The sequence below is a fragment of the Myxosarcina sp. GI1 genome (assembly GCF_000756305.1).
In the GTDB taxonomy this organism is placed as follows: Bacteria; Cyanobacteriota; Cyanobacteriia; order Cyanobacteriales; family Xenococcaceae; genus Myxosarcina.
In genome coordinates this window covers 229,026-286,696 of record NZ_JRFE01000026.1, presented here as the reverse complement: position 1 = coordinate 286,696, position 57,671 = coordinate 229,026, and the positions used below count along the sequence as shown (strand labels likewise).

General features: G+C 40.5%; 43 protein-coding genes, 1 tRNA gene and 1 pseudogene (1 of these 45 only partly in view). 29 read left to right on the top strand and 16 right to left on the bottom strand.

From position 1 onward, the window contains the following. Positions 1-166: 166 nt before the first annotated feature. The gene (locus tag KV40_RS21565; RefSeq protein WP_036485868.1) at positions 167-1,687 is read right to left on the bottom strand and encodes an FAD-dependent oxidoreductase; all 1,521 of its coding nucleotides are present in this window, start codon (positions 1,685-1,687) and stop codon (positions 167-169) included. Between the two features lie 560 nt (positions 1,688-2,247). Between KV40_RS21565 and KV40_RS21560 the strand changes: the two genes are divergently transcribed. Then, positions 2,248-3,171 carry a glycosyltransferase family 2 protein gene (locus KV40_RS21560; RefSeq protein ID WP_052055815.1) on the top strand — a complete coding sequence of 308 codons (924 nt, stop codon included), beginning with the start codon at positions 2,248-2,250 and terminating at the stop codon, positions 3,169-3,171. Between the two features lie 162 nt (positions 3,172-3,333). Here the strand turns inward: KV40_RS21560 and clpB are convergent, their stop codons facing one another. Then, complete coding sequence (clpB, locus tag KV40_RS21555) at positions 3,334-5,952, bottom strand: ATP-dependent chaperone ClpB (protein ID WP_036485866.1); 2,619 nt, start codon at positions 5,950-5,952, stop codon at positions 3,334-3,336. Positions 5,953-6,481: 529 nt separating this feature from the next. On the opposite strand from clpB, the gene lexA reads away from it, so the two are divergent. The 7 genes from lexA to KV40_RS21520 all read left to right on the top strand — a co-directional run bounded on the left by lexA (position 6,482) and on the right by KV40_RS21520 (position 12,300). Next, positions 6,482-7,096, top strand: a complete 615-nt coding sequence (lexA, locus tag KV40_RS21550) for a transcriptional repressor LexA (protein WP_036485864.1) — start codon at positions 6,482-6,484, stop codon at positions 7,094-7,096. A 206-nt stretch (positions 7,097-7,302) separates the two neighbouring features. Further along, the gene (dusB, locus tag KV40_RS21545; RefSeq protein ID WP_036485862.1) at positions 7,303-8,313 is read left to right on the top strand and encodes a tRNA dihydrouridine synthase DusB; all 1,011 of its coding nucleotides are present in this window, start codon (positions 7,303-7,305) and stop codon (positions 8,311-8,313) included. Between the two features lie 130 nt (positions 8,314-8,443). Continuing rightward, on the top strand, positions 8,444-8,695 hold the full coding sequence (locus KV40_RS21540; protein WP_036485860.1) for an AbrB/MazE/SpoVT family DNA-binding domain-containing protein: 252 nt from the start codon (positions 8,444-8,446) through the stop codon (positions 8,693-8,695). Beyond that, positions 8,676-9,065: a PIN domain-containing protein gene (locus KV40_RS21535; RefSeq protein WP_172657318.1), complete on the top strand. Its 390-nt coding sequence runs from the start codon at positions 8,676-8,678 to the stop codon at positions 9,063-9,065. Before KV40_RS21540 ends, KV40_RS21535 begins: the two co-directional genes overlap by 20 nt. 219 nt (positions 9,066-9,284) lie before the next feature. Beyond that, the gene (locus KV40_RS21530) at positions 9,285-9,935 is read left to right on the top strand and encodes a DUF3386 domain-containing protein (RefSeq protein ID WP_036485856.1); all 651 of its coding nucleotides are present in this window, start codon (positions 9,285-9,287) and stop codon (positions 9,933-9,935) included. A gap of 104 nt (positions 9,936-10,039) precedes the next feature. Then, complete coding sequence (locus KV40_RS21525; protein ID WP_036485854.1) at positions 10,040-10,276, top strand: NifU family protein; 237 nt, start codon at positions 10,040-10,042, stop codon at positions 10,274-10,276. A gap of 512 nt (positions 10,277-10,788) precedes the next feature. Beyond that, positions 10,789-12,300: a hypothetical protein gene (locus KV40_RS21520; protein ID WP_036485852.1), complete on the top strand. Its 1,512-nt coding sequence runs from the start codon at positions 10,789-10,791 to the stop codon at positions 12,298-12,300. Positions 12,301-12,388: 88 nt separating this feature from the next. Here the strand turns inward: KV40_RS21520 and KV40_RS21515 are convergent, their stop codons facing one another. Next, on the bottom strand, positions 12,389-13,258 hold the full coding sequence (locus tag KV40_RS21515) for a 3'(2'),5'-bisphosphate nucleotidase CysQ (RefSeq protein WP_036485850.1): 870 nt from the start codon (positions 13,256-13,258) through the stop codon (positions 12,389-12,391). A 163-nt stretch (positions 13,259-13,421) separates the two neighbouring features. On the opposite strand from KV40_RS21515, the gene KV40_RS21510 reads away from it, so the two are divergent. Further along, positions 13,422-14,837, top strand: a complete 1,416-nt coding sequence (locus KV40_RS21510) for a cell wall metabolism sensor histidine kinase WalK (protein WP_036485848.1) — start codon at positions 13,422-13,424, stop codon at positions 14,835-14,837. 339 nt (positions 14,838-15,176) lie between these two features. Here the strand turns inward: KV40_RS21510 and KV40_RS21505 are convergent, their stop codons facing one another. Beyond that, positions 15,177-17,375 (bottom strand): transketolase, encoded by a 2,199-nt coding sequence (locus KV40_RS21505; protein ID WP_036485847.1) that lies wholly within the window; start codon positions 17,373-17,375, stop codon positions 15,177-15,179. A gap of 121 nt (positions 17,376-17,496) precedes the next feature. Further along, a pseudogene (locus KV40_RS37375) lies at positions 17,497-17,577 on the bottom strand (winged helix-turn-helix transcriptional regulator); the annotation flags it as partial. A gap of 101 nt (positions 17,578-17,678) precedes the next feature. On the opposite strand from KV40_RS37375, the gene KV40_RS21500 reads away from it, so the two are divergent. Further along, entirely contained in the window at positions 17,679-17,981 is a 303-nt protein-coding gene (locus tag KV40_RS21500; RefSeq protein ID WP_036485846.1) for an antibiotic biosynthesis monooxygenase, read from the top strand. Between the two features lie 104 nt (positions 17,982-18,085). On the opposite strand, the gene KV40_RS21495 is transcribed toward KV40_RS21500, so the two are convergent. Further along, complete coding sequence (locus KV40_RS21495) at positions 18,086-18,520, bottom strand: peroxiredoxin (RefSeq protein WP_036485845.1); 435 nt, start codon at positions 18,518-18,520, stop codon at positions 18,086-18,088. Positions 18,521-18,665: 145 nt separating this feature from the next. Here KV40_RS21495 and hisIE point away from each other — a divergent pair, with 145 nt between their 5' ends. Beyond that, on the top strand, positions 18,666-19,394 hold the full coding sequence (hisIE, locus tag KV40_RS21490; protein ID WP_036485844.1) for a bifunctional phosphoribosyl-AMP cyclohydrolase/phosphoribosyl-ATP diphosphatase HisIE: 729 nt from the start codon (positions 18,666-18,668) through the stop codon (positions 19,392-19,394). Between the two features lie 58 nt (positions 19,395-19,452). Here hisIE and KV40_RS21485 read toward each other — a convergent pair whose 3' ends face one another. Continuing rightward, entirely contained in the window at positions 19,453-20,151 is a 699-nt protein-coding gene (locus tag KV40_RS21485; protein WP_036485843.1) for a hypothetical protein, read from the bottom strand. Between the two features lie 143 nt (positions 20,152-20,294). Here KV40_RS21485 and KV40_RS21480 point away from each other — a divergent pair, with 143 nt between their 5' ends. Then, a complete protein-coding gene (locus tag KV40_RS21480; RefSeq protein WP_036485842.1) occupies positions 20,295-21,773 on the top strand; it encodes a site-2 protease family protein in 1,479 nt (492 codons plus the stop codon). Between the two features lie 84 nt (positions 21,774-21,857). On the opposite strand, the gene KV40_RS21475 is transcribed toward KV40_RS21480, so the two are convergent. Then, on the bottom strand, positions 21,858-23,075 hold the full coding sequence (locus tag KV40_RS21475) for a DUF790 family protein (protein ID WP_036485841.1): 1,218 nt from the start codon (positions 23,073-23,075) through the stop codon (positions 21,858-21,860). 60 nt (positions 23,076-23,135) lie between these two features. Here KV40_RS21475 and KV40_RS21470 point away from each other — a divergent pair, with 60 nt between their 5' ends. Then, on the top strand, positions 23,136-23,984 hold the full coding sequence (locus tag KV40_RS21470; RefSeq protein WP_052055814.1) for a lipopolysaccharide assembly protein LapB: 849 nt from the start codon (positions 23,136-23,138) through the stop codon (positions 23,982-23,984). A 199-nt stretch (positions 23,985-24,183) separates the two neighbouring features. Here the strand turns inward: KV40_RS21470 and KV40_RS21465 are convergent, their stop codons facing one another. Next, complete coding sequence (locus KV40_RS21465) at positions 24,184-24,456, bottom strand: DUF3143 domain-containing protein (protein ID WP_036485838.1); 273 nt, start codon at positions 24,454-24,456, stop codon at positions 24,184-24,186. Positions 24,457-24,505: 49 nt separating this feature from the next. After that, complete coding sequence (locus tag KV40_RS21460; protein WP_036485835.1) at positions 24,506-24,970, bottom strand: J domain-containing protein; 465 nt, start codon at positions 24,968-24,970, stop codon at positions 24,506-24,508. A gap of 169 nt (positions 24,971-25,139) precedes the next feature. Here KV40_RS21460 and ligA point away from each other — a divergent pair, with 169 nt between their 5' ends. Next, a complete protein-coding gene (gene ligA, locus KV40_RS21455; protein ID WP_036485833.1) occupies positions 25,140-27,164 on the top strand; it encodes an NAD-dependent DNA ligase LigA in 2,025 nt (674 codons plus the stop codon). Between the two features lie 345 nt (positions 27,165-27,509). Here ligA and KV40_RS21450 read toward each other — a convergent pair whose 3' ends face one another. After that, a complete protein-coding gene (locus KV40_RS21450) occupies positions 27,510-28,094 on the bottom strand; it encodes a nitroreductase (RefSeq protein ID WP_036485831.1) in 585 nt (194 codons plus the stop codon). Between the two features lie 411 nt (positions 28,095-28,505). Between KV40_RS21450 and KV40_RS21445 the strand changes: the two genes are divergently transcribed. Next, the gene (locus tag KV40_RS21445; RefSeq protein ID WP_036485829.1) at positions 28,506-29,153 is read left to right on the top strand and encodes a response regulator transcription factor; all 648 of its coding nucleotides are present in this window, start codon (positions 28,506-28,508) and stop codon (positions 29,151-29,153) included. A gap of 194 nt (positions 29,154-29,347) precedes the next feature. Beyond that, positions 29,348-29,420: transfer RNA gene (locus KV40_RS21440), tRNA-Thr, on the top strand. A gap of 285 nt (positions 29,421-29,705) precedes the next feature. On the opposite strand, the gene ruvA is transcribed toward KV40_RS21440, so the two are convergent. Further along, the gene (gene ruvA / locus KV40_RS21435) at positions 29,706-30,344 is read right to left on the bottom strand and encodes a Holliday junction branch migration protein RuvA (protein WP_036485827.1); all 639 of its coding nucleotides are present in this window, start codon (positions 30,342-30,344) and stop codon (positions 29,706-29,708) included. A 36-nt stretch (positions 30,345-30,380) separates the two neighbouring features. Beyond that, positions 30,381-31,127 carry a sucrose-phosphate phosphatase gene (locus KV40_RS21430; protein ID WP_036485825.1) on the bottom strand — a complete coding sequence of 249 codons (747 nt, stop codon included), beginning with the start codon at positions 31,125-31,127 and terminating at the stop codon, positions 30,381-30,383. A gap of 393 nt (positions 31,128-31,520) precedes the next feature. On the opposite strand from KV40_RS21430, the gene KV40_RS21425 reads away from it, so the two are divergent. From KV40_RS21425 to KV40_RS21385, 10 genes are all read left to right on the top strand, one after another. Continuing rightward, positions 31,521-32,162, top strand: a complete 642-nt coding sequence (locus KV40_RS21425; RefSeq protein WP_036485823.1) for a hypothetical protein — start codon at positions 31,521-31,523, stop codon at positions 32,160-32,162. A 110-nt stretch (positions 32,163-32,272) separates the two neighbouring features. After that, the gene (locus KV40_RS21420; protein ID WP_036486043.1) at positions 32,273-33,136 is read left to right on the top strand and encodes a pentapeptide repeat-containing protein; all 864 of its coding nucleotides are present in this window, start codon (positions 32,273-32,275) and stop codon (positions 33,134-33,136) included. A 146-nt stretch (positions 33,137-33,282) separates the two neighbouring features. Next, entirely contained in the window at positions 33,283-34,794 is a 1,512-nt protein-coding gene (locus tag KV40_RS21415) for an ABC transporter substrate-binding protein (RefSeq protein WP_052055813.1), read from the top strand. 357 nt (positions 34,795-35,151) lie between these two features. Next, a complete protein-coding gene (gene dxs / locus KV40_RS21410; protein ID WP_036485821.1) occupies positions 35,152-37,062 on the top strand; it encodes a 1-deoxy-D-xylulose-5-phosphate synthase in 1,911 nt (636 codons plus the stop codon). Between the two features lie 383 nt (positions 37,063-37,445). Then, positions 37,446-39,263, top strand: a complete 1,818-nt coding sequence (locus KV40_RS21405) for a hypothetical protein (RefSeq protein ID WP_036485818.1) — start codon at positions 37,446-37,448, stop codon at positions 39,261-39,263. Beyond that, positions 39,260-39,460, top strand: a complete 201-nt coding sequence (locus KV40_RS21400; protein ID WP_036485817.1) for a hypothetical protein — start codon at positions 39,260-39,262, stop codon at positions 39,458-39,460. Before KV40_RS21405 ends, KV40_RS21400 begins: the two co-directional genes overlap by 4 nt. A gap of 301 nt (positions 39,461-39,761) precedes the next feature. Further along, positions 39,762-39,983, top strand: coding sequence for an AbrB/MazE/SpoVT family DNA-binding domain-containing protein (locus KV40_RS21395; RefSeq protein ID WP_036485815.1), 222 nt, complete (start codon positions 39,762-39,764; stop codon positions 39,981-39,983). Beyond that, entirely contained in the window at positions 39,983-40,372 is a 390-nt protein-coding gene (locus tag KV40_RS21390; RefSeq protein ID WP_036485813.1) for a type II toxin-antitoxin system death-on-curing family toxin, read from the top strand. The genes KV40_RS21395 and KV40_RS21390 overlap by 1 nt, the downstream gene beginning before the upstream one ends. A gap of 400 nt (positions 40,373-40,772) precedes the next feature. Further along, positions 40,773-41,099, top strand: a complete 327-nt coding sequence (locus KV40_RS35110; RefSeq protein ID WP_156114110.1) for a hypothetical protein — start codon at positions 40,773-40,775, stop codon at positions 41,097-41,099. 116 nt (positions 41,100-41,215) lie between these two features. Continuing rightward, positions 41,216-42,409, top strand: a complete 1,194-nt coding sequence (locus tag KV40_RS21385; protein ID WP_036485811.1) for a Coenzyme F420 hydrogenase/dehydrogenase, beta subunit C-terminal domain — start codon at positions 41,216-41,218, stop codon at positions 42,407-42,409. A gap of 502 nt (positions 42,410-42,911) precedes the next feature. On the opposite strand, the gene KV40_RS21375 is transcribed toward KV40_RS21385, so the two are convergent. Continuing rightward, positions 42,912-43,889 carry a tyrosine-type recombinase/integrase gene (locus KV40_RS21375; RefSeq protein WP_036485807.1) on the bottom strand — a complete coding sequence of 326 codons (978 nt, stop codon included), beginning with the start codon at positions 43,887-43,889 and terminating at the stop codon, positions 42,912-42,914. A gap of 181 nt (positions 43,890-44,070) precedes the next feature. Continuing rightward, entirely contained in the window at positions 44,071-45,963 is a 1,893-nt protein-coding gene (gene ftsH2, locus KV40_RS21370) for an ATP-dependent zinc metalloprotease FtsH2 (protein ID WP_036485806.1), read from the bottom strand. Positions 45,964-46,500: 537 nt separating this feature from the next. Here ftsH2 and yvcK point away from each other — a divergent pair. The 3 genes from yvcK (at position 46,501) to KV40_RS21355 (ending at position 52,663) form a co-directional block, all read left to right on the top strand. After that, positions 46,501-47,847 (top strand): gluconeogenesis factor YvcK family protein, encoded by a 1,347-nt coding sequence (yvcK, locus tag KV40_RS21365; protein WP_036485803.1) that lies wholly within the window; start codon positions 46,501-46,503, stop codon positions 47,845-47,847. 175 nt (positions 47,848-48,022) lie between these two features. Then, positions 48,023-50,482 (top strand): glycosyltransferase family 39 protein, encoded by a 2,460-nt coding sequence (locus KV40_RS21360; RefSeq protein ID WP_036485801.1) that lies wholly within the window; start codon positions 48,023-48,025, stop codon positions 50,480-50,482. Between the two features lie 105 nt (positions 50,483-50,587). Next, positions 50,588-52,663 (top strand): M3 family metallopeptidase, encoded by a 2,076-nt coding sequence (locus tag KV40_RS21355; RefSeq protein WP_036485799.1) that lies wholly within the window; start codon positions 50,588-50,590, stop codon positions 52,661-52,663. 9 nt (positions 52,664-52,672) lie between these two features. Here the strand turns inward: KV40_RS21355 and KV40_RS21350 are convergent, their stop codons facing one another. Then, on the bottom strand, positions 52,673-57,671 hold the 3' portion of the coding sequence (locus KV40_RS21350; RefSeq protein ID WP_036485796.1) for a caspase family protein. Its footprint extends 170 nt past the window's final position; only the last 4,999 of its 5,169 coding nucleotides appear in the window; the start codon falls outside the window, past its right edge — the gene reads right to left on this strand; its stop codon occupies positions 52,673-52,675.

The following is a 57,671-nucleotide window of genomic DNA, read 5'->3' as shown; positions in this document are numbered from 1 at the left end:
AACGTGAGTCAAAGATAGAGATAAATCTCAAAATTGGTAACTTATTTGCAACAATCGCCTTATATAATATTTTTCTCACATAATTCTTGCTTTTTAGTCGTTTTTCCCTTTGAACCTTCCCCTTTCCCCCTGGCAAAAGTAATTAATAATGATTCGTGCGAGAAGTTTATTGCACCATTTTCTTATCTAGATCTTTGACCGCAGGACCGTGTAATAACTTACCTTCGTAATCGAATCTCGCCCCGTGACAGGGACAGTCCCAACTTTTTTCGGCACTATTCCAGTTGACGATACAGCCCAAATGAGGACAGGTTGCAGCCACTGCATGAACCGAGCCTGCTGTATCTTTATATACCCCAACTTTATCGCCATTGATAGTTAGTAATTTTGCTTTACCTGGAGTTACCTCAGACACCGAGCTTGACTGTAACCCTTTGAGGCGATCGCCTATCCAGTGCATTCCTACATCGAGATTTTCTTTAATCGACTCTTGAGTGACAAAAGGAGTAGCGCGGAGAGAATCGTAAAGATCCGCCCAGGGATTATCGATACCTAAAACGCGATCGGCTAACATCATTCCCGACAGAGTTCCTTTGCTCATTCCCCAGAGACTAAACCCCGTTGCAATATAAATATGTTGGTTGGCGGGAGTTAACTTGCCAATATAGGGTAATTTATCAAAGGAAACATAGTCTTGAGATGACCAGCGATATTTAATTTCGTTAGGTTCGATGCCAAAGTGCGATCGGGCATAGGTTTCTAGTTCCAAATAGCTTTCTTCGGTGTTATTTTTAGCACCAACTTTATGACCGCCACCGCCTATAAGCAATAGCAAACCGTTTTCATAGGGAGTAGTACGAATTGAGTGATAGTTTTGACCGACACCAATGTACATCCCTTCAGGAGCTTTTTCTGGCGAAATTGCCGCCCCTATTAAGTAGGAACGCTTGGGATAAGCTTTGGCAAAAAATAAACCCAAGTCGAGAATTGGTAGATGAGTAGTTACCAAAACATCTGTAGCGTTAAGATTACCTCGTTCGGTAACTACCTGACAGGGTTCGCCTTCCTCTACGGTTTTAACTCTGGTATGTTCAAAAATATAGCTGCCATTACCAGCCACAATCTCAGCCAAACGCAATAAATATTTCCGTACGTGAAATTGAACCTGATTGCTAAATTCTACCGCGCCTGCAATTTTAAACGGCAGAGTTGTTTCTTCTACAAAAGTAGCAGGAAGACCTAATTCTACTGCTGCTTCGTATTCCGATCGCACTTTATTCAAATTATCCGAACTTTCAGCAAAACTATAGGTACTACGACGGCTAAAATCGCAGTCTATCTGTTCGTTTTTTACCGTAGCGGCGACAAATTCTACTGCGGCTTGATTGGACTCGCCATATAGTCTAGCTTTTTCTTTGCCTATACTATCGATTAAATCCTTGTAAATTAACTGATGTAGCGAAGTAACTTTGGCTGTAGTATGTCCGCTGGCTCCAGAAGCTATATTCTCTGCTTCGACAACTGCTACCGTCTTTCCTGCTTGTTTCAGTAAATAGGCAGCAGTTAAACCAGTAATACCAGCACCAACAATCGCTACATCTACATTTATTGCTTCTGTGAATGCAGGATATTCTGTTTCTAGAGTAGAGTCTAACCAAAAGGAAGTGGGTTTACCTGAAAGAGTCATAGTTACCTTAAAATTATTCGATCGCACGGAGACTCTTTTAATTTAGGTCGATCCCCCGTCATTAATTCATCTGTCAGCAGTATTAAAATTGGGCTTTAGGGTCTATACTGCTTCAGACATAGTCTGTACTATAATTGCAACAAAATACTATACATTTTTGTTAGATCGCATACTACTAAATAATAAATTCAAAAAAGTAATTAGAAAGAATCGTTTGCAATTTAAACTTCTCATTAACGTTTATTTTGTTGGCTTTTTTGAACATAAAGATGTAGTTAAATAAAGTATTTGTGCATATACAGCCTAATATCTTTTCTCGTTTTTATCGATGTTGTTTGGTATTTTAAAATACTAAACTAGTAATTTTAGATCGAACAAAAGTATTTTTATTTTTACGTCATTTTCATTTTAAATAAACCGCCTCTTTTAAAATTATCTATTTTTAAACTTTTTAGATGTTATATATATAATTCTAGTTGTGTTAAGACAAAAATAGCGGTATTTATCTTTTTATATTTGGCTTATTGCGAAAGTTAAAAAAGATATATTAACAATCTACTATGAGCGAAAAACACCCCTTAGTTAGTATTGGATTGCCAGTATACAACGGCGAAAACTTTATCGAACAGGCTATAGATTCAATTTTGGCTCAAACCTTTAAAGATTTCGAGCTAATTATTTCCGACAATGCTTCAAACGATAAAACCGAAGCAATTTGTCGCAAATACGTTACTAAAGATAAACGCATACGTTACTATCGAAACTCTCAAAATCTTGGTGCTGCACCTAACTTCAATCGCGTTTATGAATTGTCAACAGGAACTTACTTTAAATGGTTGGCACATGACGATCTTTGCGAACCAGAATTTATAGAAAGATGCGTTCATCTATTTGAGAAGGATGATTCTATTGTTCTTTGTAATTCTAGAGTCAAAATTATTGATGCTTGCGGTCAAACAATGGATAAAACAGACGATCTATATGGCTATGTGAGTTCTTTGACCGCGAACCTGAATCTTTTTTCTTCAACACCTCATGTAAGATTCCGCGACATAATAAGACCCCACGCGTGTTTTCCAGTTTTTGGCTTAATTCGTTCCAGCAGTTTAAAAAATACTTCACTTCTCGGTAGTTATGCAGGAGCAGATCGAATTTTACTAGCCCAATTAGCACTTCAAGGTAGATTTTATGAATTTCCAGAACAATTTCTCTATCAAAGAAGACACTTGCACCAGTCAATACAAGGTTTAAAATCGCATTCTTCCGCTCATAGATATACTTATTGGTTTGATACGGCGACAAAAGGAAAATTAATTTTTCCCCGCTGGCAATTATTCTGGAATCTGATAACTTCTGTTTTACAAGCTCCTCTGACATGGCAAGAGCAAATCAAATGCTATTTAGCAATGAAAGGGTGGCTAAAAAGATATGGCTTGGGAATGATTGAAGATTTGACTATAGCACTTCAAGGTAAGCGTGTTTAAATATCGAAAATAAAAACAAGTGCAACTTCTTCAAGGGTGATGGGTTTGCCAATCCGCTTAAAAAAGTTAATAAGAAATAAAAAAAGGATGCGATTGCCCAAAGGGAAGTGGCTTTGCCAATCGCGTCGCACCCTAATAATTAATTGAACTTACAACTTGTTGTTACTGTGCCAGCATTTCTACAGCCAAACGCTTAAGAGTCAAACGTTCGTCTTCGACATCGACAAAAATCGTATCGCCGCCTTGAAATTCACCGCGTAAAATTTTCTTGGCGATCGCAGTTTCTAAGTATCTTTGAATTGCCCGTTTTAACGGTCTAGCACCGTATACGGGATCGTAACCCAGTTCGGCTAAATAATCGATTGCCGCATCGGATAGTTTCAAAGCTAGTTTTTGATCGGCAAGGCGTTGTTCTAAGCCTTGTACCTGTAACTGCACGATTGGCTGTAATTGCGCCTTGGTCAAGCCGTGGAAGATAATAATTTCGTCGATACGGTTGAGAAATTCGGGACGGAAGCTGTTACGCATGGCATCCATCACGCGCGATCGCATTTCTTCATAACGAGTGTCGTCGCCAGCGAGATCGAGAATGTACTGCGAACCGATATTACTGGTCATAATAATGATGGTGTTTTTGAAGTCCACCGTACGACCCTGAGAATCGGTCAAGCGTCCGTCATCGAGAATTTGCAGCATGATGTTAAATACATCAGCATGAGCTTTTTCAATCTCGTCAAACAAAATTACCGAATAAGGACGGCGGCGAATTGCTTCGGTAAGCTGTCCTCCTTCTTCATAGCCGACATATCCTGGAGGCGCACCTACCAAACGGGATACGCTGTGTTTTTCCATATATTCCGACATATCGATCCGTACCAGGGCATCTTCGGTATCGAATAAGCTTTGCGCCAGAGCTTTAGCAAGTTCCGTTTTACCAACACCAGTGGGACCGAGAAAAATAAAGCTAGCTGTCGGACGCAAAGGATCTGCCAGTCCCGCACGAGCTCGCTGGATCGAATCGGCTACGGCAGTTACGGCTTCTTCTTGTCCGATTACTCGCTGATGTAGTTCCTCTTCTAAATGCAGCAGTTTGGCTTTTTCCGATTCGACGAGTTTGTTCAAAGGTATTCCCGTCCATTTAGAAATAATCTCGGCAATATCGGCTTCTAAGACTTCTTCTCTTAATAGAGATTTGCCTGTAGTTTGTTTTTCGGCTAATTTGGTTTCGATTTCTTTAACCTGACGCTGTAAATCGGTTAATTTGCCATAACGTAACTCGGCAGCGCGGTTGAGATCGTAATCTCGTTCTGCTTGCTGAATTTCGAGATTGACGCGATCGATCTCTTCTTTGAGATGGCGTATCTGGTCGATAATCTCTTTTTCTGCTTGCCACTGAGCATTGAGTTCGGACTGTTCTTCTTTGAGATTTGCCAGTTCTTTTTCTAACCTGCCCAATCTTTCCTGGGAAATGGGATTATCTTCTTTCTGTAGAGATAATTTTTCCATCTCTAACTGCAAGATTTTGCGATCGATTTCGTCTAGTTCTTCTGGCTTGGAGGTTATCTCCATCTTTAGTTTGGCAGCCGACTCGTCTACGAGGTCGATCGCTTTATCGGGTAAAAAGCGATCGCTGATATAGCGATTAGACAAAGTTGCTGCCGCAACTAAAGCAGTATCGGAAATTTTAACCCCGTGATGGACTTCGTAACGTTCTTTGAGTCCCCGTAAAATCGAAATCGTATCGATAACGTTGGGTTCGTCTACTAGAACCGACTGAAAACGCCGTTCTAATGCCGCATCTTTTTCGATGTATTTGCGGTATTCATCGAGGGTAGTAGCACCAATACAGCGCAGTTCGCCTCTGGCTAACATGGGTTTGAGTAAGTTACCCGCATCCATTGCCCCTTGAGTTGCACCCGCGCCAACTACGGTATGAATCTCATCGATAAACATGATGATGTTACCTTCAGATTCGGTAACTTCTTTTAATACCGCTTTGAGTCTTTCTTCAAACTCACCGCGATATTTAGCACCTGCAATTAACGCGCCCATATCTAAAGCGACCAATTTGCGATCGCGCAAGGATTCGGGTACGTCGCGGTTGACGATCCGCTGTGCCAAACCTTCGACGATGGCAGTTTTACCTACTCCTGGTTCCCCAATCAGGACGGGATTGTTTTTGGTACGGCGCGATAAAATCTGAATGGTACGGCGAATTTCTTCATCTCGTCCGATTACGGGATCGAGTTTGCCTTCTCTGGCAAGTTTGGTTAATTCTCTGCCGTATTTTTCTAATGATTGATATTTTCCTTCTGGATTTTGGTCGGTTACTTTTTGATTCCCTCTCACTTGTTTGATTATCTCTTTGAGTTTGTTTTCGGTTAGATTGAATTCTTTAAATAGCTGTTTGCCGAAGCGGTCATCTTTGGCATAAGCCAGCAGCAAATGTTCGATCGAGATATACTCATCGCCAAAGTCTTCGCGAAATTTGTCGGCGCGATCGAGTAAAGTATCTAAACTGCGTCCTAAATAAATTGATTCCCCTGGATTATTTACCTTAGGCTGACGGTTGATAAATTCATCGGTTTTATCCCGTAGCCGTTGAACGCTGATGTCGGCTTTATTTAAAATACTGGTTGCCAAGCCTTCTTCTTCGGTTAAAGACTTTAACAAGTGTTCGCTTTCGATTTGTTGGTGACTGTTACGCTTGGCGATATCGGGCGTACGAACGATCGCAGCCCAGGCTTTTTCCGTAAATTGTTGTGGATTTGTTGGTTGCATATATTATTATCTCCCCGTAGAAAAAAATGCTCGTAAAATTAGAAAATAGATTGTGTGTTTAAACCCTTGTGAATCTTCGCTAATAGTTAGATTTAAAACAATTCATAGTTTGATTCGATATGAAAATGCCGCTTCGCAATCTGTACTATATGATACAATCGCTCTAATGCTGCGCCGTTTACTCGTGCCGCTTGTCGAGCGTACCTCCAGCCAGGGTTTAACATATTCGTGTACGACCGTGCTTGTCTGTCTAGAGAAAACTGTCTTGGTTTATTATTATTAATTAATTGTTAATAATATTTTAACGAGACTCTACAGTTTCAATTGGTAAGGATAACTCTACTATTGATTTATGGTTTACCAGAGCCAGTTTGGGAAATTTAGCAATAAGAAAAAAAGCTATTAAATATACCCAAACCTAAGTGCAGATTAAAAATTATTTCTCAAAAAAGTTGACTTTCTGGGCAAAAATAGCATCTAATAGTTAGTACCTATGTTCTGAGAAAACATATTTCTGGATAATAAAGTCATGGAAAATTTAACTCCAGTCCAAAAAGAGCTATACGATTGGCTGGTCGAATACATCCGCTCTACTCAGCACGCGCCTTCAATCAGACAGATGATGAAAGCAATGAACTTGCGGTCGCCTGCCCCAGTGCAAAGCCGTTTGGAAAGATTGCGTAACAAAGGGTATATCGATTGGATCGACGGTAAAGCTCGAACTATTAGAATTTTACATCAGCCAGACAAAGGATTGTCAATTGAAGGCGCGATCGCCGCAGGGGGTTTGGTAGAACCGTTTGCCGATGAAAAAGCCAAACTAGATTTATCCGATTTGTTTACCCGTTCGGACTGCTATGTATTAAGAGTAGTAGGGGATAGCATGATTGAAGATTCGATTAGCGAAGGAGATTATGCCATCATGCGATCGCTATCTTCCCAACAAGATGTTAAAAATGGCGATATTGTTGCCGCCAGAGTTCCAGGACATGGTACGACTCTAAAAAGATTCTACCAGGAGCGCGATCGTGTTACCCTCAAACCATCCAATGCTAAATATCAGCCGATTCAGGTTGAAGCCGAGGCGGTAGAGGTGCAGGGATTGTTAGTCGGTATCTGGCGATCGGTGGCGGGTAATAATTAAGCAAGATAGAAATATTTGAGTTACTGTTAATGCTACTTGTTAGCGAGTAATAGTGGATTGCCAGAGTTAAGCCCCAACTATTAAATAGGTAGGCATAACTAAGTTAAAGATGGAGGCAAGCAGGGGAGACAGAGGAATTCTTTGTTTTACATTTAATTTCACCTGACTACTTAACACCCAATCTACTAGACATCAACTTTTTCAATATGCCTACTCTATCTCCATCATTACCAGCTAAACTTTCAACACCGTTAAAAATTGGCTCGGTTACAGTTGAAAGTCGCGTTTTACAATCACCACTTTCTGGTGTAACCGATTTAGTATTTCGGCGGTTGGTAAGAAGATACGCTCCTAAATCAATGATGTATACCGAAATGGTAAATGCCAAAGAAATACATCATCTAAAAACCCTGCCAACCGTTATGGAGATCGATCGCGATGAATCTCCGATAAGTATTCAACTATTTGATTGTCGCCCCGATTTTATGGCAGAGGCAGCGCAAAAAGCTGTAGTCCAGGGAGCAAACACCATTGATATTAATATGGGGTGTCCCGTTAACAAAATTACCAAAAAAGGTGGGGGTTCGTCTTTACTGCGTCAACCAGAAGTAGCCGAAGCTATTGTTAAAACTGTAGCAGCAGCAGTAGATATTCCCGTAACGGTAAAAACGCGCCTCGGTTGGGACGAGAGAGAAATAAATATTATTGACTTTGCCCATAGAATGCAGGATGCAGGTGCGCAAATGCTGACTCTCCACGCCCGTACCCGCGCTCAAGGATACAATGGAACGGCACAGTGGGAATGGATTGGTAAAGTAAAGCAGGTGTTGTCAATTCCCGTCATTGCCAACGGCGATATATTTTCTGTAGAAGCCGCAGTCAAATGTTTGCAGATAACCAATGCCGATGGGGTAATGTGTTCGCGAGGTACTCTCGGTTATCCCTTTTTAGTGGGAGAAATCGATCGCTTTTTAAAAACGGGGCAAATCTCAGCCACACCGACAACGATGGAAAGATTGCAGTGTGCCAAAGAACATCTATTAGGTTTGTGGGAATATAAAGGAATGCGGGGTATCTATCAGTCTCGCAAACACCTGGCTTGGTACTGTAAAGGGTTTACAGGCGCAGCAGAACTAAGAGATAAGCTATCTCGCGTTGAAAGTCTGGAACATGGTTATAAAATTTTAGATTGCGCGATCGCCAGTCTAGAAACCTAGAAGATGTTTAACCTTCATAGCTCAAAATATTTTCTAGTTTTCGGGTTCATCGAACCTGTATTGACCTAGATTTATATTATTGTATTAGTAAGGAGCAGATGTAAGAAATTATAGTAAGGAATTAATATTAATGGTTCAGGCTCGTGTAACTCAAAAAGGACAGGTGACAATTCCCAAACAAATTAGAGAATATCTACATCTAAATGCTGGGAGTAAAATAGATTTTGTGATTGACAGCAATGGAGATGTTAGAGTTATTCCGCTAAACGTTACGGCAGAAACGCTATCGGGAATCTTACATCGAGAAGGAATGGAGTCGGCTTCTTTGCCCCAAATGGAACAATCGATCGCCGAGGCTGCTAGTGATTGGACTCGACACTAACGTAGTGGTGCGCTATTTAACAAAAGACGATGTAGCTCAGTGGCAAAAAGCAACAGAGGTAATCGAGCTAGCCGAATCTTGTTTTATCTGCAATATTGTTTTGTGCGAAGTAGTCTGGGTCTTGAAAGGTAAGCCATACAATTATTCCCAATTAGAGATCGTGAAAACCATCGAACTAATGTTACAAAGTCCTAAATTTGATTTTGAAGATAAATCTCTGGTGTACCAAGCAATTTCCGATACCAAACAAGGAAATGCAGATTTTGCCGACTATCTTATCGGTGCGATCGATAATAAAAACAATTGCCAGTATACTGTCACTTTCGACCGCAAATTAAACAAAGTCAAAAGATTTAACCTTCTAGAATAGAGTCATTTTGACTCGAACTAATTGTTAAAACACTACTGGTTAGGCAACTCCTTATTTTTTTGCCAAAGCCAATTCTTGCCAGTTATCAAAATTACGCTTTACAGTTTTACTTGCTACTTGCTACTTATAAAAAGATGTAGGGATTACCGTCTCTACTGTTTGCAGTCAAATCTTTCTACACTAGATAAAAGAATTTAGTTAAAAGTGTAATTTATTTTTATGACAGATACTGCACGCGATCGCTTTCGTACTGCTTACGAAAACCGCTATACCTGGGACGATAATTTTCCTGGCTACACTACCAAACTAGAACTCAGACAGGGAGACGAAATATATACTGCCAATATTAAAGTTAATTCCGATTTATCTGTAGAAGTTACGGGTATTGAAGACGAACAGGTAGCCGAAAGCGTTTACAATCACATGCGCGACGTAATCACGCATCGCAAGCGCAATAGCTTTGAAAACGCACATGGTAAAAGCAGCTTCAGCTATGGAGAAGAAGATTCTACAGGTGCCGTAGAAATTTTAGTCAAAGGCGACGCTATGGGATCTAACTACAAAATACGCGGTAAAGAAATTACTCAAGTAAGCCGCGTTATGGGACCAATGGCGTTTGTCATTAATACCAATGAAAGTTTGGATACTGGCGAAGGCTATATTTCTACAGGCTATAACGCTATCTTTCGCGATTCTAAAACCAACGAATTAAAAGGCAAGCGCGAATTTGAAGAAAGCTACGAAAAGTTTGGTAACTATTATCTTCCAGACCGTCAAAAAATTGAGGCGATCGACAAAGACAATAACACTATTACTACTGAATTTATTTTTAGCGAAACTAAATTATTAGAACCTGCCGCAGTTGCGTAAAATAGATTTATGAATGTAATTCTTTTTACTAAAGCGATCGCTTTGCCAATCGCGCTAGGATCGATTTAAACCTAGAAATAACAAACAACTCAAACAGATCGACTATGTCATTAGCATTAACCACAGATAACGTAGAAAACGTGTTAGACGAATTGCGTCCTTACCTAGTAGCTGACGGCGGCAACGTTGAGTTAGTCGAAATTGAAGGACCAATCGTCAAGTTAAGATTACAGGGTGCTTGCGGTTCGTGTCCGAGTTCGACTATGACCCTGAAAATGGGAATCGAACGTCGTTTAAGAGAAAAAATTCCTGAAATAGCCGAAGTAGAACAGGCATTTTAATTTTATTCGTAAGGATGTTCGAGAGAACATCCTTTATTTTTAGCCCTTCGGCTCCGCTCGGGGCTAACGTTGAGCGAAGTCGAAACCTTAAAGCAAAATGCTTTTTCTCAGTCGCGTATATATACACTACAATTAACAATCGAACCAAGCCAAATACGCCAGGCGTAAAGCACGCTTTCGCAAAAAGAAAACCATACTTTTACTTTTATAGAATTAAACCGAGCAACAATTGTTTATTTCCTGTTAGTTTTTGCTGTTGCCTATAATGCCAGTCTATTAAAGATAGCTAAAACTTCATAGCGATACGGGGTAATTTTTTTCAATTGCAATTTTTGACTATTTAAAAATAAATTATAAATTTGTCTTATATTAAACAGAGATTAAAGGCTTAATGGTAGCAAAATACAGAGATTACCGGGGCAAAAATTGCAGTTATTTCTAATACAATTTTTGTCCTTGTAACTAATCTTGATAAACTACTATAGTCAAGCTCTATAAGAAGTGACGAAATAATGTACAATAGCTTTTTTGATAATTCCTTAGATAAAAAGAGTCTCAAACAACGTTTACGTAAATTATGTCAGGGCAAGATTGGATTTTATAGTATTGGTTTATATCCAGCTTCTTTAGCATACAATTCAGCAATGCAGAAAAGCGCAAAATCTTTGTTGCTAGCCCCTCGTCCTGGCAGAGAACTATTGGGAGCTTTTTCCGAAGAGGAACTCAAAGGCATGGATCCCAGACATGTGAGCAAACTACATCGTATGTCTAGTCACAAAGAGGGAGACAAATCGGTACCCAATACTTTGGAACATCTCATTGCCAACTGCGACTTGGTAATATTGAGCGCGAACAGTAAATACGTCGAACAAGACTTAACCGAAGCCTGCGCTATTAGAGAAAAACTCAAGCGGAAAAATGTAGTGCTTGGTTGTTTGGCAGGGTCTTTCAACCACGATGAGATCGATAATAATTCTTATGTTCTCTGTGAAAAAAATCCCAATTTAGCTTTTTTCTCTGGTTTTCACCGACATGGTGCTTTACGTCATCCAGTTGACAGCTTTACTGCTAATTTTTGCCATCCCAATGCTTTAACGGCGTTAATAGGAGCGTATTTGCTCGACAAGCTCTCTCCCAATCTTCAAGTTTCTCCTGGTATTCATAATATCGAAGCACAATATCTCAAAGCTGCTAAAAACATGGCTTCAATCTTTGCAGGATTTGGCTACGAACAGCACGAACACAATCCAGGAGTTTTGCCTACTTTGCTGACCTTATTGCTAAATCAGTGTCTAGATCAGGCAGCTACGGTTTCAATAATGCGTCCCGATCGCGAGAAACTGTATAATGAGCAAACTATTGCTTTGACAGAATTAGGCTATGCAGTACCGAGAATTGAGGCAACTCTCAACAAAGGTAGCTATATGGAAAAAGTACGCGACCATACTTTTTCGCAGCTAACCGCTATAGTAGCCGATGTTCGCGGTAGTATGATGCTTCCCGTTACAGGAAAGCCAACTAGAAACTTTCAGGCAGGTCAAGCACTGGCTAGAGGGATGCGCCAAAACGGTCGCTGTCCGACGAATATCGAAGAACTCGAACATTGGTGTAGTGAAGCTGGCTTGAATACTGGTTCTTTAGAAGGTTTAAAAGCTTTGAAATATTGGCCTCAAATTGAAGAGAAGTATGGTATCCCAGGACATGATGCTTCAATGGTCAACCTTCTCTATAAGGGATTATACGGCAATGACATCGAAAAAGATTTTGCCTATGAAGTAATGACTGAAAGTCGCGAACTAACTAACTACTGTCGCGAATCGGTCAGACCGACCCAGGGAAGAAAGTATGCTGATGCTCTAAATAATATCGACACCTTAGACGCTTTGGAATTAATTTCTAATGTAGTTATCGCTGAAAATGCTAAAAAAGCTTTAAATGCCGATACTGAAATCGAAACAAGAGAAATTCACCCAGACGCACCTGCCTACTTACAAGTAATAGAATACATCGAACAAGGAGCATAATCGTTTGGCTGGCAATTTGGTAAATAGGAGTAAACAAAAAGAGAGTGCAGCTAAATTGGGATTAACTTTTCTCTCTTTTTCCAATCGATTATTGTCGATCTATATCGGCAATAGTTGCAGTAATTTTTTCGCATAAAGCCTGATGACACTGTCCATTAGTAGCGACAATACAGCCCCATTTTTTGACATCACCTTGATTGTAATAAACGGGGTTGCCATCGGCATAAGAAAATTCACCACCAGCTTCGGTAAGAATTATTTCTGGTGCGGCAAAGTCCCAATCTTTAGCAGCAGATTTACCCGATAGAGAGATGTAAACGTCAGACTCGCGTTCTAGAAGAGTAGAAATTTTGCCCCCAACGCCGCCCATATGTTTGGTACCTTTAAAAGGAAGGCGATCGATTAACTTTTGAAAACGTTCGTCGCGATGGGTACGACTGACAATTAGATACAGTTCTTTAATCTTGGCGCGATCGCTAACGGTTATCGGCTTGACTTCTCCAGCTTTGGTTTCTACAAAAGTACCGTTGTCCTTGGAAGCAAAATAAATTTTACCTGCTTCGGGAATAGCCACAATTCCAATTACAGGACGACCTTCATAAGCTAGAGCCAGGTGCATTCCATATTCGCCAGTTTTATCGATAAAATCTCGCGTTCCATCTAGAGGATCGATAATCCAGACCCAAGATTTAGCTATAGGTTCAGCTTTTTTAACATCAAAAGTTTCTTCCGAGAGATAGCCAAATTTTTCTTTGCCCAGTTCGGTTTGCAACCGCTCTAAAATATAGTGATTTGCTGCTAAATCGGCTTTGGTAACGGGACCGTCTTTTTTGTCTTTAATTTCTAAGTCTCCTTCCGTGTCGTCGTGGTAGTAAGAGCTTAAAATATCTGCCGCTCCCCAGGCTACCGAGCGAGCTAGATCGAGGATGTTTGCTAATTCGGGTTGAATGTCGTTCAAAATTTACTTCTCATTTAGATCTACTTTTCCCCATCAATATATCTCAAACTTTTATTAGACAGTCAGATTAGCTGCAGAGCTTCAGATGTTAATAAATAAGATAATAAATATCTTGTATAGCAATCGAATAATTGATTCATAGATAAAGTAGGATCGCTATTTAATGAATGTATTATTTCGCTCGACTCGGATTCGTTTGGCTTTGTGGTATGCAGCGGTAACAGCCGTTTTACTTTTGCTGTTTGCTACTGGTGTATATTTTTACGTCCGCAATACTTTAATCGATCGCATCGATGACACTCTCAATCATGTTGTCGAAGTAGTAGATCGTTCTTTAGTAATTCAACCTCTTGCTGCTACAAGAGGCAGCTATGGCGTTAATGTCGATGCCAGCTTTAGTCGCAATGTCAACGGTGTTGAGGACGATCGCATCGAGTTAGAATGGTTCGATCCTCAAAAACAATTGCTGTGGACTACCTTTGAAGAACCGATTGATTTTCCTCTCCATCCCAATCGTAAAGGAGAAACAGTTTATTTATCTGGCGATCGCAGTTTACGCCAAATCGTCCAGCAAGTCGAGCTAGAACATCGAGTACTAGGATATCTACGAGTAAGTCATCCCTGGTTTGAAGTTACCAAACCGATCCGTCAGTTAACCCAGGATTTGATAGTGGGAATTTGTTTGATGGTGTTATCGACAGCAGGAATTGGCTGGTGGTTATCGGGAATCGCGATCGAGCCAATTATTAACTCTTATTCTAGTCTCAAGCAATTTACTGCCGATGCTTCACACGAATTACGCAATCCCATTGCCACAATTCAAACCAATGTCCAAATGGCACTGGCTTATCCAGAGGCAGAACCCCAACTACAGCAAAGGCAGCTAAAGATAATCGAACGTCTGACGCAAAAGTTAGGTAGTTTGGTTAACGATCTGTTATTTCTAGCTCGTTCTGATAGCGGTATGGTCGAGCTAGAGTGGCAGACAGTACCATTAGATGCTCTGCTAATCGAAGTCATCGAAGAACAGAGAATTGCTGCCGAACAGAAACATTTGTTTTTAGGTTTGCATATTGTCGAACCAGAAAGCGACAACAACCTTGTCGATGAAGAGATGTTTACAGTTAAAGGAGATTGGAATCAACTATCGAGACTATTTACCAACTTGATTGCCAATGCGATCGAACACACTGCTTCTGATTCATCTAACACTCATACAGAAAGCGAAACCGATCCTTCTAAGAAAAATCAGACAGGAGCGGTAGAAATAGAATTAAGTTTAATTAAAAAAGGTTCTAAAACGATTCGAGTTAGAGAAACCAAAAATCAAAATTATTTACAGGTAAAAATAAAAGACACGGGAAGCGGTATTCCCGAAGCAGCTATACCCCATATTTTCGATCGCTTTTATCGTGTCGATTCATCTCGCAGCAATCAGCGCAACATTGCCACATCAACAGGTGCGGGGTTGGGACTGGCAATTGCCTGCGCTATTGTCGAAAATCATCGAGGACAAATTAAAGTCGAAAGCGCGATCGCTAAAGGTACGACTTTTACAGTTACTTTACCTCAAGCATAAAAATGTTAACAGATCGGGAGTTAAAGTAATAAATTTGCCACATCAACTTGCTCTATATTTACTAAAAGAACGATGATATGGTTTACCGCTAAGTAATATATCCTGTAGGAGGAGGTTTCGTTCATATTTAGTTGCCTGACGCGCACTAATCAATTTGATGCCATCGCCTCGATATGTGTAAACGACAGTTATAATACTAATTATTTTGACAACTACTTACTTTTATGACAGTCGCCAAAAAAGAATTTATCGAATTACTCTAAAAAGCAATAAGACAAAAAGAGGACATAAAAAAAGGCAAGATAACACCACTTTCTTGCCTTTTTTTTTATTTCTAGCTTAACCGAGCAATTCTTGCGATCGCTTGACAAAGTTTTCGGCAGTGATACCGTTGAAGTCCATAACTTGCCCCGCACTACTGGCGGTTTCGCCTCGTTTCCAGGCAAAGAGATCGCGCTTGCTAGTGCTACGCAGCATTACGGGTTCTAGCATGGCACTAGAGCCGCCTGTAACGCCAATTAAAGCGTCGCCAGCAAAGAGAGATTCAAAATCAGCATCGCTGAGGAAGTTACCTTCAGACTCACTAGCTTCCTGCCAGGCGACATCAGTGGGACGATAGAGGCGACGAGGACTAATTACCGAAACGATTTTAGAACCAATACCCTGTGACTCTAACTGCGCTGCCGCTTCAAAAACGGGAAGCAAAGTCATATCACCAATGACGGCAAAGACAACTTTTTTATCTCCAGAGGTTTCTTGTAAGACAACTGCGCCTTTAGCTAAAGCTTCTCTAGTTTGCTCGAAAGTGGTGCGAACGGGTAAAGGAGATTTACTGGCAGTAATGGTAACACCCTTATTTTTAGTTGCCAAAGCCCACTCGTAACAAGCCTGAATACTGTTGACATCGCAGGGAAATAGAGGAAAGATATTGCCATTACGCATCATGGCAGCAAAATAGTTTTCAATTTCGGGACGTTGATGAGTCCAACCGTTACGCCCCTGTTCTAATGCCCCTGCGGTAAATAAGGTAACGGTAGAAGGAGTCGGATGGCGTAATTCTGCCATTGCCTGTGTAACCGTTTGCCAAATAGGTAAACCGTTGACAGCAAAAGATTCGTAAGAACACCAGAGACTTCGCGCCCCCATCAAAGCTTGTGCCGCAGCCAAACCAGAACAGGCATCTTCACTAAGGGGTTCGTAAACTTGACCTTTGGGCTGTTGGAAGTAAGTTTCATCGGTAGTGGGATGGAGTATTTTTAAGGCGACATTAATGTTATTTATCCCCGATGCCGCATTACCATCGGCGTTGGCAACGATAAAGTCTGGGTCTTGTTGTCCTACATAAGCCGCGATCGCGCCCATTGCCGTAGTAGCGACTTGTTTTTCTCCTCCTACCTCATATTCTTTTAAAGGTAAGTCTCCTAAATCTGGTAAGGGATACTCTTCTTCGGTAACTACAGTGTCTACTGCCGCACCGCCACCAGCACGAAGATAGTTAGTTCTCACTAGTTCCCAGGCAGCAGGAGTTAAAGCCCTGGCTTTTAAAGCATTAACTATATAATCTTTTTCTACGTCGTCACCAGAGTACAGGTTGTGAGACTGTGCGCCACGTTTGTGTACTCCAGTTCCCTTTAGCTGCTTGACGATTAAAACGGTTAGTTTGCCACCTAATGCCGACTTAGCAGCTTTATCTACACCTTCTAGTATTGCCTGGGTAAACGCCAATCTCTGCTCGAAGGAAAACAGGGTACTATCAACATAATCGCTGGTTTGGTTACTGTCGTCGTATTCTTTGGCATCGACTAGAATAACTTCGGTAAAACCGTTACCCGTCCAGTAAGCAATCATCTCATCATTGGTTTGAGTCGAAACCATGCTGTGGTGTTCTTGAGAATAACCATTCCACACCAGGATGGGTAAAAAGTTAGTTACCTGGGGATAGGCAGTTTTAAAATGACCAAAGCTGCTCATTACGTAAGGTTCGCCAATACCGCCATCGCCAATAGTAATGGGAAATAGTACTTCTGGATGGAGTTTTGCCGCTGCCATCGCAAAATGTTGTCCCTGTCCCAAAGGTCCTGCGGGGCTGAGTAACCCTGGAATTTGTCCCGATAAATGCCCCAAAAGCCCGTGCATTTCCCGAAAGCGATCGCGCATATCCTGGACGGTACTAATACCCATCGCTTCTAAGGAAGTATCTAAAAAGACGTTGCTATAGAAACCAGGAGCGTGATGTCCTACTTCGGTCATAATATTTTTATAGCCCAACATTACCAGAGCGGCGATAGTGTCGGCAATACTGGCAAAGCCCCCTGGATGCCCAGACTCTTTGCTGGCGGTAGTTTGTAGGGTTAAATAGCGCAGGGCATCGGCTGCCAACATGGTTTGATAGACGGCGGCTTTATCTGAGGGTGAAGCGATCGCCAAATCTCCTTTTTTTATGGCTGGKTCTCTACCATATTTATCAAAACCAGGTAAAGTGTCTTGAAAATGTTGGATCCCCTGACAAAAAGCGGGAACGTTAGTTGCAACGGTCATAAATCTAGTTGCCTCGTGTAAATAACTGCAAGTGTTAAGTAAATCTTACAGTTTTGCGAGTGAATAAAGCGATCGGGTGTGTTTATGGATGGTATTAAATAATCTTGGCATTAGGACAAAATTACTGTGATGCTTCTCGTTCGAGATGTTTTTCTCCCCAATTACAAAGAGTTTGCAAAACGGGTTCGAGGCTCCTGCCATAGTCTGTAAAAGACTACTCTACCTTGGACGTAACTTCAGGATAGACTTTTCAATGTACGAGATTATATTTTATTTTTCTGGTTCTCTTAATTATTTTGAATTATGATAACTCTGGTAAATGTTTTTACAGTTTCGCCACAAAATCAAACTCAAGCTCTACAAAATATTCAGCAAGTTTATCAGGAAGTAGTAAGCTCTCGATCGGGTTTTATTTCTGCTAACTTACTTAAAAGCAGCGATGGCAAGCGAGTTACAGCAATCGCCTATTGGGAAAGCGAAGCAGATCTACAAGCAATGCGATCGACCCAGAAATTTAAAAACATGATAAGTAGTTCGGAGTTTGAAGCAGCAATTATCTCTAATGAAGGTCATGTCTATAACGAAACGATCGCGATCGATAAATAAACAATGTAGAGCAAAATCTATATCTCGATAACTTCTTAGTAAAAAAGCATAGTAAAAAATACTATGCTTATACTTTGAGTGTAAATTAAACAAAAATGTTAGCTCTAACTCATGCTTGCCAAAATATCGCCAGCATGGGTACTAGTGTTAACGTTACTGTCCACATGAGCGATCTTGCCTTCGCCGTCGATAATATAGGTAACGCGCTTGGCATATCCGCCACCATCGACATCATAGGCTTGGATAATTTTTTTATCGCTATCTACTAGTAAGGTAAAAGGTAAACCATATTTTTCCTTAAACTTTTTGTGAGATGCCCGATCATCGGCACTTACTCCTAAAACTACTACGTCTTTATCCTGGTACTGACTGATATTATCGCGAAAGCTTTGAGCCTGTTTGGTACAGCCTGGGGTATCGTCTTTAGGATAAAAGTAAAGCACTACGGTTTTGCCTTTAAAATCGGCTAAAGAAACGCTGTTTCCTTCATCATCGATAGTAGTAAAATCAGGCGCAGTTGTTCCAACTTCTAAAGCCATAAGTCTTATGTCCTTTTTGAATCTGGTTTACACTTTTTAATAATAAGTCATTGAGATACCTTTGCTCGGATTGAAAAAGCGGATTTGGTATTCTTAACATGAGAAAATACAACTTTAAAAATAGAGATAATTACCGTTTAACATCATGTCTTTCAAATCCAGCATTCCTCTAGATCGCATTCGCTACAACGAAAAAGGCTTAGTTCCCGCGATCGCTCAAGATTACTTAGACGGTACGGTATTGATGATGGCATGGATGAACCGTGAATCTCTGCAAAAAACTTTAGAAACTGGCGAAACTTGGTACTGGAGTCGCTCGCGACAAGAATTGTGGCACAAAGGCGCGACTTCGGGACATATTCAAAAAGTACGGTCGCTACGTTACGACTGCGATAGCGATACTTTACTAATTACCGTTGAACAAATTGGCGATGTTGCCTGTCATACGGGGGAACGAAGCTGTTTTCATCAGGTAGACAGCAGTGAAAACACTGCGTCTCCTATTGCAGATGGAGCATCACGGACGGCTAGAAGTAACGAGGAAACCTCTTTACTCGCGTCCTCCCCAATTCGACCCACCAAAGCCGCACCACCAGCCGACACCCTGTCAGAAATCTATCGCGTTATTAGCGATCGCGCCGCTAATCCTTCGCCAGAGTCTTATACGTGTAAGTTATTAGAGGGGGGTGATAACAAAATTCTCAAAAAAATTGGCGAAGAAAGCGCAGAAGTAGTAATGGCTTGTAAAGATGACGAAAAAGGTGCGATCGCCTCAGAAGTTGCCGACTTGTTCTACCATGTTTTAGTTGCTTTAGCTTACCATCAGGTAGATATCCGCGATGTCTATCGCCAGTTACAGTCGAGGAGAAAGTAGAGAGTAGTTTTCGTAGCGATTGTTAATTTATCAATCGCAATCTAACTCAGCAATAGCTTCAACTTGTTTGTTGGCAGGTTTTTAAAGCCGCTAAATCTAAGGCTACTAGTTTTTCATAGGCATTATCGATATAGCCTTTACCCCTCAAATAACCCGTGTTTGCTCCAGGGAGTATATATTGTAAAGTGTCAGCAGAAAAGCGATCGCGTAATTTAGCAACGCTTTTTATCTGTCGCCACCAATGAAATGTTTTAGCCGTTAGTAGTGGTTTGATTGTTTCTGGCGATTCAGGCAATAGATGTCTGCCAGAAAATAAAACACCGTCTTGCTTATTTAGATACAAACAGCTACTACCAGGAGAATGCCCGGGAGTCCAAATTAAGTTACCATCGGAACTTAAAGCTAGCTCTTCATTAAACGAACTAACTTTTACTTCTGGTAACAGATAAGCTTCTTGTTCTTGTAATATAATTTCACACTTTAATGTTTCTTGTATTTGCCGAACACCTTTGCCTATGCCTCCTCTATGGCTAAAAATCCACCAGCGAACACCGCCGTGTGTTGTTAAAAAATGTTGATGATTCTCATTCCAGGCAGGAGAGTCGAGAAGAACATTACCGCTTTTATCTACAATAAAGTAAGCAGTTCCACCTAATGTATCTCGATTGGGAGCAAAGGCGTATATTCCTGGCAAAACAAGACGGGGAAGTTTGGTATTACTGTTATTAGCATTAATTTCTGTAGACTTTTGGGGCATTCTTAAATTGTGATGTTATTTAAATTGTCTAATTGTTTTCAATATATTTAGTTTTTAGTCATAAATTTAAGATTAAATTCAATTTCACCGAGATTTTCTTGGTGTCAAAAATGAAATATTTTTAAAAATTCAGATTGCTTTTTATGAAACTTTGGTTAATTTTAATTGTACTTAGCTTACTAGCTTATTTTATGGTTAGACGAAGCCTGAAGGATGTAACTAACACACCTATATGGCTGTGTTGGTTGGTTCTGATGCTTCCTGCTTTTATTTGGACTGCCTGGACTTTTGCTTTTGGAACAGAGCAACCTTTGCCTTTGGCAATCTTTTTATTTCCTCTGATTATTTGTCCTATTTTGTATGGTTGGCTAGTGCAGAGAGGAAAACCAGCAAAAGCTACAACTACCACAACTCAAGAACAACCTAACACTACAATGGCTAAATCGGTACAAAAACCTTCTCCTCCACGTTTGATCGACCGTCAGGAAGAAGCAACTTTACGCAACTGTTTTCCTTGGAACATATACTATCTGCAAAACATCGACAATCGACCTCAAGCTATATTTTGTCGGGGAAAACTCAAAACTATACCAGAAAAAGCCTACGCGGAAATAAAAAATAATATCGAGCAGGCTTTTGGCGATCGCTTTTTTCTGATTTTTCAAGAGAGTTTTCGCGGCAAACCATTTTTTGCCTTAGTACCAAACCCCCAGGCTCAAAAAGAATTGCGGCAAGATAACAATTTTGCCCTTGCCATTGGTATGTTTTTGCTTACTTTGGCTACTGCTACATTAGCTGGAGCTAGCATTGGGGAGGTATCTCCAGAAGAAATTTCCGATAATCTCAATTTACTAGTACCTGGATTGGCATACAGTTTACCACTAATGCTGATTTTGGGAGTTAGAGAACTGTGCAATTATTTTACGGCTAATCACTATCAAATTCGCACGTCATTGCCTTATTTTATTCCTTTTCCCTCTTTCTTTTTTGATAATTTTAGTCTGGGTACTCTGGGTGCATTTACACAAAAAAAATCGCCCATTCCCAATCGACAAGCTCTATTTGACGTTGCCATTCTCGGCTCGATTTGCAGCTTTATTTTAACTGTAGTAATTTTAATCTGGGGGCTTTCTCTATCTACAGTAACAACACTTGAAGATTCAACCGAATTTAGTTTTGCGGCTTTCGATCCCCGTATGTCTCTGTTATTGAGTTTGCTGGCTAAATTTAGTTTGGGCAATCCCCTGCAAGCAGGAATGGGAGTCGAGCTTCATCCTTTAGCTGCCGCTGGCTGTATTGGTTTGCTATTTACGACGATTAACTTAATGCCGATCGGACAATTAGATGGGGGACATATAGCTCATGCCGTATTCGGACAAAGAACCGCAATTGCGATCGGACAAATTACCCGTATTTTAGCGCTCTTATTTGCTTTAGTTCATCCTTATTTTTGGATTTGGGCAATTGTTTTATGGTTCATTCCTTTAATCGACCAGCCAGCTTTAAATGATGTTACTCAGCTTAATAATTGGCGTGATGCCTTGGGTTTACTTGCTTTGGCTCTCTTTGTTATTGCGATTCTTCCTTTACCAGGTACTGTGGCGGGTTGGTTGAGTATGTAAAAATAAGGCTTTAGGAGAGTAGAAAGTTACTTTATTTACTCAATGGAAAACAGAAAAAGTTGGTACAAACTTTTTTTTCTGCTCTCAATCTAGAACTTTTAAAACTGCTTGTGCTTGTAGCTTGCTTTTAAACCAAATGACTTGATGGGGTAGATTGGTGAATTTAACTCCTGCCTTTTCTAAATTGAGTCGTTCGGAAATAGCCAATATTATATTATCGGCATCGGCATTGTTTACCTGATAGAATTTTTTTCTTAAATATTCTGGTCGCCAATAACCAACTATTTCTAATAAAAAATCTCTGCCGTCGGGATGCACCAAACGAAAATCGGGAATCATGACGCTACCAGGTAGGGGAATGAGATCTACTTCTCTTTCTAGTCGCCATTCGGTATTAGTTTTTGCCCAGCTTTTGGCAAACGAGGCTTCTAGCATACTATCGTAGGGTTTCCCGGGAGGATAGTGCGTTACCAAACCGCAGCGATCGCTTGCTAAAAAAAATTTACCCGTTTTAACGTTGCCTGAATAAGGGTCGCGGTTTTGTAGTTTGGCTTGCAGACTCCATTTACTAACGTGTAGCAAAGCAGGAATCATTTTTGCTAGTGCCAAACCATAACGAGTGCTGGCTTTAAATAAGCTGGCTGGACCGTCGATAGTTAAAGTAAAGCCAGTATCGGCATCGCCTTCAATGTATGCCATCAACTGAAATAACTTTAAATAGCGAAATAGTAGTTTGTACTCTCCTGGATCGTTGCGGTAGGCATTGATAACTACGTTGCTAGCACGATAGAAGATTCCCTGTACTTGCGAGAGATTGTAGCGATGCAATAAAGCTTCGGCAACGGGAGGCTCGAATTGGGTTAAAATTCGATTTTCTTGTAGGTCGGCATATAAACCCGCTTCTATTTCCTGACGCGATACAATTCGTTTTAGTTCTCCAGTTAGAGTATGAGCGATAGTTTCGATTGTTTGACTGCGATTACGAGGCAGAGTTGCTGTCTTTGCTGCTTCGGAAAATACTTGCTTCCTCAGAATTTGTGGTTCGAGAGGACTTATAATTTCAAAAGTAGAGAAGCTGTTGCGTAATAAATGTGCTAGACCTCTTTTAACTCGATAATCGGGGCTTTCTCCTTCTAGTTCGAGCAATTGTCGATCTAATTCGCCCTGGGTTTTACCCACACAGTTTTGAAAACAGGCGATCGCAGCTTCAGCTAAAGCTATAGTGTAGTTATCGATCGCTAACTTTTTAGGTACTATAGTATCTCCACTATGTCGATAAATTAATAAATCGCTTTTGAGCATGGGAAGTTTTTAATTTTAAAATTAGCGTGAATATTTAAACCTCTAACTATGGCTAAGACAATGTTTAAACCTCTAGAGTGTAGACCCGATAATTATCAAGGATGGTATCAGCAAGGCAATACTTTACGCGAACGAGGTTTTTATCAAGAAGCTTTAGTCAGTTACGATCGCGCTTTAGAATATCATCCTCATGACTATTGGGCATGGTATCGCAAAGGGGTAGTTTTAGAAAAGTTGGGTGATTATCAAGGAGCGGTAGACAATTATCATCGGGCAGCAACTATCAAACCTCATAACTATTGGGCGTGGTATCAGCAGGGATGTATTTATTTTCATGAATTAGGTGTTAGCGAAAAAGCAATTATCTGTTTTGAAAAAGCTTTAAATACTCATCCAAATGATTATTGGACAATTTATCGTTTGGGCGAAGCCTGGCGCGAACAGGCTAATTATGAAAAAGCGATTGCTTATTATCAGCAAGCATTAGAGTTACGTCCTGATGATTTCTGGAGTTACTATCGTCAGGCTGAAGCTTTTCATCAGTGGGGTAAATTAGTCTTGGCTTTGGATGAATACGACCGCGCTTTGACTATTAGACCTAATGATTTTTGGGCTTGGTATCGCAAAGGAACTATTCTAGAACAATCAAACCGTTTTTTCGATGCGATCGCCTGTTACGATCGTGCTTTGGCTACTACTTCTAATTCGGATCGGGTTTGTTATCGTTTGGCTTGTTGTTATCGAGAGTTAAAGAAAACTAATTGGGCGATTACTTATTTGGAACGGGCGATCGATTTATATCCTGAAAAATATTTAGAATTAGCTGTTGCTGAAGAATGGCGAGAGTATTTTCAGCACAATGGTTTTCAATCTTTAATTATGAATAAGAAACGTTTGTATAGTTTGTAAAATTGTTGTTTTCGTTAATAGCGGTATGTATTTGAGATTCGATCGCTCATGCTGCACTATAATTTTTTAATCTAATGGAGCTTATTTTGTAAGAAATTGAAAAATAGAACAAATAAGTCGAAAAAAACAACAAATGTTCGCTCAATATTTCGCTCGTACACTCAAACATTTCGGAATTATTTAAATTACCTCTCAATATTTACGGTCCAGAAAATACTGCATCTTCGATATCTTGACGACTGAGAGAATATTTAAACGAACGATTGATATCCTGCTCGCCCTCTCCTGCTTCGAGGTAACATACTACTAGTTCTTCAATATCCAGACAAATTTCGGCTTTCCAGGCTGGTTTTTCAATATACCAACAGTGAAGATTTTCCCGATCTTGCCGACATCCGCGATCGCTCAACCATTGTTCGATAGTCGGTAAAGAATGATTGTATAGAGGTGTATCAGATTGGGGTAATTCCATAATTCAAACATTTTGCCAGCTAGACAATTATACAAAGATCGAGCTGGTTTCAGCCAGGAAGCTCACCTCGCCAGTAAGCGATCGCTACTACTAACAACAGACACCCCACAAACGTAAAACCTAGAAGTACCAAAACAAAAACCTCACCAGCCGAAAGAGGGCGATCTGTAGGATCTAAATAGGCACTTTTGCCTACTGTTTCTGAAGTTGAATCCCAGTTTGGTTGAATTACATTGAAGCGTGAATAACCAATTTCTAAATCGTAAAGCGATCGCCTTTGAGGATTGCTTAAAGTAGCGTAAGCTTCATTGAGTTGCTGAAATTTAGCTTTGGCAACATCGAGGGGTAATTTAGTCGTGTCGGGATGATATTTTTTGCTTAACTGACGATAGCTACGGCGTATGGCGATGTTAGAAGCAGCAGGATGCAGTTCTAATAGACCATAATAAGTTTGGGCTAATTCAACCTTTGAAGATGCTATTGTAAATCTGGTGTTCGGCTGCCTCTGAGTCACCTTATTTGCATTGACGCTAGGTTAGTCGCTGGAGATTTGTTTTTTTGTATTCTAGTATGAATTGTTGGTTAATTATAGAGTTTTGTTTATATATTTAAACTAAAAACTTTAACTAAAAAGTATACAAGTACTTATATACTATAAAATAGTCCCTACAGGAAGAAATTTGGTGGCAGCAGTAACTTCAGAAATCGAGCAGAGAATCGCACAGCTAAGAGTAGAACTACAGCGAGCGGGTTATGCTTATTACGTCCTCGATCGCCCGATAATGCCAGATGAAGTTTACGATCGCCTGTATCGCCAGCTACAAGAATTAGAAACTCAATATCCCCAACTAATAACGCCCGACAGTCCTACTCAAAGAGTGGGAGACAAACCTGCATCTAAGTTTACTTCTGTAAAGCATCGGATTCCCCTCTACAGTTTGGAAAATGCTTTTAACTTAGAGGAGTTAGAGCGATGGCAGTCTAGATGGCAGAGGCAAGCCTCTAAAGTCAATGATTTTGCTTATGTTTGCGAATTAAAAATTGACGGTTCGGCATTGGCTTTAACTTATGAAAACGGTATTTTAGTTAAAGGTGCAACCAGAGGCGATGGTGTTAGAGGAGAAGATATCACTCAAAACGTGCGTACGATTAAAACTATTCCCTTAAAATTAAATTTAGATAACCCCCCTGCAACCGTAGAAGTAAGAGGTGAGGCATTTTTACCGTTAGATATATTTGAAGCAATCAACCAAGAAAGACAAGAGCGAGGAGAATCCTTATTCGCTAATCCCAGGAATGCTGCCTCTGGTACTTTGCGCCAGCTAGATTCTAAAATAGTTGCCGCTCGCCAACTAAACTTTTTTGCTTACACGCTGCATTTGCCCCAATCAGAGATTAGTTCTCAGTGGGAGTCGCTGGAATTTTTGCAGGAGATGGGTTTTTTAGTCAATCCCAATCGCAAGTTATGCCAGTCGGTAGAAGAAATAGCTGAATACTATCGACACTGGGATCTAGCCAGAAAAAATCTGGCATACATGACCGATGGCGTAGTGGTAAAACTCAATAGCTATCGGTTGCAGCAGCAGCTAGGATTTACCCAAAAATTTCCTCGCTGGGCGATCGCGCTTAAATATCCAGCAGAAGAATCTCCCACCGTAGTTAAAGATATCATCGTTAATGTCGGGAGAACGGGAGCGGTTACGCCAATGGCAATTATGCAACCCGTACAGTTAGCAGGTACGACCGTACAAAGAGCGACGTTACATAATAGCGATCGCGTTGCCGAATTAGATCTGCGTGTTGGCGACACGGTAATCGTTCACAAGGCAGGAGAAATCATTCCCGAAGTAGTGCGCGTTCTAATTGAGTTACGTCCTGCCAACACCCAACCCTATCAAATGCCCAGTCATTGTCCTGAATGTAACTCGCCTTTAGTTCGTCCTTCAGGTGAGGCGGTGACTCGCTGCGTCAATAGTTCCTGTCCCGCTATTTTAAGGGGTAGCATCATTCACTGGGCTTCTCGCGACGCGCTCGATATTCGCGGTTTGGGGGAAAAGATTGTTATCTTGCTAATCGAGCGGGGTTTGGTTAATTCTATTGTCGATCTTTACTCTTTAGAGGTCGAACAAATTGCCGATCTAGAGAGAATGGGAACTAAATCAGCAGCAAAATTAGTTGCAGCGATCGCCGCTTCCAAACAGCAACCTTATGCCAGAGTTTTATATGGTTTGGGTATTCGCTATGTCGGCAGCGTTAACGCTAAAATACTAGCGGAGAATTTTCCTACCATCGAACAGTTGTCCTCAGCATCTGTAGAGACTCTAGAAGCCGTTTATGGTATTGGAACGGAAATTGCGCGATCGCTTAAGGAATGGTTTGAAATTACTGCCAATCAAGCATTAATTAATAGTTTACAAAAGGTAGGACTGCAATTTCAAAATTTTTCGCCAACAGATAACGCTACTCAGTCTACATCCCTGACTGGAAAAACCTTCGTAGTTACTGGCACTTTACCCACTCTCAAACGCAACGAAGCTAAAAATTTAATCGAGCAAGCTGGGGGCAAAGTTACGAGTGCGGTAAGCAGCAAAACCGACTATGTAGTAGTTGGCGAAGATGCAGGTTCTAAACTAGCCAAAGCCCAACAACTTGGAATTACCCAACTTACCGAAGCACAGCTTTTAAAGTTAATCCAGGGAAAGAGTTGATACCAAATCAACTATTATCTCGTTAAATAATCTAATCTTGTTAAATGTTCCTTGGAAATTAAAACCTTTTACCCGACATTCCGCACATAAATTTTGTTTCTCAATAATTAATTGGCTAAAAATCATCTATAAATACTTGTTATACAGTTATTTCAGACAATTAATTACTAGAAGCGCGATCGCCTTTCTTGCTGAGTTTAATTTGTGAAGTGCGATTGCCTTTGGCACTGGCGAAGCCAATCGCTGCATACGAGCTAAAATCAAGTAAATTCAATTAATTATTTCTTTGAGCTAATTACCTGCGGAATGTCGGTTTTACCTTTTACCTTTTGACTTTTGACTTTTTTACTCAATCCACTCCACCTTATCTTTAATTGGGCTGCGATCGCTCTTAGTAGCAGGATTATCGCTATAGCCAAGATATAAATATCCCAAACAACGATCTTTAGGATTTAAACCCAAAAACTGTTTTAGTTCGTCTGTGTAGGTCACTCCTCCCGAACCCCAAAAACTACAGATTCCATAGGCTGCTGCTGTTAATGCCATATTTTGCACGCTACAGGCGACTGCTTCTATTTCTTCTATTTCTGGTATTTTTTCGGATTTCTGACGCTGCATACAAATAATTATTACATGAGAAGACTTAAGTAAATTTGTCTTCATTCTTTCGTATTTTTCAGGCTGAAATTTTTCTGCTGGAGTAGTTTGTTTGTAAAGATCTGCTTGAAATTTAGCTAACTTTTCTAAACCAAGGTCGCTAAAAACTTTAAATCGCCAAGGTTGTGTTAAACCGTGATTGGGTGCCCAATTAGCATTTTCTAAAATTTGCCAAACTAACTCGGGTTTTATTTTTGTTCCATTAAAAAAACGAGGTTTGGTCGAACGTCGCGATTTTATCAATTGATTGAATTGACCAATAAAATTATCCATCAAAGTGAGACGAAGACTACCTAATTAATATTATCTATTTTTTTTATACCGTAATTATACTGAAAAAATGTGTCTTTAAAATAACACGATTGCCACCCGCTCCGTTTATTACTAATGTTTAAATCTAAATTAGGTTATTGAAAGTTTATAAGCTAGATTAAAAATAATTTTCCATTGGAGATAAACACTCTTAAAAAAGAGTGTCAAAAATAGACATTGAGGTTAAATTATTTATAGATTATGTGATTTTACAGTTTTTTGACCTTTTATCACGTTGCTACTGTTCGGTTAAATGAATATTTGCCCCTAACCAGATCGACTTACGTTTGATTCTGTACCTAAATAAATTTAGGGATACATCAACCGAATACTTTAACCAGCATCCAAGTTTAGACTTTCAATGTATTACTTATGAAAGAAAATTTATCCAAAGATAATAAAAAACTGCTACTTATTGATGATGACCCTAATTTGATTTTACTTGTAAAAGATTATCTAGAATTTAGAGGTTACAATGTGGCAACTGCTGAAAATGGTCGCGAAGCATTAGAAGTTCTCGATCGCCATATTCCCGATTTAATTATCTGTGATGTGATGATGCCAGAAATGGATGGTTATGCTTTAGTCAAGCATATTAGGGAAGAACCAACAACTAACAAAATTCCCGTTCTATTTCTTTCAGCCAAGGGTCAAAGTCAAGATAAAGTTAAAGGTTTGAATGAAGGTGCTGATGTTTACATGGTCAAACCCTTTGAGCCAGAAGAATTAGTAGCTCAGGTAGAATCTTCTCTCAATCAAATCAAGCGTTGGGAACAGGGAAGACCTAGAAGTTTGGACGGCGCGCCTTCAATTAAAGTTCCTCATAATGTCGAGTTAACTCCAACTGAAATAAAAGTAGTTCAGTTGGTAGCTAAAGGGATGGCTAATCGAGAAATTGCCGAGAAGCTGAATGTCAGCCAGCGCACCATAGAAAGCCATGTCTCTAATATGCTAAATAAAACTAGCCTCAATAATCGTACTGAGTTAGCGCGCTGGTCGATTGAAAGCAGTATGGCGTAGAAGGTAAAAGAGTGACGGTAGTTGCCTTATTAACGGCAAGTTAATAGGGCGATCGCGTAATTCTGATGCCTTTCAGGCTTATCGCGCTCGGCGCGCTGCCTGAGTCCCAAGGATTTGCTTTCGCAAACGCAATCGGCAATCGTGAAAAAAAATAATGATGGTAAAGATAAAATCTGTTATTATAAATACCTGATGCTGGCGTAGCTCAGTTGGTAGAGCAGCTGATTTGTAATCAGCCGGTCGCAGGTTCGAGTCCTGTTGCCAGCTTTGATAAAATAAGCGATACAACGGCTTTATAGCCTATTATAAGACCTCGAAAAACCCTCAAAAACATCCAGAAACCTGTAAAATTTAGATTGAATTAGATCGGACTAGGATCGATGGCTGAAGGGCAAATACAGCGACTGCTGGCACAGGCGAACGCTCGCTTGAGGCAGTCGCTTAGTGTAGTGGTCGTTTTTAGAAGAGGTCAAAAGCTATCTCTAAGAAGAGTGTTGCCGTCAAAACCAGCAAAAGGCGTATATTTATTCAAATTTCGCGCCTCAGATTATTTCACTCTCCCAGCCAAGCGATTGCACTTCTAATCCATTCTTCCACGTTAGGATTTTTAAGGAGTAGATCGTTTTGACTTATAGCATTAATCGCACTTTCGATTTCTTCGTTGCTATATCCCAAAGCTAGTAAAGTCATTTCCAAATCTTCGAGGATTTCTGGCTTGGGAAGAGAAGAAGATGCGGGTTGGTCGATGGCTACCCCAGCTAATTTACGCCATTGAGATAGTTTGGTTTTAAGTTCTAGAGCGATGCGTTCGGCAGTTTTGTTTCCGACACCAGGAATTTTAGTCAATGTAGAGATATTCCCCGATACAATTGCCCCTACCAAATCCGAAATTCCTAAAGTATCGATTGCCGCAATTCCCAACTGCATTCCAATACCGCTAACTCCTACTAACTGACGAAATAAATCTCTTTCGGCAGCAGTGGCGAAACCATAGAGAATTTGTTTGTCTTCTTGTATTTGCAAATAGGTAAAAATTTGTACGGTGGCAGAATTTTCAGTCGATAGCTGCTGTACCAAACGAGAGGGAACTTGAATTTCGTAGCCGATGTCGTTAACTTCTAAGATTAAAATGTGGCGATTGTTAATAGTTTTAACAATTTCAGTATTTATGCCTTTAAGATAGCTAATCATTAATAGAGTTAAGAGCTACAGAATTTTATTCAAATTCTAAACAAAATTAAAATACTTTAAACCTTCTAAAATTCCTCCAGCACAAGCCGCCTTGGCAAAATAGAGCGATTCGTGTTTATTTTCTCGATACCATTGACTCAATTCAGGTTTGGCATTGCCAACAATAATTCCTTTTTCTTCCCCTATAAACAAAGCAACATCGTTACCAGAATCACCACAGGTAACGGTGTCACAAGCAGCTATATTCCATCTATCGCGTAAAAACTGTACTGCCAAACCTTTGTCTCCATTAGGTGGGAGCAGGTCAAGATCTTGACCGCCGCTATATATTAATTTTACCTGATAACCGCGATCGTAAAGGGCGGTTCTCAATTTATTAATTACTTTTTCAGATACCGATTGTGCTAAATAATAACTAATTTTAAAGGGATTTTGTTCGGAATCGGGCTGAAACTGTAGATCTTCAAACTTACTAGCAATAGATACTATTTCCTCACGATTCCATCCCTGAGACAAAATCTTTTCCCACTCAGGATCGCAAACTTCTTTATTAGAATCAAAATACATTTCTGTCCCCACAGAAGTTATTAAAGCATCTGGAGACAACAACAACTTTGCCTTTGCTAACAGTCGATAGAGATATAAAGAACGTCCAGTTGCATAAACTATTTTGGTACCATACTCCTGACGATGTTTGGCTAAATGTTGATTGAGAGTTTTTAAAGCTGGATCGTCTCCAACCAAAGTATTGTCTAAGTCGGTTACAAATAAAAAAGGCTTCATATCTGCATATTGAATTATAGTTAGATGTTTTAAACCATAGTTAACAGCGGCGATCGAACGCTCGTACCAATAAAACTCAATCTAGCTCGTTCTAGTTCAAAGGTTTAAAAAAGATCGATCTTCTTGGCATTTTAGTCGGTAAACTCAAACATCAAGCATAAAATATAACCTCCTTTTTAGTTATTTGCTACCAAACGCTTTTTAGCCCTGTCAAATTTTAGTTTAGCCTCTCAATTAACAAACTAGTCTTTACAATTGCCGACAGAAACTGGTTAGCTGGAGAATGGTTAGAAAGATACTGCTACGTCACCAAGACGCAACAGAGCTTTTTCTAACTTCGTCAAAAATTACTTTGATAGTCTAAATCCTAATTTTGATAAGGGGATTAACGCTTTGGGTGTAGAACTTCGCAGTTATGTTTATTTAGATAGATTACAACTTCAGCACGCAGCCTATATTGGTACTGTGGCATTAGGGTTTTTGCCGCTGCCAGGGGATGCTTCTTTATGGATTGAAATTTCTCCTGGAATTGAAATCAATCGTATTACCGACGTAGCTTTGAAAGCTGCTGTAGTAAGACCTGGCGTTCAATTTGTCGAGCGTCTATATGGATTGCTAGAAATTCATGCGAGCAAACAAGGAGAGGTTAAGGCAGCAGGTAGAGCAATTTTACAAGCTTTGGAAGTAAGTCAAAAAGACTGTCTCAAGCCCAGGGTAGTTTCTAGCCAAATTATCCGCAATATCGATCCCTATCAAGCTCAGTTAGTCAATCGCAATAGTCAGGGACAAATGTTACTAGCAGGACAAACTCTATATGTTCTAGAAGTTCAACCCGCCGCTTATGCTGCTTTAGCAGCGAATGAAGCCGAAAAAGCAGCACTGATTAATATTCTTAAAGTCACCGCTGTAGGTAGTTTTGGGCGATTGTATTTAGGAGGAGAAGAACGAGATATCATCGCTGGTTCGCAGGCAGCCCTTACAGCAGTTGAAAGTATTGCTGGTAGAGATACTTTTAAAGACAAAAAATCTGAATAGCTCGTCTTAATTAAAAGTAAATTACGAACCAACCAGATCGAGAGATAATAGAGTTCGGGAACGTTTAAATAGCAATAAGATCGGTCGATCGCGGTGCAGAGGTGATAAAGTTGGCAAATGTAGAACATCTAACTAGATTAAAACGGGGTGCTAAAAGCTGGTTTAAATGGATTGACGCTGGCGATCGCCTCGAACCCGATTTAATTGATGCTAATCTTAAAGGCGTTAGTTTACAGGAAGTGTATCTAGCTAGAGCTAATTTGACCAGAGCTAATTTACGGGCGGCAGGATTAAATGATGCCAATTTAAGTAGTGCCAATCTACAAGCCGCAGAATTGAGAAATGCTAGCCTTAGCAAAGCCAACTTAAGCAACAGCAATTTACGTTTTGCCAATCTAGCCGATGCCGATCTCAGCCTGGCTAATTTGATTGGTGCAGATTTACGAGAAGCTAGCTGTCAGAGAATTAATTTTACTAGTGCTAATCTCATCGGCACCTCAATGAGAAAAGCTAACCTCGAAGAAGCTAATTTTATGACAGCCAAACTCGATCGCACCAATCTCAGTGAAGCCCATTTAACCAAAGCTAATTTTATGGAAGCTAGCTTGGAAGCAGCTAATTTATATCAAGCAGAACTGCAAGAAACTTATTTTTATAAAGCCAATTTACAGAGCATAAAAGCGATTTCCGCTCATTTTTGTCGTGCTTATCTATTCGCTGTCGATCTAACTACCGCCACTGCCAGCGATAGTGATTTTCGTTGGACAAACTGTAGCTACTCTAGTTTTAATAATGCCAATCTAAGCCATGCAGATTTTAGCGGTGCTATTTTAACCAAAACCGATTTTCGCGGTGCTAATTTAGCAGGAGTCAATTTTAGAGGAGCTAATTTATTTAACGCCGATTTGCGCGATACAAATTTAACAAAAGCAAATGTTAGAGAAGCGGTGTTAGATGGGGCAATAGTTGAATAACTGGAGCTTGTGGTTCGATCTAGCAGCTAATTTAAATAAATTCACTGTTGACACAGAAAGTATAATTTTGGTAAAAGTTTGTTTCAACCGCTCGATCTGGTCTGTAAAATTATTTTAGTCTTATTACTTAAATTAAACTAACGGCTGTGAAAGATCTTTTTCCCAAAAAGCAAGTACCATTGAACAGCAATCGCTCTCCGTACAAAAGTAAAACTACTTTTGAACTTAGAATAATCATTATTTTAGGTATTTTGGCAATGACCTTAGTTGCTATTTGGTCTGCTAATCGACACCAGAAAGCCCAAACAGCAACTAACAGACAGTCTTCAATTTCTTTGGAACGCCCCCGCTTTTTTTCGCGGAACAAGCCAGAGAATTTAGCATTAGACCAAAGACTCAGTCTGGGAGAACGAATTTTAGTTAAAGCCGACAATAACCCTGCCAAGCAGTCAGCAGTAGCAAAATACGCTTCAGGAATGTTTTATGATGCTCAAAGACAGTTTCGCGATTCTCTGACTGTGTTTCCTAACGATCCCGAAGCTTTAATCTATTTAAACAATTCTTACGCAGCAGCAGAACCCAATACAGTTACTATAGGCGTTAGCGTTCCTATTGGAGGCAGCCTAGACGTATCTCAAGAAATATTGCGCGGAGTAGCTCAGGCTCAAAACGAAATAAATCAAGAAGGAGGAGTAAATCTTAATGGCAAACGGAGTTTGGTACAAATTCAAGTAGCCAATGACGATAATTATCCCGAAACCGCCAGAGAAATTGCTACCAATTTTATTAACAATCCGCAAATTATAGGAGTAATCGGACACAATTCCAGCGACTCTTCGATTGCTGCCGCTCCCATATATGAAAAAGCTGGATTAGTCATGGTTTCACCTACCAGCGTTGCTAGAGAAATATCTCATGCTGGAGACTATATATTTAGAACTACTCCTAGCAGTAGAGCTTTAGCCAGCACTTTAGCCGAATATGCAGCTAATACGATTCACCGCAAAAAAGTTGCTATTTGTAATGATTCTGCTTCTCCAGCCAGTACATCTTTTCAAGAGGAGTTTTCCCTAACTTTGTTTGAGTTGGGGGGAGAAATTGTCGCCTCAAATTGTGATTTCGCCAGCGGTGGGTTTAATCCCGATGCAGCTATTTCTGAGGCAATTGCCAATGGAGCAGAGACATTATTAGTCATTCCTTCAGTAAACAATATCAATCAGGCTTTAGAAGTAGCGAGAGCCAATCGCAATCGATTGCCCATACTCGGCAATCATTCGATGTACACTTATGAAACTTTAAATGTAGGGCAAGATGATATTAACGGCTTGGTGTTGCCCGTAGCTTGGCATCCAGCAGTAACTAAGGGATCTGATTTTAATCAGGGAGCTATAAAATTGTGGGGAATGGAAGGCAGTTGGCGTACGGCTATGGCTTATGATGCAGCTAAAGCAATTTTTGCTGGTCTGGATCTAGCCGAAAATCGCCAGCAACTGCGCCAAGTATTATCCAATCCTGGGTTTAATTCCCAAGGGGCAACGGGTAAAGTTGAATTTTTACCTTCTGGCGATCGCAAGATGGAGGCAACTTTAGTTAAGGTACAATCTGGCTCGGCTTCGGGTACGGGTTATGACTTCGTGCCTATAAGTTCGGGAAACTAAATTGGGGTTAGTTAGCAGCAGGAGAAGCAGAAAATTTAGGGACTTGGGAATTTCACTCGCATGCTAGTCGAGAGCCTCGCCGCAGCCTCTGGAGAGGCTCGCCTTCGCGAAGCGCGTTCTTCGGCTCGGTGTAGCCGACCGAGAGATATTCAAGTCTCCTATTGTCTTTGTCTCCCAGTCATTTCTGCCTTCTGTCTTTTCTAGCCAACTACTTTTTTTTCGACTCTAGATGAAAAAACGCAGCATAATTTTTGCCTAGCATTGAGAAAAGTATCTTATTACAGTGTCTCAGACCGTAAAAATAGGATAATTTATTTAGTATAAAAAAAAGATTTTGTTATTAGAGAAAACCACAGTATGCACTTAAGTGAAATAACTCATCCCAATCAGCTACATGGCTTATCAATTCGGCAACTAGAAAATATCGCCCGTCAAATAAGAGAAAAACATTTACAAACAGTTGCTACTAGTGGTGGTCATCTCGGACCTGGTTTGGGAGTAGTAGAATTGACTATTGCTCTCTATCAGACACTAGATTTAAACCAAGACAAAGTAGTCTGGGATGTAGGACATCAGGCATATCCTCACAAACTGCTCACAGGAAGATATCATCGCTTTAGTACTCTACGTCAGAAAGACGGTATTGCTGGCTATCTCAAGCGTTGTGAGAACAAATTTGATTGTTTTGGAGCGGGACACGCTTCTACTAGCATTTCAGCCGCTTTAGGTATGGCTTTAGCTAGAGATGCCAAAGGAGATGACTTTAAATGCGTGGCGGTTATTGGCGATGGTGCTTTGACTGGCGGTATGGCACTAGAAGCAATAAATCATGCAGGACATCTGCCCAACACCAATCTGATGGTAGTTTTGAATGATAATGAAATGTCGATTTCGCCTAATGTAGGAGCAATTTCTCGTTATTTAAATAAAGTTCGTCTATCAGACCCAATTCAGTTTATTTCCGATAATTTAGAAGAACAATTCAAACAACTACCTTTCTTCGGTGAATCTTTAACCCCCGAAATGGCAAGAGTAAAAGAGGGAATGAAGCGTTTAGCGGTTCCCAAAGTAGGAGCGGTAATTGAAGAATTGGGCTTTAAGTATTTTGGTCCAATTGACGGACACAACCTATCAGAATTAATATCTACTTTTAAACAAGCACATAAAGTAGCTGGTCCCGTACTGGTTCACGTAGCTACTACTAAAGGTAAAGGTTATGAAATTGCCGAACGCGATCGCGTTGGTTATCATGCTCAAAACCCGTTTAATTTGGCTACTGGTAAGAGCGTTCCTGCTGCCAAACCCAAACCACCTAAATATGCTAAAGTTTTTGCTCATACCCTCACTACCCTGGCAGAAAATGACCCCAAAATTATCGGTATTACCGCAGCGATGGCAACGGGAACGGGGTTAGACAAATTACAGAAAAAACTTCCCAAACAGTATGTCGATGTCGGTATTGCCGAACAACATGCCGTAACCCTGGCTGCTGGTTTGGCTTGCGAAGGGATGAAGCCCGTAGCGGCAATTTATTCTACTTTCTTACAGCGGGCATACGATCAGATTATTCACGATATCTGCATTCAAAAGCTACCAGTGTTTTTCTGTTTAGATCGGGCTGGTATTGTTGGTGCAGACGGTCCTACCCATCAGGGAATGTACGATATAGCTTATTTACGCTGCATTCCCAATATCGTCGTGATGGCACCCAAAGACGAAGCCGAACTACAGCGCATGACAGTGACGGGAATAAACTATACTGAAAGTGCGATCGCCATGCGCTATCCTCGCGGTAGCGGTGTTGGCGTACCTTTAATGGAAGAAGGTTGGGAACCAATCGAGATTGGTAAAGGTGAAATTCTCCGCAACGGTGACGATATTTTATTAGTCGGCTATGGCGCGATGGTGCATCCGACTATGCAAGTAGCAGAAATTCTCAACGAACACGGTGTCGAAGCAACGGTAATTAATGCTCGTTTTGTTAAGCCATTAGATACCGAGTTGATTTTACCTCTAGCCCAACGTATTGGTAAGGTAGCAACTTTTGAAGAAGGCTGTTTGATGGGCGGTTTTGGTTCGGCAGTAGTTGAAGCCTTACAAGACAATGATGTATTAGTTCCCGTCAAGCGTTTTGGCGTACCTGATAAGCTAGTCGATCACGCTACTCCAGATCAGTCTAAAGCCGATCTGGGCTTGAGCAGTCCACAAATGGCAGAAAACATTCTTAAAGCTTTTTTTGGTAGCAAAGAACCTTCTGTTGTCGGTTAATCATTTTTAGAGCTAAATATAACAATTTTTTGTAGGGTGGGCAAAGCCCACCTATTTTTTTAACGAAAGTAGCTTAAACTCCTTTACCCTTTACCCTTTTACCACCTGTTAATAGCATATCTAAACAGGATTTAGTATAAGATGTCCAATAATTATCATAAACATTAATTTAATATCTATTTGTTCGGTAATGCGATTGCCTAAAAATTTAATTTATTAGAAAATGCTTTTCAGCAACGCAAAGTTCTTTGCTTTGTTCGATCTGGCAATCCCTATTTTGGTTTGTGTAAACTTATTTTTTGTCAACCGCTTAATTTATTCTTGATTTTTTAATCAACTAATTTCTATAATTCTGAGCAGATTGTTGATGAAGCAAAAGGATAATGGCGATCGCAAAAGGGCAAGATTTTTTCGCTCCCAATCCTCAAGATATAGATAAAGGAAACTATCTGGTTTTTGAAACAGATCGTCAGGCTGAAATATTGGATTGGTTGGGGTGCAAAAATGTACCAACGGTAGAAAAAGATCGATTTATTCATAGCCTAATTAACTTCAATGATAATTGCAGTGGCTTTTTTGAATTTAGGGCTTATTTCCTAGCAGCTAAATATCTAGCAGCATTTCCCAATAGCAGTTTTGCAGATGAAATAGCCGAACAGCTACTTGATTGGAGTCAGGGCAACTTCTGGTGTAGCAAGAGTAAGATAGACTTTAATCAAACCATAGCTAAGGAAGCAGATAAAGCTCTTAAAATAACCGATTGTAGACAAGCAATTTCTGCTTACGAACAAACAATCCAAAATACACAACAAGACGAGCTGCTCATTTCTACAGCACAAAAATTACTTGAATTAGCTCCCAAAAACCAGATTGCGATCGCAACTATAAAAGATAGATTAGCAAACAGCGATAGTAATAGCGAACTTTCATATTTAGTTAGTCTATGTAGTAAATATAAAATAATTACCAGTATTGCGATCGAGACATCAATCAAACTTTTAAAGCAAATAAAACCAAACGATCTGCCAGAAGCTGATGCTTGGGTAGGAAATACGTTTTATTATTTAAACGAAATAGCTGTAAATAATGAAAATACAATTGATGCTTTAATTGTCTTTTTGAAAAGAATGGCGCGTTCTAATGGCTACAGCTTTCTAATTGAATTAGCCCTTCAAACACTTAGTATAATTGCTCAAAGAAACGGTAATGCGATCGAATTTCTCGAAAGTTTTATCGAGGAATATGCTTTTACTGATTTTAACCATTTATCTGCTAGAGCTTTATGGACAATAGATCCAGACAATTTCAAAGCAGTATATACTGCTCTGAAATTTTTGGATAATGAAAATCGGCCACTTGCCGCACAGGAAGTTGCATACTGTTTGTTGGAAGATAATCAAACTTATATAAACCTGTCTGACAAATCTTTAAATAAAGTAGTTTCTTACCTAATAGATCTAATTTATCAAGATTACCAATTTCAGCAGAAGCATAGAGAACGTGCTGAATTAGTCAGTATGAATGGCTGCTATATAAATATTTTAGGCAAAATAGCGCAAACCAATAAAACTGCATTGGAAGGACTATGTTTTTTATTAGAAAAAGTTCGAGATGAGCATTCAAAAATGTTTATCTATCTCGCTTTACCTAAAGCAGCGAGAAGCAGCAAAGCTTTGAATATTATTTATAGTCTTTTAGAATCTATCAAAGATGATTGGCAACAATACAACATAGCTAGAAAGATTTTGGTTCGAGACCCAAACAATAAAGTTGCTTTGGATATTTATCACAGATTATTAAACATTTTAGATGATAAGCATTCTCGCTTAGAAATAGCTAAAAAGTTAGCTTTGTCAGATTCGAGTAATAAGGTCGCAATTAATACTCTCAGTGAATTAATTTATATACCAAGTTTACACAATTGTTTGAACGAGCAGGAACTAGCTTTGCCTGTATTAGAACCAATCGATCCAAGCAACAGGTTAGCTATTAAAGCTTTAGAAGAATTTGCTAAAAAAACTAAAGATCGAGATGCGCTAATTTATATTATCAAGCACCTAAAAAGACTCGATCCAGGAAATGATGTGGCGCAAAAAAGGCTCAATAGGATAATTGCTGCGGTAATCAATTCGATGCAAACTCACGATCGCAATAACGATACTTGTCTAATGAATGTTGCTATCTATTGGCGAGAATTATGAGTAGCCAAATGCTTCCTGATATTATTCAAGCTCTTAAGCCTTATTTAAAAGAACATAGTTCACCTGGCTACGATAATCATCATATTGCCTGTGGAATTATTTGGGATTGCGCCAAGAAGATGAGCTATCTTGATTTTTATCGAGCTTGGCATACACAAACTAGCAATCTATCAGTTGAATCACGGCGATCGCCATAGAATTAAAAATAGACTCAAGAAATACTTTGGTGCGTTCGCCGAATGTAATGTATAGATTGATATTGTAATTGATAGTAATGCGATCGCTATTTTACTGCTACTGACTTTGATTCAATCCACAACCCAAACAGGCGCAATCATTCGGCTAATTTTCTTGGCACGTCACGATACTTCGCGCATAATTGCTTCTGCTATTTCCATTTGACTAGCAAATTCTTCATCATAAGGACTTAATTCAATATAAAAAGAATGAGATCGAACCAACCCAGTTATAATATTTGTATTACTCAAGCCGAAAACTATGTATAAAATCAAAATTCGCAAAGTTGGTAATTCTCTTGGTGCAACAATACCTAAAGAAGTATTAGAGAAATTACGAGTTAGTGAAGGGGATACAGTATTTGTTACTGAAACACCTGATGGGGTTAAACTTTCTGCTTACGATCCTGAGTTTGAAAAAGCTATGGCTATTTACAAACAGGGCAGCCATAAATATAGAAACGCAATGAAAGAATTGGCTTGATGAAAGAACCGATTTGGGTTTCAGAAAAGATAGTTTTAGCTATTCATGAGGATCAGTTGGCGCAACATGGCGGAAGCGCAGGTATTAGAGATGAAAATTTACTAGGTGCGAGTTTAGCTAGACCAAAACATCTTTTTGCTTATGGTAAGCCAAAGATTTTTGACTTAGCAGCAGCTTATGGTTATGGTTTAGCAAATAATCATCCTTTTATAGACGGGAATAAGAGAACTGCTTTTATGGTTATGTATACCTTTCTGGGTTCAAATGGCTATTGGCTGGAGGTAGAAGAAATGGAAGTAGTGGTCAAAATGGAAGGCTTAACCATGAATCAGGAAACTCAGAAATCTATAGCTTTGTGGTTAGAAAAACACTCTACCTCTGGTAATTAAAGATCGCCCCTTTTAACTACGACCAAATTAAAACCAATCTAGCTAATTTTGATTTTAAAACTTTAAATAGATCTGTAATTCAAACTTTAAAAGATGTTCTTGTTGAAGAAATGAGCGCTCGCATAGGAAAATTGAGTTACGAAGCTCTAACCAATTCGATCGAAGCAATACCCGATCCGATCTTAAATCAAATTCAAGGCGTTCGAGATTATGTCACTCAATAAATTGATACTACGAAGCAAACAGCTTTAGATAAGGTTGAAGCCCTTAAACAACAAACGATTAAACAAGCAGAAGAAACCCAAAAGGCGATCGCAGTTGCTACTTATTGGTTATTTGCAATTACTTTTACCTCGATTGTTAGTTCGGTTGTTGCAGGAGTTTTGGCAACTAAAATTTCTTGGTAGTCCTTACAGATAGGACAGAGCAAGCAGCGATCGCCCAATGTTTCCACAAAGTTCGCTACACTTATCTTCATATAGTCGAGCAATATCGAAAAAAAACTTATAACGGTAAAACAAGAACAGTTAAGAGTAAAAAGCCTGATTTCGGCAGTAAAACCCAGAATACCTTTTATATCGAAAGATTTAATTTAACCTTGAGGCAAAAAATCTCTTATTTACAAGATCCTGTCTTGGATGAATTACAGAATAGAACAGGCTTATTTGTGAATGTTACAGAAAGAGCAACAGGAAATGGCGGAGATATTTTTATCAAAACTAGCTAATTTTGTACCCATCGAACTCACGTCGTTTCATTACAAAACTTTGCAATCAATGGTTTTGAAGCTGGTTCTTGGCGTAACCTGACAAATACTGCCTATTTAAATTAATAAATTTTTTTATAATGACCGTTACTCCTCATAGAAAAGCGAAAGCCTTAAAACCTGGAAGCCGTCGCCCTGCTAAAGAACTTTGCAGCGAATGCGGACTCTGCGATACCTATTACATTCACTATGTTAAAGAAGCTTGTGCCTTTATCAATCAACAAATAGCCGAGTTAGAGACTCAGGCACACGGGCGCAGTCGCAATTTAGATAATGAAGATGATTGGTATTTTGGTGTCAGTCAAGAAATGATAGCGGCGCGGAAACAGCAGCCAATTGAAGGGGCGCAATGGACGGGAATTGTCAGCACCATTGCCTGTGAAATGCTCAATCGCAATTTAGTAGAAGGAGTGGTTTGCGTTCAAAACACCAAAGAAGACCGCTTTCAACCAATGCCCATTATCGCTACGACTCCCGAAGAAGTACTGGCAGCAAAGGTAAATAAACCGACTCTTTCTCCTAATCTGTCGGTATTAGAGCAAATCGAACAGTCGGGGATGAAACGGCTTTTGGTTATTGGCGTTGGCTGTCAAATTCAAGCATTACGAGCGGTAGAAAAAGAATTAGGTTTGGAAAAGCTTTATGTTTTGGGTACACCATGCGTCGATAACGTCTCTCGCGAAGGACTACAAAAGTTTTTAGAAACTACCAGTAAGTCCCCTGACACGGTAGTGCATTATGAGTTTATGCAGGACTTTCGCATTCATTTCAAACATCAGGATGGTTCGATTGAAAAAGTACCTTTTTTTGGTTTAAAAACTAACCAGTTAAAAGATGTTTTTGCACCTTCGTGTATGAGTTGTTTTGATTATGTCAATTCTCTCGCCGACTTGGTTGTCGGTTACATGGGTGCGCCCTTTGGTTGGCAGTGGATCGTAGTTCGTAACGATACGGGTGCCGAAATGCTGGATTTAGTGAGAGAACAGCTAGATACTCAGCCAGTAATGTCTAAAGGCGATCGTAAACAGGCAGTACAGCAGAGTATTCCCGCTTATGACAAAGGGGTAACTCTACCGATGTGGGCAGCAAAGATAATGGGAGTAGTCATCGAACGCATTGGACCAAAAGGTTTGGAATACGCTCGTTTTTCGATTGATTCTCACTTTACCCGTAACTATCTCTATCTCCAGCGCAATCATCCCGAAAAGTTAGATAGTCATGTACCGCAGTACGCCAAAAATATTGTCGGGCAGTACGAGTTACCAGAATGAGAAAAATAGAAAGTAAAAAGTAAAAAGTAAGAAGTAAAAAGTAGAAAGTAGGAAGTAGGAAGTAAAATAATAGGTTAGGCGATAATAAAAAAGGCTAATCGTTATCCAAATTTTTTATTTTTAATGAAGAAATATTGGGTCGAATATACCGATAAATGGACAAAAAGCCCAATGTCGTACTGGGTTCATCGAGAAGTAGACGATAATCCCTGGTATCAAGCTAAAGAATTCGATCCATCTTTGCTAAACTTATCACTGGTAAAGAATATGCAGTTTACTACATCGAAATTGATGGTTTTACATTCCATTTTTCTTCTTTAGCTGAAATGGATAGATGTATCGATATACTCTCACGGAGGCTATTGCCAACAATTCGTAGATTGAGCAAAATTGGAAGTACAGACAGAAAGCAGTGAAATATTTAAAACAGGCATATCGGTAGTTCGAGAAACAGATTTCGCTCGAAGATAAATAGTAGAAAACAGTGTTTTTAAGACAAAATTTAAATTTCAATATTTAATTTTAGCGCGGGGTTGTTTTCCCAGCGATCGGCTACGTGAGCATAAATACAGGTAGTGCGAGGATCGCTGTGTCCGAGTAAATCTTGTACCTGGCGTAATTCTGCCCCCGAATGCAAAGCTAGAGTACCTGCCGTATGTCTCAAACTATGGGCGGAAATAGTCCTACCTGGCGTATATTTTAAAGAGGCTTGTTGGAGATAATTATCGACGATTAGTCTAATACCGCGACGAGAAATTCTTTTGCCTTTCGATCTATTGCCCACGCCGATAAATATCGGTGAATTTGGTTTTAATACTTCTCCTGCTGTTTCTCGTAGATGTAAATAATCAACTAACAAGTTAGCAATATCCGAAGTTAGAGGCACGACTCGAATACTTCTTTTTCCTTCTACCCTTACGCCTAAATTTTTTCCCTGTCTAACTAAATCGCTAATATTAGCCCGATGTAGCTCGATGGTTCGCGTACCTTCTAATACCATTATGGCAATCATGGCTTTATCCCTAGCGGCTTTTAAGCTGCCATCACGAGGAATGGTTTGTAATAAAGTTTCAACTTCTGCCTGTTCTAAATAAGTAATTTTTTCTGCTGGATCGCGCTTTTCTTTGGGTGGCTTGACTCCCGCAGCAGGATTGATGGCAATTAATCCTTTTTCTAAAGCTGCTTGATAAAATCTTCTAACTACAGCTAGCTTTAGGGCGATGGTAGCAGGCTTGTACTGTTTTTTGTCTACCATCCAGCGACGATATTTTTTAATATCGTCTTTAGTCACTGTAGCGGGATTTAATTTCAGGCGATCGCACCAGTTCAAAAACTGTTGTAGCTGTCGGCGATAAGTTTTGAGGGTATCGGTAGCGGCATCTCCAGCACTTACGTCTATGTCGAGAAATTCGGCAAATACTACTAACAGATTGTTGGTAGTATTAGTAGTTAGTTGTGGCGGTGCGGTAGCAGCTAGCATAGTTTGTCGAATAAGTTCTCGGTTAAAGTTTATTCGATCTCAATTAAAACCGCTAACTATGAATAATAAATTTGGATAGAGAAAAACTTATTACTTATTATTTAAAAAAGCTTGCCAGATAAAAAATGGGGCGATCGCCTTAGCGACCATCCCCAAAAATCAAGCAAGTTGAATTACTAAACTATAGCTGTGGCACAAACTGTTCTTTGTCTGGTACTTCGGTATACTCAGAAACAATTTGTTTTAACTCATCACCGCTAATGCTTTCTTTTTCAATTAGCAGATCTACTAGACGATCTACTACCTCGCGGTTTTCGCGAATTATTTTACGTGCCAAATTATGTCCTTGTTCGGTAATTTGACGGACGCGATCGTCGATTAGAGATGCCACTTCTTCGGAATATTCAGAACGAGAAGTCAAGCCCGCACCGAGGAATACTTCGCCTCCCTGTCCGCCGAGGGCAATTGGACCTAAATCGCTCATGCCGTAAATCGTTACCATCTGTCTTGCCATTTGCGTGACCTGCTGCAAGTCACCGCCAGCACCAGTAGTTACTTCGTCATGACCGAAAACTTCTTCTTCAGCAGCACGTCCGCCCATCGCACCAGCAATTCTTGCCATTAGTTGCGATCTGGCAATTAAACCTTGTTCTTCGCTAGGAGTAAACCAAGTCAAACCCTGAGCCTGTCCGCGAGGAATCAAAGTAACTTTTTGTACGGGGTCGTGATCTTTAACCAGAGTTCCGACGATGGCGTGACCAACTTCGTGATAGGCAATTAGTCGTTTGCTCTTACCGTCTACTAAAGGTGTTCCTTCCATACCTGCCACCACGCGATCGACTGCGTCGTCGATTTCCAGCATGGTAATGGCTTCTTTGCGTCTTCTAGCGGTTAGAATTGCTGCTTCATTGAGTAAGTTAGCCAAATCTGCACCAGTAAAGCCAGGAGTCCGTCTGGCGATCGCCTCTAACGAAACTTCAGGAGCAACTTTTTTGTTGCGGGCATGAACTTCTAAAATTTCTAAGCGACCTCTAATATCGGGACTATCGACACCTACTTGGCGATCGAAACGACCTGGACGCATTAAAGCTGAGTCTAGAACGTCGGGGCGGTTAGTAGCAGCAATAATAATAATTCCCGTATTGCCTTCAAAACCGTCCATTTCGGTTAGTAGCTGGTTGAGAGTTTGTTCTCGTTCGTCGTTACCACCACCGATACCAGCACCTCTTTGACGACCGACAGCGTCAATCTCATCGATAAATATCAGACAGGGTGCATTTTCTTTGGCTTTTTTAAATAGGTCGCGGACGCGAGAAGCACCAACACCGACAAACATTTCTACAAATTCCGAACCAGAAATACTAAAGAAAGGTACGCCAGCTTCACCAGCGATCGCTTTTGCCAGTAAAGTTTTACCAGTTCCAGGAGGTCCAATTAACAACACCCCTTTAGGAATTTTCGCGCCTACGGCAGTAAAGCGTTCTGGTTGTTTGAGGAAAGTTACAACTTCCTGTAATTCTTCTTTAGCTTCATCAATACCCGCTACATCGTCAAACATAATCCCTGTTTTGGCTTCCATTTGGAAACGAGCGCGGGATTTACCAAAATTCATTGCCTGACCTGGACCGCCTGGCATATTATTAGAACGGCGGAAGAGGAAAAACAACGCTCCAATTAACAAAATAGGAAAGAGCAAATTACCTAAAAGTCCCCAAACTGCTCCATCGTTGCCAGCGGGATGATAGTCAAAGTTGACATCTGCTTCTCTCAGTTTGGCGACTAATTCGGGGGAATTAGCAGGTAAATCTACTCTCGATTTTTGCACGCGATTGTCTAATTGGGGGTCTGATGCCTCGACAATTGCAGTCCGACCATTTTCGTATAGTTCTACGCTGTTTACTTTCCCAGAATTGAGATAGTCGAGAAAGCGTCCATAGGTCATTCTAGTGTTAGCTGAGTTTCCTCCCAAGCTAGAACCAGAGGCTGACGAAAAGTTACCCTGCCAGAGGAAAAACCCTACCACTAACAAAGGTAACGTCCACAGGATTAAGATTCTCCAAGAAAATTTTTTCATAAGATAGTTTGGATTCTATTTGAATTGAATATATATATTGATTATTTTGATTTTTTCGTTAGCAATTGCTACCCAATTATGATTTTTATCGACGGTTAGTTACCGACTTTGTCGTTTAGGACAAAGTAATTTAAAATTTGCTTCTAAATCGTCAAGTCAGACTTTTGCCGATATCAAAAACAAAATTTTTGTCAAGTCAATTTTATTTTAGATTACTTCTTCTTAATTAAATTTAACGTAATTCTCATTTTTAAAGCAAGAGGAAAACCCGAAAAGTCCAAAACAAGCAAGTTAGTGGTTCGGAACGCTGAATTTATTTCCGCGTTAGGAAAACCAGTGATTTCACTTGCCAAAAATCAGGATAAACAGTAAGTTTGATTGGCAGTCTATTATCTATTTAGCGACTGTCTCCTATTTAATAATATTTATAGTACATATTAAGAATGATAATGCTAGAGGTGTTTCTACTACGATAGTCGATATTGGTACTCATTAAACGCAGTAAATGGCAACAGTCCAAAACCTTCTAAGAGCGAGATGAAAAATTCAGCTTTACCTAAGAAAAAAAGTTTTCGTAGAGCGAATCGTTGGTACAAATGGCTATCTCCTGGATTATTTATTAAACGCTGGCTACTGCTAAGTGCTACTGGCTTTTTCCTGGCAGTCATTGGCAGTGCGATTTGGATAAAGCTCACACCAATATATCGTTTGCTAGAGTTGACTTCTCGACTTTTGGGATTTATTGCCAACATTGTACCCAATTTCATATCAGGTCCAATTGTCTTGCTCTTGGGCGTGTTTTTAGTTTTTTGGGGTCAATCTCGTACTGTCGGCTCGATTAGTGAAGTTTTTCAAATAGATAAAGATAAAGAGTTAGTAGATTTGCTGCTCGATCGCCGTCGTTTAAATCGCGGACCCAAGATTGTAGTTATTGGTGGCGGTACGGGCTTGTCTACTTTGCTTAGAGGTCTAAAGCAGTATAGCAGTAATATTACGGCTATTGTTACCGTTGCTGACGATGGTGGTTCTTCTGGCAGATTGAGAAGAGAAATTGGCGTACAGCCTCCTGGCGATATTCGTAATTGTCTGACAGCATTAGCCGACGAAGAAGAATTGTTAACCGAACTATTTAAGTATCGTTTTGAAGCAGGAGATGGTTTGGTCGGTCATAGTTTTGGTAATTTGTTCTTGACGGCAATGAGCGAAATCACTGGCGATTTGGAACAGGCAGTAGCTGCTAGTTCCCAGGTTTTGGCAATTAGAGGTAAAGTTTTACCTGCAACTCTTAGCGACGTAAGATTGTGGGCAGAGATGGAGGACGGGAGGTTAATCGAGGGAGAATCAAATATTTCTAAAGCTGGCGGTAAAATTTGCGGTATAGGCTGTATGCCTGCATTTCCGCCAGCTTTACCCGCCGCCGTTAAAGCCATCAAAGAAGCAGAATATATTATTATCGGTCCTGGAAGTCTCTACACCAGTATTATTCCCAACTTCTTGGTTCCAGAAATTACCGATGCGGTAGCTAGTTCTAAGGTACCTCGGATTTATATCTGTAATATTATGACCCAACCAGGAGAAACCGATAACTATACCGTTAGCGATCATATTAGAGCGATCGATCGCATTGGCAAACAGCAGTTATTCGATGCAGTTTTAGTACATCACGAGCCACCTTCTGCCAAATCTCTAGAACGCTATGCCAGAGAAAATTCCCATCCCGTTTATCTCGATCGCGAAACAGTCGGCAATCTCAATCGTAGAGTAGTTATGGCTAATGTCATGGAAGAAGATGAAAAAAGTGGTTATGTCCGCCACGACCCCGCACAGTTAGCAAGAGTCTTATTACGTTGGTATAGCGGTAAATGGCATCCTAAGAAACACTAATATAAAAGTTACGGTTGAGACAAGCAAAGTTATTGGTTCGTAAGTAGCAAGTAGCAAGTAGCAAGTAGAACTGCAAAAACAAATTTTTAAAGTGTCCTAATGTATTTGCGTAACACTATAAAAGTCTAAGAAAAAAATTTATACTCAATGAATCGGAAACTTGCTTTAAAAACTTATGAAGCAGCAACATTCTCTTAGCTGGCAGCAAGGTTTGGCGATTCTAGTCGTAATTTGGTTTATAGGTGCGTTTGGCGATCGCCTGTGGTTGGCTATAGATAATTCCGTACCAGATTGGGACAGGGCGGATTATCTCAACGGAGTATTAAATTACGCTCATACTTTACAAACTCCTCAATGGCTAAATGGGGAATGGTGGCGAGAATTTTGGCTGTTGACTAATAAAATTCCCCCATTTCACTATATTTTGACCGCGCCGTTTTTTCAGTGGTTGGGCAGGAGTCAGGATGCAGCAACTACAGTAATGCTGGTTTATAGTAGCATTTTGCTAGTTTCCGTATATGGTTTGGGAGTAATCTTGTTTAACCCGATTCTGGGGTTATGGGCGGCTGGATTGTGTCAGCTAATGCCAGGATTGTATTACTATCGCCTGGAGTTTTTGCTGGATTATCCTCTAACAGCAATGGTTACTCTCAGCTTTTGGCTATTAACAATCTGGAAATTTAAAAACACCATACTCACAGCAATACTATTTGGTGTATCTTTCGGCTTGGCAATTTTACTCAAGCAAACTGCTTTATTTTTTTTATTGGTTCCCTTGTTGTGGCTGTTAGCTACTTGTTTAAAAAATCGTCAGTGGTGGCGTTTGACACAGCTTATTAGCAGCTTATTTGTTGCTGTGGCAATCTCTTTTCCCTGGTATCGCACCAACTGGCTGTTAATTCTAACTTCTGGAAAACGGGCGACGGTAGATTCTGCGATCGCTGAGGGCGATCCAGCACTCAATACTTTAGCTGCCTGGACATATTACGCTAAAGTTTTACCCGATTTAATTTCTTGGCACTTATTAATAATTTCCCTCGCTGGCTTTATTTTCTTTGCTATTTATAAATTCAGCAGAAACAAATATAGTCTCCATATCATCAAGACAATAAAATGGCGTTGGCTGACAGTTTTTCTAATCGGTGGTTATTTACTTTCTTCCTTAAATATCAATAAAGATGCGCGATACATTTTACCTTTATTGCCTGTTTTGTCTTTAATATTAGCTGCGGGTTTATTATCTTGGACTGGACGTTGGCGACGTTACATCCGTTGGGGGACGATTTGTTTGGCAGTCGTTTTAATGCTGTTAAACTTATTTTCTTTAGGAGGGAATTATTTAACAGGTAAATTCAGTCATTATCCTTATACTGGCAAACCCTATCCCAATCCAGAAGTTATCAACACAATTATCGATACATCTCCTTACCTGCGATCGACTTTAGGAGTTTTACCTTCAACTCCAGTAATAAATCAGCATAACTTTTCTTTTTACGGCGGACTAAAAGACTTTCAAGTTTTTGGTCGTCAGGTAGGAGTCAGGGAAGATGAAGTTGTTGCTGATGCGCGATCGCTCGACTGGTTTGTTACTAAAACAGGCGACCAAGGTTCGATTCCCGATGCTCAACCTGCAATAGTAGACTTGGTAGAATCTGGCGGAGATTTTAATCTGCATCAAAGCTGGCAACTGCCAGATAATAGTAGTTTAAATCTATATCATCGCAAATTACCGTTGGTAGAAGTAGACAAGATTTCTACCGATCTATCTAATAACAAAATTTCTCTGCAAAATATCTTTTTACCAAAAATATCTCCTTCAGGCGTACCTATTCCCGTCACCTATCAGTGGGTGGGAAATTGGTCTGAATTGCAATCGGGCATAGTCTTATTGACTTGGGAAAATTCAAGCGATAACTCCTTTAATTTTTGGCTGCATGACCATAGTTTTGGTATGGGTGCATTAGAAACTAATAGAGAAATAGAGCCTAATTCTACTTTTCGAGTTGTCGAACGAACCGCAATGCTGCCTCCAGATACTATTGCTGAGGGGGAATATACCCTCAAGGCAACCTATCTCAACCGCAATACGGGACAAACTTATCCTATAGATATTCCTCCTGTTACTCTTGAAATTACTAACAACGCTACAGCAAAACCAGCCCCCGAACTAGATTTAGTCACTCAACTAAGAGCGATCGCGCCTAAGATGGCAGATAGCATTACAGCTTTAGAGCCGATCTTCGCTCAAACCGCCAGAATCAATCAGTACGACGGTAGACAAGATTATTTGCGACAAACAGAACTAGCTTTGTCCTATCGTTTGCAGCACGGTGTTGTTAGTTCTCAACACAGACTCGACTGGCTTTATACAGTAGCTTTATCCCAGGTATTACAGCAAGATGTAGATGGCGCGATCGCATCTTTTAACCAAATCACTGAGTTAGCTCCTCAAAATCCCTATGGTTACGCCTATCTTGCTTTTGTCTATTTGTACGACTGGCAACCCCAAGCGGCAACTAAAGAACTAAATATTGCTGCCGAACTCAATCCAAATATCCCAGAAGTAAAAACTCTCCAAGGTGTTGCTGCCTTAATGCAGGGTAATTTAGTTAAAGCTTGGAATCTGTTGAAATAAACTTTTAGTATTTTTCGGTTATCCCAACAATAATATCGCTCCAGATTTGGAACAGAAAGCGTTACCGTAAATGTATATATAAATTTATTGACAGCATCATCATTTATGACCGACGCAACAATTGCTAAAAATCCCTTATTAATAGGTAAAGGTTTACCTCCCTTCGATAAAATCGAACCCGCTCATGTAGTTCCCGCTATGACGGAGCTACTAAATGAACTAGAAGCAGATTTATCTAAACTAGAAGCCAACGTAACTCCTACTTGGTCTGGTTTAGCCGAACCCCTAACAGAGATGGAAGAAAAGCTAGGCTGGAGTTGGGGGATTGTCGGTCATTTAATGGGGGTAAAAAATAGTCCCGAACTTAGAGAAGCCTACGAAACCATACAGCCAGAAATAGTCAAGTTTTACAATAAACTCAGTCAGAGCAAACCACTCTACGAAGCTTTTAAAGAGTTACGCAACAGTAAAGAGTGGAAACAGTTCGAGCCAGCGCAGCAGCGTATTGTCGAAGCTTCCCTACGAGACTTTGAGCTTTCTGGCGTAGGCTTAGAAGGAGAAGCCAAAGAAAGGTTCAATCAAATTCAGTTAGAACTAGCAGAACTATCAACTAAGTTTTCTAATAATGTTCTCGATGCGACTAAAGCTTTTAAATTAAAGCTAACCGACAAGAAAGACGTGGAAGGTTTACCTGAAAGTGCTTTGAGCTTAATGGCACAAACCGCCAAGGAAGAAGGCGAAACAGAAGCAACAACAGAAGCAGGACCTTGGGTAGTTACTCTCGATTATCCTAGCTTTATGCCGTTTATGAAGTACGCTACCAATAGAGAGTTGCGCGAAAAACTTTACAAGGCTTTTATCTCGCGGGCATCTGAGGGCGAACTGGATAATAAACCCCATATCGATCGCATCTTGAAATTAAGACAGGAAAAAGCCAAACTGCTTGGTTTCGATAGCTTTGCCGAACTGAGTCTGGCACGTAAAATGGCACCAAATGTAGAGGCGGTAGAACAACTTTCTGAAGAGTTGCGTATTGCTAGTTACGAAGCGGCACAGCAAGAATTTGAAGAATTAAAAGCTTTTGCAGGTCAAGATCTCAAACACTGGGATACTTCTTATTGGTCGGAAAAACAACGAGAAGCTAAGTTTGACTTTAGTGAAGAAGAACTACGTCCTTACTTTTCTTTAGAACGAGTTTTAGACGGTTTGTTCGGTCTTGTCGATCGCGTTTTTGGCGTAAAAGTTAAAGCCGCAGACGGACAAGCACCTGTATGGCACCCAGATGTCCGTTATTTCCAGATCGAGGATGAAACTGGAGAAACAATTGCCTATTTCTATCTCGATCCCTATTCCCGTCCTGCCGAAAAGCGCGGTGGTGCCTGGATGGATGACTGCATCGGACGTGCCAAAATGACCATAGAGGACAAAACTTCTACTCGTTTGCCCGTTGCTTATTTAATCTGCAATCAAACTCCACCAGTGGGAGATAAGCCGAGTCTGATGACTTTTAGAGAAGTAGAAACCCTCTTTCACGAATTCGGTCACGGCTTACAGCATATGCTAACCAAGGTAGATTATTTAGGAGCTTCGGGAATCAATAACGTCGAATGGGATGCGGTAGAATTACCCAGTCAGTTTATGGAAAACTGGTGTTACGATCGCCCCACTTTATTTGGTATGGCAAAACACTATCAAACTGGCGAAACTCTACCCGAAGAGTATTATCAAAAGCTCTTAGCGGCTAAAAACTATATGAGTGGTTCGGCAATGCTGCGCCAGCTACATTTTGGCTTGGTAGACATCGAACTGCATCACCGCTATCAGCCAGGAGGCGAAGAAACACCCAACCAAGTGCGCGATCGCATTGCAGAAACTACCAGCATTTTACAACCACTACCCGAAGATAATTTCTTGTGTTCCTTCGGACATATCTTTGCTGGCGGCTATGCGGCAGGTTACTACAGTTATAAATGGGCAGAAGTTCTCAGTGCCGATGCCTTTGCCGCTTTTGAAGAAGCTGGTTTGGATGATGAAACGGCAATTTCTAAAGTCGGTAAGCTCTATCGCGATACCGTCTTAGCTTTGGGTGGTAGTTTGCATCCGATGGAAGTATTCAAACAGTTTCGCGGACGCGAACCTCAAACCGAACCATTGTTAAGACATAGTGGTTTGGCAGCTTAGCAATCGATCTCAATCGCAAATTTGCCGATCTTGCTGGCTGAGATCGGCATTATTTTGTAAATAATCCGACAGGCGATCGCATCCTTTAGTTAATAAACTATCTAGTTCTAAATTCCACCAGAATAAACCCTGCTGTTCTTCAGCACTAATAATAGTTATGTCGTCATTAGTAAAGGCGACACTGTTAATTTGGCTGGAATGTCCCTGAAGGTTTTTAATCAGTTTGCCGCTATTAACATCCCAAAGTTTAATGGTGCGATCGCCGCTAGCCGAAGCTAAAATTGTTCCTTCAGAGTTAAAGTCGAGGCTAGTAACGCCATCTTGATGAGCGGTTAGGGTATGAGACAGCTTGAAGTTTTTACCACTGCTATTTATCTGCCATAGTTTAACGGTATTATCCCAACTACCTGAAGCTAAAGTTCTACTATCGGGACTAAATTGCAGCGAAGTTATAACTAAGTTGTGTCCCGATAGAGTGTCGATTAATTCTCCGTCTGTATTCCAAAGTTTAATCGTGTTGTCGTAACTACCAGAAGCGATAAGTTTGCCGTTGGGACTAACAGCAACGCTTTTAACGCTGTCTTGGTGTCCCTGCATAGTTGTAATTAGTTCGCCACGTTGATTATCAATTTTCCAGAGCTTGAGGGTGTTATCTTCGCTACCAGATACTAAAAGATAACTTCCTGCTTGCCATTTATTTTCTGCAACTAAAGCCAGATTATTAATTGCTTCTCGATGTCCTGTCAGAGTAGTAATTAAATCTCCTGTTTTAGCATTCCAAAGTTTAATCGTATTATCTTGACTGCCCGAAGCAATGAGTTTGCCATCGGGAGTGTATTGAATTTGGGAAATAGCCGCATCGTGTCCTGGTAAAGTGCGAACTAGTTGGGGAGTGCCGCTAGAATCTTCTTGCCAAATCTTTATTTTGCCATCCCAACCAGCCGCAGCAAATACATCTGGCTCGGTAGGAGATGTAGCGATACTGTAAATTCCACCATTATCGCTAGAATTATTGCCGTTTATCTGCCAGATTCTGACGGTTTTGTCTACTCCAGTAGAAACTAGTTGGTAGTCACCGCTAGAGTTAGATATAGGTTTTTTAAAACTGACATCTAAAACTTCGCCTGTATGTCCGTTTAAAGTTTGTAACAGCAAACCGTCACGATTCCAAATATAAATACCTTCTCTGGTTGCAGATGCCAAGTATTTACCATCGGGACTAAAGCTAAAGCTGTTCACTTGTCCGCTATTGGAATAAGAGTTAACTAAATTATCATTACTTAGCTGCCATAGTTTTACTATTCCATCATCGCCAGCAGTAGCAAAGTGTTTATTGTCAATAAAGCCAACATTGGTAACTCGTTGCTGCTCGCTAATAGTTTTAATTTCTTTGATACCATTGCGATTGCGCTGCCATAGTTTAATATTGCCTGCCTCGTCGCCCGAAATCAGAAGTTTATTATCGCTACTAAAGCTAACCGAATTTACCCAACCTTCATGTCCCGATAAAGTATCAACTTCTAAACCTGCTTTGTTCCATAATTTTATCGTACCGTCACGACTGGCAGAAGCCAGCAAATTGCCGTCAGAACTAAAAGCTAACTTAGTAATCCAGTCTTGATGTCCGACAAGTTGCGATATTTGTGTGACGTTATTGCCTGTTATTTCCCAGAGGATAATTGTATTATCGGCACTAGCGGTTGCTAGTAGGTAGGGACGTTGGCGTTTTGGATTAAAAACAATATCGATGACAGCATCTTGATGCCTTTTTAAGGTAGTAATCAATTGACCGTTATTATCCCAAAGCTTAATCGTATTATCGTCGCTAGCGGTTGCCAGCAATTCACCATCGGGACTGTAGGCTACGGCATTAACTTGTTGCGCGTGTCCCGTCAAACGATTTAATTCTTGAGTACCGTAAACTGACTGCTGTAAAGTTGCAGCGGTTTTGAGTTTGGTATTTTGCCAGTTATCGTTGCCAATTAACTGCCGTCCGAAGCTGCCAATTTGCTCTATCTGTTTGCCTGCTTTGACGCTAGTAACCAGAGATTCTAACTGTCGATCGGATACTAGTAAAGCCTCAGAGGAAGTATTAAGAGTGCCGATATTATTAACTTGAGCGATGAGCTTTTGCCGATAGGCAGCTACCCCAAAGGCAGTAGCAGCTAAACCTAATATTCCTAATGCTGCCGCAGTTATTCGTGCTTTTCTCAATCGTCGTTTGGCTGCTGTTTGTGCTGCGAGTTGAGCATCGAGACAGGTGGCAACAAATTCTTGAGCTATGGGGCTGAGTTCGTCGGTATATTTGACATAAATTTCTTCCGCTTCAGCTAAACGCACACCTTGTAGTAAAAAGTCTGGCTGTTTGTTTTGTTGCTGCCATAAGTTAGCGGCGCGTTCGATCTGTCGCTGCGATCGCAGTCTGGTACGATTTTCTTCGATCCACCAGCGTAGGGTAGACCAATGATGGATCAAAATTTCGTGAACTACTTCTACGGTGGCTTCTTGCCGCATAGTTTCGAGAAATAGTTCGTCCTCGGCAGGTGGTGTCACGGCACTTCTACCTTGTCCAGCAATTCCACGATCTAAGTTGACTACCAGCAAATTAGCCGCAGTTAATTTTTGTAATGTTTGTTCTACTAAGTCGGCAGGATATTTTTGGACGACTAGCTCGGATTTAGTAACGCGACGGCGCGTATCTTCCGTACCGTCTCCCAACTTAGTCAGACTGAGAAAAATCCAGCGAGCGCATTCCTTGGCTTGAGGATCGAGACTCTGATAAACTGCTTCTGCCTGTCTTTCTAACGCTCCTTTAATTCCTCCTAGCTGCTGATATGCCGCAAAAGTTAGTTTACCTCCCTGACGGCGTTGCCATAACTGTTGTAAAACAAATTGTAGTAAGGGTAAATCGCCAGCAGAACGATCTAAGTCTTGCAGTAATATCTCTATTAACCCTGGTTCGACTTTTAAGCCTACTTGTTCGGCTGGTTTGGCGATCGCGCTGCGATAATCTTCTTTGGTTAAGTAAGGAGGAACTAAAATAGTATGCTGCTGTACCAGGGTTGCCAGTTCGGGGATTTCCAAACAGGAAGCGACAAAATCTGCCCTAATAGTAAAAACTAGCTTGAAGCGATCGCCTGCATATTTAACCGCACCCAAAATCAATTCCAGAAATTGTTGTCTATCTCTAATATCTGCCAGAGTAAATAATTCTTCAAACTGGTCGATCGCTAATAACACTACTGGTTCTGGACGGCTGCGTAACCAACAGACAAATCCTTCTACACCCTGATAGAGTAATCCTTCTATTTGTAGCTGCTGCTGCGCTTTCTGCTGCTTGTTACCAGAATCGGTCAAGCTTTTTGCTAGAGCTTCGATAGGTTTGCTACCAGGGCGAAAACAACCCAACCACCAGCGATCGCTCTGAGGAATATGTTTTCCCTGTCGCAGTTGCGCTATCAGTCCCGCCTGCACCACTGAAGATTTGCCGCTACCAGATGCCCCTACTACAGCTATAACAGAATTGTGATTGGTATGGTCGAGCAACCACTGTACTAGTTCTTCTCGTCCGTAAAAATACTGGGCGTTATCTTCATCAAAAGCTTTCAAACCCCTGTAGGGACAGAGATTGAGATCGTAAATTCCTGAATCTTCATTGACCGAACTTTTGGCAGGTAGAACTTCGATTACACCTTGGGTACCCGATAACCAAATCTGGGGAATAATTTTAGTATCGGCTAGAGCAACTTGCAGTTGGGCAATTAAAGCAGCTACGGAAAAGCCAGATTGACTATCGGCGTTTTCTAAAGTCTCTAACAATATCCGTGTAAACTGCTCTGAGTCTTGGGATAAGGCATTAGCAGCAATCAGACACTGACCTCTTTCTAACTGCAACTCCTCAATCCACTCATTAATAGTGTTAGCTTCAGGACAGTCTAAAATAACTATTTGATGAACGGCGCGAGAATTTTTTAGTGCCTGTCGCAACCAGGAACGAGACAGACTTACGCCATTTTTAAGAATTAATTTAGCTTCTCCTTCGCTAGTTACAACTTTTCCTTTTAAATACAGTAACGCGGTTGTTACTTTGCTTGCTGCCTTGGGATTAGCATCAAAACTGGCAATAATTGCTCTACTCACTGCCGACCATTTCCACTCGGCTTGCGGAAAATAATTAAGGCTAAAACCACCTTTACCTCGTAATACTTTGCTCAAAGCTAAAGTAATACTGTTATCTCGTCCGCCATCAATTACTACAGCCTGACGGGAATTAGTATTTACCGCAACTGGCGATCGCTTGCCTAAAACTACCTTACCGAATCCTTCAACAATGCGCTTGGGAGTTTGTAAGGGAAATTCTGACTGAAGCTTGCTTTCTCCCCTGCTGCTCTTTTGCTGATTGATTAGCCGAATTTGCTGATTGGTTTTGTCGATGTAGCGTAGAGTTTGGTGATAGACATATTGATACAAAGCGTCGGCTTCAATAATTCCCTGGGTGTCGGCGGCTTCTCCCTGTAAACCTCGCATTAAATAATAAGTAAATACGCCGTGTCCCAATTCGGGAAACTCCCAGGACTGTTGGGCGCGATCGCAAGAAAGCAAAGCATAAAAACCCTGACTCTGAGATGCTTTACGCCGTAACAATTTTACTAATCGATCGCTCGGATCGTTTAACGCAGTTGTTCCTCGTAAAGACATACCGCCACTGTGGCAGGCATCCAACCAGACCAGTTGTTGACTGGCGGCAGATTCTAACTGTTTTAATAATTGTTTTAGTACCAACCCTGTCTCTAATAGTCGATCTTTCTGGGTGTCTGCCAAACATAAAACTATTTGCTGAGTAGTGGGTTCTAAAATTCCATGTCCCGAAAAATAAAACAGAATTGTGTCGTCATGATGGGCAGAAGTGACAATATGCTTGAGGCTATTAAATACCGAAGCTCTACTAGGTTGGCGCGTTGCATAATCGTGATGTACGATAATTTCTTTAGCTGCAAAGCCTACTGTT

Coding starts and splice junctions, on each gene's coding strand:
- ruvA (WP_036485827.1), bottom strand. CDS start 30,344: ATGATTAGCTATCTTAAAGGCATAAATACTGAAATTGTTAAAACTATT.
- KV40_RS21565 (WP_036485868.1), bottom strand. CDS start 1,687: ATGACTCTTTCAGGTAAACCCACTTCCTTTTGGTTAGACTCTACTCTA.
- KV40_RS21405 (WP_036485818.1), top strand. CDS start 37,446: ATGGCGATCGCAAAAGGGCAAGATTTTTTCGCTCCCAATCCTCAAGAT.
- hisIE (WP_036485844.1), top strand. CDS start 18,666: ATGTCTTTCAAATCCAGCATTCCTCTAGATCGCATTCGCTACAACGAA.
- KV40_RS21445 (WP_036485829.1), top strand. CDS start 28,506: ATGAAAGAAAATTTATCCAAAGATAATAAAAAACTGCTACTTATTGAT.
- KV40_RS21360 (WP_036485801.1), top strand. CDS start 48,023: ATGAAGCAGCAACATTCTCTTAGCTGGCAGCAAGGTTTGGCGATTCTA.
- KV40_RS21465 (WP_036485838.1), bottom strand. CDS start 24,456: ATGGAATTACCCCAATCTGATACACCTCTATACAATCATTCTTTACCG.
- KV40_RS21560 (WP_052055815.1), top strand. CDS start 2,248: ATGAGCGAAAAACACCCCTTAGTTAGTATTGGATTGCCAGTATACAAC.
- KV40_RS21480 (WP_036485842.1), top strand. CDS start 20,295: ATGAAACTTTGGTTAATTTTAATTGTACTTAGCTTACTAGCTTATTTT.
- KV40_RS21470 (WP_052055814.1), top strand. CDS start 23,136: ATGTTTAAACCTCTAGAGTGTAGACCCGATAATTATCAAGGATGGTAT.
- KV40_RS21375 (WP_036485807.1), bottom strand. CDS start 43,889: ATGCTAGCTGCTACCGCACCGCCACAACTAACTACTAATACTACCAAC.
- KV40_RS21390 (WP_036485813.1), top strand. CDS start 39,983: ATGAAAGAACCGATTTGGGTTTCAGAAAAGATAGTTTTAGCTATTCAT.
- KV40_RS21525 (WP_036485854.1), top strand. CDS start 10,040: ATGTCATTAGCATTAACCACAGATAACGTAGAAAACGTGTTAGACGAA.
- KV40_RS21495 (WP_036485845.1), bottom strand. CDS start 18,520: ATGGCTTTAGAAGTTGGAACAACTGCGCCTGATTTTACTACTATCGAT.
- KV40_RS21395 (WP_036485815.1), top strand. CDS start 39,762: ATGTATAAAATCAAAATTCGCAAAGTTGGTAATTCTCTTGGTGCAACA.
- KV40_RS21430 (WP_036485825.1), bottom strand. CDS start 31,127: ATGAAGCCTTTTTTATTTGTAACCGACTTAGACAATACTTTGGTTGGA.
- ftsH2 (WP_036485806.1), bottom strand. CDS start 45,963: ATGAAAAAATTTTCTTGGAGAATCTTAATCCTGTGGACGTTACCTTTG.
- dxs (WP_036485821.1), top strand. CDS start 35,152: ATGCACTTAAGTGAAATAACTCATCCCAATCAGCTACATGGCTTATCA.
- clpB (WP_036485866.1), bottom strand. CDS start 5,952: ATGCAACCAACAAATCCACAACAATTTACGGAAAAAGCCTGGGCTGCG.
- dusB (WP_036485862.1), top strand. CDS start 7,303: ATGCCTACTCTATCTCCATCATTACCAGCTAAACTTTCAACACCGTTA.
- KV40_RS21500 (WP_036485846.1), top strand. CDS start 17,679: ATGATAACTCTGGTAAATGTTTTTACAGTTTCGCCACAAAATCAAACT.
- KV40_RS21355 (WP_036485799.1), top strand. CDS start 50,588: ATGACCGACGCAACAATTGCTAAAAATCCCTTATTAATAGGTAAAGGT.
- KV40_RS21450 (WP_036485831.1), bottom strand. CDS start 28,094: ATGGATAATTTTATTGGTCAATTCAATCAATTGATAAAATCGCGACGT.
- KV40_RS21540 (WP_036485860.1), top strand. CDS start 8,444: ATGGTTCAGGCTCGTGTAACTCAAAAAGGACAGGTGACAATTCCCAAA.
- yvcK (WP_036485803.1), top strand. CDS start 46,501: ATGAAAAATTCAGCTTTACCTAAGAAAAAAAGTTTTCGTAGAGCGAAT.
- KV40_RS21510 (WP_036485848.1), top strand. CDS start 13,422: ATGAATGTATTATTTCGCTCGACTCGGATTCGTTTGGCTTTGTGGTAT.
- KV40_RS21530 (WP_036485856.1), top strand. CDS start 9,285: ATGACAGATACTGCACGCGATCGCTTTCGTACTGCTTACGAAAACCGC.
- lexA (WP_036485864.1), top strand. CDS start 6,482: ATGGAAAATTTAACTCCAGTCCAAAAAGAGCTATACGATTGGCTGGTC.
- KV40_RS21400 (WP_036485817.1), top strand. CDS start 39,260: ATGAGTAGCCAAATGCTTCCTGATATTATTCAAGCTCTTAAGCCTTAT.
- KV40_RS21520 (WP_036485852.1), top strand. CDS start 10,789: ATGTACAATAGCTTTTTTGATAATTCCTTAGATAAAAAGAGTCTCAAA.
- KV40_RS21485 (WP_036485843.1), bottom strand. CDS start 20,151: ATGCCCCAAAAGTCTACAGAAATTAATGCTAATAACAGTAATACCAAA.
- KV40_RS21475 (WP_036485841.1), bottom strand. CDS start 23,075: ATGCTCAAAAGCGATTTATTAATTTATCGACATAGTGGAGATACTATA.